Raw genomic sequence first — 57,671 nt, forward strand, 5'->3', positions numbered from 1 at the left:
GGAATCCAGTATGACTGCCGATCGTGAAGGGCACCTGCTGTTTCACCTAAATGAATCCACTGCCGTCTTGTTTCAGCCTGTTGTATGCTTCGGTCAGGTGTTTTCCGCTGTAGGTGTGGTACTGCATAATGAAATGCCGACGGAAGAAATGTCGCTGCTCATTGATTACACAGCCAAGGCGGCCGCTACATTGGTACTGAGAACACAGTTTCTTGAAGACCGATTGCTACGTAATCAAAATGAACTGATTCAGGATGTATTGAACGGCCAGCTTCCCAATGAAGAACAGGCCCAGACCCGGATGGGACTGCGATTGTTAACGAAGGGTCGGTATTTATTTTGGGCAGGAGTCATCGAGGTAGAGCATCAGGACAAGGACGCGAGTCAGGTGCGCAAGGAATCCATCAATCAGGATGTATTAGTACTGCTTCGTTCTCTATTGAAAAAAGAAGCGTTGCACAATCTGTTGATGATGAAAGGAAGTCAATGCTACATCCTTTGTGCCAAGGAGGAATTAACGCTGCGTTCCGAAGCGCAGATGAAAAAAGTGCTGGCCCATACGGTCCAATATATTCAGAACTATGCCGCAGGACAGCTTGATAAAGTGCGCATTCATGCAGGCTTTGGTAAGGTAAGGCACCGCATGACCGGGACGGACCGCAGTTTTGAAGAGGCATATCAGGTCATTGAAGTCGCGCGAAGCGTCCCGGTCATGAAGGATCAGCTATTTTACGACAGCATCGGAATCTATCAATTGTTGAAAGCAGTGCCTCGCATTCCTTTTCTACAAGAATTTGTACAGGACCATTTGGGCGAGCTGATTGTGCATGATCGTGAGCATCATATGCAGCTTCTGGATACGCTGGATGCCTACTTTCAATGTCATGGCTCCAAGCGTGATACCGCCGGAGTTTTGTATATTCATAGGCAGACTCTTTATAATCGACTGGATAAAATTAATGAAATCGTAGAGGGGAATTTGGCAGACCCTGACAAACGTCGTTGTCTGGAGATGGCACTCCTGGCTTACCGGATGCTTCAGGCTGAAAATTGATCCTAAATAACTAGTTCTATTTTCTATTCTACTCATTTACAATGCGTGTTAACACTGAGATAATAGAAGAGATAACGGAAATATCTTGAAAGGGGATTAATATGAATATAAAAAAATGGATTGCCGTCCCTCTTATTCTGTTAATGGTAGCTTTGACAGGTTGCCAGGCAGTAGGCGGATTTGATGTAAGTAAAAATTTATTGGGAACACTTGATGTGAAATCCCAGCAGACAACGGAGAAAATTTCTCTTAAATTAACTCCAAAAGAAGGAATCACGCAAGGAGATCAACAAATCGTAGATTTGATTAATTCGATTTCGGTGACTGTAGATGAAGCTAAGGTACAATCGGAGGAAGTTGCTTCCGCCAAGGGTACTTTACACATTGATAAGTATAATTTGCCATTTGAGCTTGCTTTGGATCGCCAAGGTATGGCTATTCACCTGGAAGGTGCCAAAAAACCTTATTACATATCTCTGAACTCGCAAGAGCGTTTGAGCGGTCTGCCTGCTGGGTTTGATCCTTATGCATATTCCAAAGACGTGAGAGATCTGACCAAAACAGCCGCTGCACTTATGCTTAAGCATGCTCCTAACCCTTCGACCATTTCTGCAACATCTGTAACCGAAGAAGTATACGGTGAAAAAGACAAGGTGAAACTGACCCGTCTCCATACAGAACTGCGCGGTGATGAACTGGTTGCATTGGTAAAACCGTTCCTGACAAATCTGGCCAAGGATGAAGCTGGCTTAAAAGAATTGATCGGCCAAGCTATTGATGTGACTAAAACCATCGCTTCCGGCGTAGCTATTGAGGGTAGTGATAAAGTAACAACAGAACTAAATGAAAACAAAGAAAAGCTGGTCAACGAGGCTTACACTGAGGTTAAAAAGTATTTGGACCTGGCTGTGGCACAGTATGATGTAGGAGTCAGCACTATGTATGCACAGGCACCTGAAATCAAAACAGTCCTGAGTGCCAACACGGTGCTGAAAAACGACATGTATTTTGATGAAAAAGGAAATGTTCGCAAAGCGCTGACAGACTTGACAGTCGCGTTGCCAGATGTGGACGATCTTCCGGTGAAGTCCTTTACCATTCTGACCGAGACTCAAGCCTGGAACGTCAATGGTAGTGTAACGGCCGATAAAGTAGATCTTTCTAACGGCGTTATTGACTTGAATACACAAGCTGAATTAACTCCAGGAGCGACGCTGCGCAATTTTGAAGCAAATTCTCCGATCTACAATATTTTAAAAAATGATTTGGAAATTACAAAAGTAGAAACCACTTTCGATCCTAAAGACGATTACTACGTTTTGGAGAATCGTGGAGGTACGGCCTTCATCCCACTGCGTGAACTGACAGGTGAATTGAGCTCAGAACTAAAATGGGATGCAGCTGCCAAACAAACAACTGTAATTGATGATATTACTGGTAAAACGATTAAGCTGAAAAGCGGCTCCAAGCAGGCTGTACTGGAAGGAAGCACATTGACGTTGCCACAAGCTCCATACACGGATGAATATGGCACATTGTATGTTCCTTTCAAATCTGTTGCAGAGGTACTTGGCGCTACTGTAACTCGTAACAATGCTGGAGAATATGTACTGAAACGCGATTAAAAAGAAATCAAAGTACACCTTCTTCTTCTTAACGGTTATTACATGGAATGAATCAGGTATAAATACAGGAACCAGTCCGGATTAGGGGCTGGTTCTTTTTTAGTTATATTGGTAAAATGCTCATAAAAGCGATTAAAATAAGCGCTTACAGATTAAAATTGTGCCATACTTTTACACAGGAAAAATTGAGATAATTAAAGCATCATTCTGAGTGGAAAACACATACAAGTAGGGGGATATACGATGAAAGATATGGAGCTATTGAATTCCAGCGAGGGACAGATGGTGCTTGCTCGAATGTACGGTCAACAACAAGTTTCCGAGCAAACCTCTAGATATCAATCACTTATACAGGCGTATCAGGAGCATTTTGGTGTAGGGGATATTGAATTATTTAGTGCTCCAGGGCGATGCGAAATTGGAGGGAATCATACAGACCACAACCACGGGAAGGTGCTGGCAGGCAGTATTACACTTGATACGATCGCTGTAGCAGCTAGAGTGGAAGAACCTGTTATTACCTTCTTTTCTGAAGGCTACCAAACGAAATACGTCATTGATTTAAACGACTTGGTACCAAAACCGGAGGATGATGGTACGATGCTGCTGATCCGTGGCATTGCAGCTGGTTTACTTGAATTCGGGTATCGCATCGGAGGATTTCAGGCTTATATATCGAGTAATGTATTCTCTGCTTCAGGATTAAGCTCTTCCGCTTCGTTTGAAATGTTGATATGCACAATATTAAATCATTTTTATAACGAGGGAGCATTAGATACTGTTGCTAAATCCAAAATTGGTCAGTATGCGGAGAATGTTTATTGGAACAAGCCTTCGGGGCTGCTCGATCAGATGGCTTGCGCATATGGCGGCTTGATTTCCATTGATTTTGAAAATCCCAAGGAACCGATCATTAATCCAGTCCATTGGAATTTTGAACAAAACGGCTATTCCCTGGTTATTGTAAATACAGGTGGAAATCACGCTGATTTAACCGATGATTACGCAGCGGTGCCGAACGAAATGCGTGCTGTGGCTCAGTCTTTGGGCGCTTCTGTTTGCCGTGACTTATCGCCCGAGAATCTGTATGCCAATCTCAAAATGGTTAGGGAAAAAGCGGGGGATCGGGCAGTACTTCGTGCTTTGCATTTTTTTGAAGAAAATAAGCGTGTGGATGAGCAGGTGAAATCGCTGGAGGAAGGGCGCTTTTCTGATTTCTTAAGGCTGGTCACCGAATCTGGAAACTCTTCCTGGAAATGGCTGCAGAACGTTTATAGGAGTGGGATTGATCGTGAACAAGATGTATCGGTTGCACTGGCTTTAACAGAAATGTATTTAAAATCAATTGGTGATAGCGCATGCAGGGTACATGGTGGTGGCTTTGCTGGTGTGATCTTGACGATTCTTCCCAATGATCATGTGGATGATTACAAGGAGTGGATCAGCGGAATGCTGGGAACTCCAGTACTCGTTGTCAACGTCCGTGAGGATGGTGCTGTTAATGTAAGCGAATTGATCAATGCTGAACGGACTCGTAGCAAGTGTACTAACTAGTCAGTCAAAGACTTTAACCTATAGGTTAAAGTCTTTGTTCTTTTTATGGCCGATACAGCTTAGGCATGCGTTATAATAGAGAGATGGAAGTTCTAATGAAGGAGGGCCTGTCATGGCAATATATCCGTCCTGGTCTTATTCACAATCAAGGGCCCAAACGTTCGACGAATGCTTACGCAAATACTATTATCATTATTACGGCTCGCATAATGGCTGGAATTCGGCACAGGGCACTGAAGAACAAGTTACGTTGTATCGGCTTAAGCAACTGAGCAACTTATATATTTTATTCGGGAATATTACGCACCAAATGTGTGAATCGGTCATACGTGGGTGGATGGAAAAAGGGGCTGTCCCGCGCACAGCATTTCTGGAGACCGCTATGAAGAGCATGTTGAATGACAGCTACAAGGAATCCTTACACCGTGAGCTATGGCTGCAAGATCCCAAAAATCGGGTCATGCTGGCCGAAATTTACTACGATGATGAAGTGCTTCCGGAACGGATTGCCCGGATTAAGGAGCGGCAGCACGCGGTGGTACACAATTTGTACCGTACCGCAGTTTGGCGTGAGCTGCAACAGGGCCAGGCCCGAATCGTTGAGGTGGAAAAATGGGATACGATGCTCCTACATGAGACAAAAGTATATGTCAAAATGGATTTGCTCTATCGTAGAGACAACGGAGACATGGTTATTGTAGATTGGAAAACAGGTAAGGAAGGCGACTTCTCCGACCAGTTATTTTTGTATGCTTCCTATGTGCAGGAGCATTATCAGCTTCCTTTGGAGAAAATTGAGGTACGGGTAGAGTATTTGATGACAGGAGAGCATGAAGTATATCGCCCCACACCAGAGGATATCGACAAGGTAGTTGGCAATGTAGGACGTTACATCGAGGAAATGAAGTCCTGCCTCGATGATGATTACTATAATCGACCCAAGCCCGAGTCTTTCTTTACACCGATGCCTTCACGCAGGGTCTGCGGCGGCTGTAATTTTCGCGAGGTGTGTAAGTACCGCGCGGTCTGAAATCGAGAAATTAACATAAAAACGGAGTAGGTGGAATGGTGCTGCACAAGCAATAGCGGTGGGAAGCACCATCCACCTGCATAATGGCTATAACTCTCTCAAATTCTGAAACCGCTTTCCAATTCGGAGAATACGAGGTATGATAAGGGTATTATTGGAAATTGTGAAGGGGGACAGTGGAAAAATGCCGAGTACAGGACACACACGTATTCTTTTTCAAGGAGATTCCATTACAGACGGAGGAAGGGGACGGAATGAGGACGCGAACCATTGGCTGGGTCAGAGCTATGTGTATCTGATCGCTGGGACACTCGGGAGTCGACTGACTGCTACACAACCGGAATTTGTAAACCGGGGTGTTTCGGGGGATCGGGTTTCGGATTTGTATGCTCGTTGGAATGAAGACACGTTTAGCCTACAGCCAAACCTGCTCAGTATTCTAATCGGAGTGAACGATGCCTGGCGGATCGTGGAGCAGGAGCCGTCCGGGGTGACGGACCGATTTGAACGAGCCTACTGCCACCTGCTGGAGGAGACGCGTGAAGTGATGCCTGATACCGGGCTGGTGCTGTGTGAGCCGTTTATTTTGAAAACAGGAGCTACCGAGGCGCGCTGGGACATTTGGCAAGAAAAAATAACGGGCTACCAGCGTATTGTGCGTCAACTTGCCGACAAATATGGGGCCGTATTTGTGCCGCTCCAGAGCATGTTGAACGAGGCCGCTACCAAGGCGGACGCTTCCTATTGGCTGCATGACGGGGTTCATCCGACAGCGGTCGGGCACCAGTTAATAGCTGATCAATGGATAGATATCGTGCAAAAGAGTCCGCTGGCGATTCGTTAACAAAGCTATACATAGTCTATTCCTTGTCATTTTTGGGTAATACACGATTATGGACATCATTACTTATGTTATGGTTCCAACCAAAAATGAATGTCAAAGGGGGTGCTTCTTGCTTCGTCATCAACGGAGCAAGAGAGGGCTATGGAAACGATAAATATCATTCTAGTTATTTTACTTATCACTTTAACAGCTTTTTTTGTGGCCTCAGAGTATTCCATTATCCGTGTTCGGGTATCTCGTATCAACCAATTGGCCTCAGAGGGCAACAAAAATGCGAAAGCTGTTAAAAATATTCTGTCTCGGCTCGACGAGTATTTATCCGCTTGTCAGCTTGGAACCACATTAACTTCAATGGCGCTAGGCTGGTTAGGGGAATCTACAGTTGAGAAGCTGCTACATCCCCTGTTTGTGTTGGCGCATATTCCAGCTGGACTAACGGGAGTGCTCTCCTTTTTGCTGGCTTTTCTGATTTTGACCTATTTCGAGGTGGTCGTTGGGGAACTGGTACCCAAAACCTTCGCCATACAAATTGCCGAACCGATGGCATTGTTTTTTGCCCGTCCGATTACGGTATTCTATAAAATAACGTATCCTCTGAATTGGGTGCTCAGTCGTTCTTCACGTGTCATTACAGGGCTTTTTGGGCTAAAAAAAGTATCCGAAGAAGATGCAGCACTCAGTGAAGCCGAGCTTCGACTGGCGTTATCTGAAGGGTTTCGTAGTGGTGAAATTACACCGACAGAATATCGATACCTGAACAATGTATTTGATTTTGACGACCGTGCGGCGCAGGAAATTATGGTACCGCGCATCCACATCCGTTCTATATCTCACCAGGCAACGGTAGCCGAGTTTATGGAGCTGATCGAGGACAAAGTTTATAATTTTCTACCTGTAGCTGAACATGGGGACCGGGATCGTATTATCGGGATGATTCGTGTGAAGGAAGCTCTGCATGATTTGGCCCGTGGGCATAGCACAGGAAATACAACGATGGCTTCTTACATTCATCCGGTGCTTCAGGTGATTGAAACGGTTCAGGCTCGGGATCTGCTGATTCAGATGCAAAAACGACGTATTCCAGTAGCGGTGCTGGTGGATGAATATGGTGGAACGTCTGGGCTTGTCACCCTAGAGGACATTATGGAGGAAATTGTTGGAGACATTCCTTCCTATACGGATACCGAAACCCCCGCAGCGCTAACACCACTCATTACAAAAACAGATGATCATCGTTACATACTCAAATCACAGGCGCTTATCCATGAGGTCAATCGGCGCTTGGAGACAGATATTGAGGCCGGGGACGTATATACGATTGGCGGTTGGATGCTTTCCGAACGTTTTGATATCCAACAAGGAGACAAGCTGACCAGCGGATTATGGGAGTTTACTGTACTGGAAAAAAACAGTCACCAAATAGACACAATTGAAGCGGTTAAAAAGGCGATTGTTGAACAGAAGGATGACAGTTATTCTCAATGATGGAAAATGGCATGGCGAAGCAATAGATCGCTTCAGATGTGGCGAATGGCCTGCAACGTAAGCGGCAGCGCGATTCGTCCACTTTTTTTGACGCAGTTTGCTGCCTGAATAGAAGGTTGTTTTTGTAGTTAGGTCAGGAGACTTAAGGCTCTGCATCTTTATGCTTATAAATATAGGTGTCTGTGAAAAATACTACTAGAAATGTAGCAATTTTATGGTAAAATGGAATCAAATTTGAGTTTTTTGGGGTGGGCTACAGTACATGAAGATGTCACTAGGTACGAAAATGGTTACTGCATTTGTCTTGATTTCAGCAATAACCTATGGAACAAGCGCTTTTTTTATTTTTGTACTCAAGGACTGGCTTGCTCATGGTACACAGGAATGGGTATACACCTCGATTATTTTGTTATTGGGTGTCCTGTGGAGTGGCATTTTGGGCTGGTTGATCTCAAAATTACTTACACGGCCGATTGTTAGATTGGCCAAGGCGGCAGAGGAAGCTTCGGCGGGCAACCTGTCTGTCGTCATTCCAGAGCGTCGTTCAGATGATGAAATCAAAGTGTTGTACGATGCATTTCGGCATCTGATGTTGAACATTAAAGATATGTTCAATGAGATCTCGTATAGCACCAGAACAACTTCGCAAAGTGCAGAAAATCTGAGCTTGGCTATTGTACAAGCTACGGCGCAAATCGAGTCCATGTCTACGGTAGTAGAAGATATTTTGGATGGCGTGGAGCAGCAAAAGCAAGCATCTGCCCAATCAATTAAAACAGCGGATCGAATGCTGGGCGATTTTAAAATGATGCGTAGCAAATCGGGGCATATGCTTGAACTGTCAGGCCATATGGAGCATTCGGTGGATTCAACGCAGACTGTATTTTCATCCCTGATGGATGGCATGGGTGAGCTGACAGCTTCACATAGTCGTTCACAGCAGGTGATTGCACGACTGGAAAAAGAAGCTTCACAAATTGAAGCGATTACAAGCACGGTGAAGGATATTGCCGAACAGACCCATCTGTTGGCGCTGAATGCTTCTATAGAAGCGGCACGTGCGGGAGAAGAAGGGAACGGCTTTGCTGTAGTGGCGCACCAAATTCGCGCACTGGCCGCCCAAAGTACGGAGTCTGTACAGCAAATTAATGCTATCGTTAGCCGTGTACAGTCACAAATCGTAGAGACTGTGGAGTTGATGCATCAGCAAACGTCTTTAGTCAGTGCTGAGGCGGAACGGACAAGCTCTGTCGACCAGACGCTGAACCGTTTGAACGCTATTGTACGTGAATTTGTCGAAAGCATTCGCACCATGGAAGAAGCCGTAACAGAGCAGACGAATCGGGTGGATCAAACCTTTGAGCAGATTCATCGTATCCAGCAAATGTCAGGGGCGTTCTCTGAAGGTGCTCACAAAATTTATACGGCTGCTCATGAGGAGACGGCTATTATGCAGGAAATTTCATCCTCTTCCGAGGACTTGAAAGTGCTTACGAATAAACTCATGATGAAAACACGTGGAATCAACTATAACTAAAAACGTCATGTGAGGCATGATGCATACCCATAAAAACGTAGCTGCTACACACCGGAAAACGAAGCAAAATGGTTCTCCGGTGTGTGGTGGCTATTTTTTAATTTCAAAAAATTCACATTGTTTTCTGGGATGGTAAGCCAGGTCACTGACGCTAGACTGCACAACGATGGTCTGATCGTCAAAACGGATTATCGTCCCGCCTGAGCCAATCAATTGGTCATCTTGAAATACCCGGACACGAAGATGACGTTCCAGTGCCTCGCTGAAATCCTGATCTGTAATTAATCGGCGATTAATCGGCATGAGTGTTCTCCTTTGAATATAATATCTTTTATCATAAAGGTTAAGGTATTGAACAAGCAAGAAAGACGGCTAGAACATATTCGACTATTTGGTATAAAATAGAAGATACAAAGAGAGAAAGAAATCGAAGGGGGCTTTCTATGGACTGGCTGTGGTCAGGGTCTTGGTTCGATGCGTATGCGCCGGAAGGGTTCGAAGCCTTTACTCCGTCACATGGGTTGGCTATACTGGGGCTCATTGTATGTGCTTTGCTGCTGTGGCTAACGCGGGGATGGGTTCGGTCAAATAAGCCTGTAAGTGAGGGAATTCGCTGGTTATTAATTACGGTCCTCATTCTTTCAGAGGTGACTTTGAATATATGGTATGTGGCACAGCATATTTGGGATGTCCAGACATCATTGCCCTTGGAATTGTGCAGTGTGACACTGCTGTTGTCCATCCTGATGCTTATGTTCCGCAGCCGTTGGTTATATCCGGTCGTCCTGTTTGCCGGAATTGGAGGAGCGCTCCAAGCAGTACTTACGCCTAATTTGGCTTATGCCTTTCCGCACTATCGTTTTATCCATTTTTTCGTAGCTCATAGTGCTATTATTTTGGCTGCCCTATATATGACCTGGATCGCAGCACTCCGACCGACATGGAAGAGTGTAGGGGGAGTTATGCTATTCCTCAATGGCTTGGCGTTGATGGTGTGGATTGTAGACCGTGCGTTTGGTGCCAACTACATGTTTCTGACCGGAAAGCCGTCGACACCATCGATATTGGATGTTTTGGGACCATACCCTGTTTATATTTTGGCAGAAGAGGTCATTGCACTGCTATTCTTTTCTCTTCTGATGCTGTTGTTTGAGGTGCTGCCAGGAGGCAGATTGTATGTCCGCCTTCGCAAAGGAGCTGTGCATGGTGCTGACAGGGCGCTATAAAATAGTTGTAAAGCCATGCAAAAGCAGCCTTTTCCACTAGTAATGACTTGGGGTAAGGCTGCTAAGAATGTCTGAGCAGTAGCTTATACGGGGACAACGATCCCCTTTATGCTTAACGCAGCAGCGATTCTGCTCCGTCTACATAGATCTCTGTACCCGATACATGAGATGATTCATCTGAGGCGAGAAACAGGACCAGATTGGCGACCTGCTCTGGCTCACCGGGAGCATCCTCCAGCGGATGCTCTCCGCCCTTCGGAAATTCGACTGGAATTTGTACCTTCTTCAAGTCTTCGGTAGGGTACGTGTTATCATCAATTTTCGTATCGATAGCTCCTGGGCATATCGCGTTGACCCGTATTTTGTAACGTGCCAGCTCCAGCGCTGCCATTTTCATAAAAGCAACCTGAGCCGCCTTGGTAGAGGCGTAAGCTGAAAACCCAATACCCGAAAAGGTTCGGTTACCGTTGATGGAACTGGTGATGATAATGCTGCCGCCGTGTTCTTTCAGGTATGGAACAGCATATTTAACGGTAGCGAAGGTGCCGCGTAGGTTAATGTTCATCGTGCGGTCCCATTCCTCCAGCTCCATGGTCTCGATAGGGGCCATGGTGCCATTAATGCCTGCGTTGGCGAACACGATATCCAGCTTTCCGTATGTTTCCACGACTTTAGCGAACCCCTGCTGAATCATGTCTGGCTTGGCAATATCACATTCCAGCACAAGTGCTTCACCGCCTGCCTGCTCAATGATTGCTTTGGTTTCCTCTGCATGCTCAGGTGTCCGATCCAGCATGACTACCTTGGCGCCTTGTTCTGCAAAACGAATGGCGGTTGCTTTACCGATTCCTGAACCGCCGCCGCTGACCACTGCTATCTTTCCTTGCAATCTCTGCTCTGCCATTGACTATTCCTCCCATTCCGTTCATAAGCTAAACCGGACTCGTTATTCCAATACCTCTGAATGTTGATGGTGAAACAGTAGCCGCTGTATTTCACCCCATTTGCGAAATATGGTAACATAGGCGAACCAGTAGAAACTTATAGCCCAAATATATAGATTCTGAGCAAGTATCGGAGAAGACGCGAGTGACGGAGGTGGATCGAATTGGACAATAAAAGAAATGACCGACCCGAATCGTCAGACGCTATAGCACAAATTGGAAAAATGAAACCATGGGTCATGAGCGGTTCCAGCATTCAAATTGATCCGTTGTTTCCCTATTATGCCAATCGGTCGCGGGATAGCATAGCGGATGAGATCTCCCTTGCAGGCTACCAGACCGTGCATTATTTTGTCGTGCGTGAAAATGAAGTGGATGGAGCGCTTGTTGCTGCTTTCCAGCGTAGAGGCATCGCGGTATGGGCGATGGTGCTGGGCAACGGTTCCTTTGGCGTGTCCCAGCTACCGCCAGCGTGGAAGGAATGGCGCATGGAGCTGCTGCGCGAACCCAACGATGGCTTTCAGCGGCTTTCACATTTTGCCCCAGAGTATGTGGAATGGAAAAAGAAAGCCGCTGCCCGGCTCGTCACCGATATTCCGTTTGACGGCTTTGAGGTGGCGGAGCCTTATTTCCCCGAATGGAACGGGCTGCGCAGTGGAGTGTACGGGGATATTGGGCCGCATGCGCAGCGTGCCTTCCGCGCGCGCTACGGTGAGGACATTCCGAATTTCCGCGATAAGCATGCGCGGAACTACTACCGGAAGGTCCCGAAGCTGTACGCGCAGTGGGTCGATCTGCGCGTGGACGCCGTGAATGGGCTCATTTGTGAGCTGGTGAACGGCGCAGGCGGTGTGCGTGATGTCCGGCCGGACATCTGCGTGGCGACATGGTCGCTCGCTGTGAGCGGGCGTGGCGATATTCCCAGTCAGCTGCGGGAATGGCAGGGTCTGGACGCGGTAGCCATGATCGGGAGCGTAGCCCCGGATATGCACGTAATCCAGACCCATTGGCCAGACTGGATGCGCCGCCGCCTGCCGCCACAGTATATTCGCGGCTATGCTCGCATCGCGCAGTCCATACGCGCCGCTTATCCGGGTTTGCCCCTCGGAGTGCAGGCGGATATCGGTTCGCTCGCGCGGATGGTTCGGGACCGCGAGTGGACGCGGCAATTCGGGGCTACCGCCCTGAAGGGCGATTACAACGCCTGGACTGCGTATGAATACCATCTGGGAGGCTACATGTACGATGAGCCTCCAGTACCTCTTAGGGCGGAACGTTCCGCCGAAGATGAGGTGGTTATTTCTTTCAGTAAGCGAATTGCAGCCCCGGTTGTGGGCGAACTTCGTATTTGGAGCCGGGAGGACAGCGCAGATTCAACTCGCGCTTTGAACCGCAAGCTAGCGAATGATTCACTAACACTGCTAGAGCTTGTGGAGGCAGCAGCAGACGGAAACCGTCTATTGCTCCGTGTACGTAATTTACCATCCAGAACATTTAGTATGCGTATAGACGGTGTGCAGGATACACCAGAGCTGTGGCTACTCAAGGGAAGAAAGGCGCATCGCAATCTTCTCGAACATGAAGTAAAGGTTCCTTAAAATTTGGGTAATAACAAAATAACAGCTGTATAACGGCTCATTTGCCGGAGCATCATGAATTATATATTAAGGCAACATCTTTTCATAACATAAACAATAGTGGAGTGAAAAAGGTATGTGGGATTGGGATTATCTGATTCGAGTCATGTTTGCCGGATTGTGCGGCGCATTAATCGGCTATGAACGCAAAAGTCGGATGAAGGAGGCAGGCATTCGCACGCATTTCATTGTCGGGATCGGGGCGTCGCTTATGATGGTGGTATCCAAATATGGTTTTCAAGACCAGACTGTATGGTCTAACCTATCGCTGGACCCTTCCAGAATAGCAGCACAGGTTATAAGTGGAGTTGGCTTTATCGGCGCAGGAATGATTTTTACACAAAAAAATAGAATCAAAGGGCTAACTACCGCTGCGGGCATCTGGACTACCGCCGGGATTGGTATTGCTGTCGGTGCAGGAATGTATGGGCTTGGCGCGGGTGTAACGCTGTTTATTTTGGCGGCTCAGTCCTTGCTCCATAGTCGTTTTTATCAGATGGCTACCCCGTCCACACGGCAAGTGGTAGTTCAGGTTGATAATGAGCCGGGTGTACTGAATCAAATTAAAGAACTGCTGGAGAACAAAAAACTGACCATTCACAGCTTTCACGCCGAGCGCATCAATAACGGTGAGCAGTTGATGGTTCATATGCTTCTAAAACTGTCTCGGTCAGAGGGAGTGGAGGAATTGTTGTCACTGCTGCAAGAGATGGAAGGCATCCGTTCAGTCGAGACCAAATCCAATTAGACGACTTTACTGCTTTTTGTCGAACGCTGTAGACTCATTTAACAGTAAAAAAATCTAAAAATAATGATTGAAAACGCTTCCTTTTGTGTATATACTCTTACTACATCACAGAATCAGCACCTTAGAAAGTATCAGGGGATAAGCAAAAACGACCTCATGCGTATGCACAAGGTCGTTGCGGTTATCCCGTTATGAAAGACGGATTATTTTACTTTGACGGGTTCAGGATATTTTTTACCCAGCGTATCTACAGTAACTTTTTTCATTGTAGCTGGTTTGGTAGGTTTGTCATTGCTATCCCGTTTGGAGTTGACGATAGCGTCGACCACGTCCATTCCGGACGTTACTTTACCGAAAGCGGCATACTGACCGTCGAGGTAGTCCGCATCGTCAACCATGATAAAAAATTGCGATCCGGCTGAATCCAGATCCGCTGAGCGGGCCATGGATAATACGCCACGTGTATGTTTGAGTGTATTGTTAACGCCGTTGCTCTTGAATTCCCCTTTGATACTGTAGCCGGGGCCGCCTGTACCGTTACCTTGCGGATCACCACCCTGAATCATAAAGCCGGGGATGACGCGGTGGAAAATGGTACCGTTATAAGCTCCCTTTTGCACCAAGGAGATGAAATTGTTAACCGTGTTCGGTGCTACTTCCGGATACAGCTCAAGCTTGATTTTCTTGCCATCGTTCATGACAATCGTGACAACTGGATGTGAAACAGCCTTGCTTTTGTCTTTAGTTGCAGCGGGAGTTGTGGTGCTTGTCCGGCTTGCAGCTTCCACATCGGTGGCTTTTGTGCCACATCCGGCAACCAGCACGAGCATGATGGCCAGCAGGCACAATGTGTACCATGGGCGTATCGATTTTCGGTTCATTAATATTCCTCCTGAAAGGTTGGATGGTGTAACATCCTAATTTATAGTTTGGGGACAGCGCAGAACACTTTTCCATTTACTATCATACCTTTTTTGTTGGGGATAAGGAAATACGGGTTTGAAAGCCGTATTCTTGACCCATACTGCTGCTATTCCCAAGGAAAGGGGCAGGATCATGATGGAGGTAGACAAAAAACTGGCTAAAGGTCTCATATGGGGTATGGCGTTCAGTCTGCCAGTTTGGGTAGGGGTGCTGTACTCAGTACAACATATTCGTGACTGGCTATAACATAAAGTGTAAAGATAGGCCAAAACCGCAATGGTTTTGGCTTATTTATATTTGTGCCAGTCCAAATTGCTGTTATTCAACAGATGTTCAAAGTTGTTGTCCAGCTTCTTTTGTTCAGCTTTTTTTGCTTCAAGGGCACGTTGCCGTTCGTCTTCTTTACGCTTGTCTTGCTCTGCTTGCGCTTCATTGGCTTGAGCCTTAAGCTTGTTCAGCACGTCCTGACTCAACAGATCCTTTAAGGTAGCAGGTTTGTCCTGAGCCGCAGGAGCAGCGAAAGACGAATTTCTCTTTTTAGCCATGTCATCATCTCCATTCCATTCGATTATATCAGCTTCTTCGTGGTTGTTCCACGATGAAAGGCTAAGGTTTACGGTAGACTTTTCTAATTTAGAGGGTAATAATGGAATGAACAGAAGGGACGTGTGGCAGCATGCATCTATATTGGAAGCGAAACCTGATTGTTTTGTGGATCGGAGTATTGTTTTGCAGCATGGCCTATTCCGTGTCGATTCCGTTTTTACCTATTTTTCTGAATACGGAATTGGGGGTTAACGATCAACTGGAATTATGGTCAGGAATTGCCTTTGGAGTTACTTTTTTAGCGAGCGCGCTGATTGCCCCGTTTTGGGGCTCGCTGGCAGATAAGTATGGACGTAAGCCGATGCTGATTCGTTCAGGGTTTAGCCTGGCTGTATTATATCTGGTAAGTGCTTTAGTGACAGACCCCTATGTATTTGTAGGAGTTCGCTTGTTTCAAGGACTTCTCTCCGGATTTATTCCTGCGGCGATTGCGCTGGTCGGAACGGGCTCGCCTGAAGAAAAAACGGGCTATGCCCTTGGCATTATGGCGACTGCTGGAGCGACTGGCAGCATTATAGGTCCGCTGATCGGTGGTGTGGTGAGCCATTATTATGGCAATCGAAATGCCTTTTTTTTCTCAGCGGCTCTTGTACTGGTATCTGCGTTCATCGCGACATTTGGCGCTAGAGAGGATAGCTTCAAGGGCACCACTACCCGCTCGCATGTTCGGGATGATATCAAAGAGGCTATTGCTAATCGGCCATTATACTTTTTGCTTATTCTAGCTGGATTAAGTACCTTTTCTGTTATGATCTTGGAACCGTTAATTACGGTGTATGTGCTTGAAATGGGTGTGGACCGTAGCCATGCGTCTTTAAGTTCCGGGATTGTATTCTCAGCTGTAGGCATCGCGGCAGTGCTGATGGCTCCCCGATGGGGCCGGATTGGAGGGAAAATCGGCTTTGCCCAAGTGTTGCTGATTGGGCTGATCGGTTCGGGGATTGGGAACATCTTGCAGTTTTTTGTAACCAACTTTGTTGGTTTTGGTGCGCTTCGGTTTGGATATGGATTGTTTTATGCGTCTGTCATGCCGGCGATTAATGCCATGACTGTGGAAGTCACCAAGCCGGAGTTTCGCGGACGAGCCTTTAGCCTGAATCAATCAGCTACCCAACTCGCGACGATGGCGGGGCCGCTGATTGGCGGCATGCTTGGGAGTTGGATGCCCATTCGCTGGATCTTCGTATTAAACGGTGGCATCTTGCTGGTTGCAGCGTTGTTGCTATGGGCGAAGGGGAAAAACGTTTTCCCGATTTCAGCCCAAAATAACGCAACGGATCAGAATATTCATTCTGCCGGATAGGCCAATTAGATAATTATCCCAAACCCTTATTTTTAGTATATTATTCATAACCCTTTACACTGATCATATGACAGGGAGGGATATATTATGATAAGAGACGACATTTTGCGTCAACAGCTTGAGAATGCCCGTCAAAAGCTGTATATTTTACAAGCAAAACATGGCTTTAATCATGCCAGTGTGCTCAAACAGTCTGTAATTATGGATAACCTCATCAATCAATATAACCACCTTTTTTATATAAAAGAAAAAAAGCCGACTGCATAGATATAACCAACTGGGCGAGATCTTTTAAAAAGGCCACTCGCCCTTGTATTGTAGGGCTGCAATATTTTTAGGTACGGTTAGTTTGATGCGCACTCATCAAGACCCCTATAATAACGACCAAGCCGCCAATGATTTGGCGCCATGTAATCGTTTCGTGCAATAGTAAGACAGAGAACAACACCCCAAATATCGGAACCAAATTCATTAAAGAAACGGAACTGCTCGGTGACAGCTTGATTAATCCGTAATTATAAAGCAAAAATGCGATAACGGAGCAGAACACACCCAGATACATGAGCAACATAAACGATCCCGTTGTCGGAGCCTGCCAGCTATCCTTTTCTAATAGGGCTAACGGTATGAAAAAGATACTACCTGCAACGGTTTGATAAAAAGATAACGTCACCGGCGGATATTTGTCCACAACCTTACGCGTCATGAAAGTGTAGAACGCCCACGCAAATCCGGTGCCAATCAATATTAAATTTCCGATGAGTTGATTCTTACCATCCGAGCTTTCGCCAACGGAGGTTAAGAAATATACCCCGATCATGGCCAGTGCTATGCCGCAGACTTTATATTTGGATAATTTGACTTTATACAAAATAAATTCAAGCAGCGATGTAATTGCAGGATACGATGCGACAATTAATGCTGCGTTGGAAGCGGTCGTCAGGCTAACCCCTATATTCTCCATTGAAAAATAAAGAGTGATTCCCAAAACCCCACTAAACGAAATCGTAGCCAAATCCTTTGGCTTTACTTTGACATGTTCTTTTTTGATCAGCAGAACGATACCTAGTACGATGGAAGCTATGATAAATCTGGATAGACCCAAGGTAAGAGGAGGGAACGTCGTATAGGCTGCTTTGGTGGCAATAAACGATGTGCTCCAGATCAATAGGGCTAGAATCGTAGAAGTATAGTAAATCCGGTTGCTTTCGCTGTGATGAGCTATGACTTTGTTCAAGTTATATCCTCCCTGAGTTCATCCCCTATGAAATATGATAGTGATAGTAGCTACTATAGTTACTACTATGAAAATGCTACTAAAAAGATAATTTGTATATCAGTTTTTGTCAAGGGGAAGTGATATAGTAAGGAAGAACATGAATTGAGGAGAAGACGTCATGAAATCAAAACCAAACATATTAGAAATTCTACGTGATTTGAATTTTAGTGAATATGAAGCCAAGGCTTATGTGACCTTATTGGAAAGCTCACCACTTTCGGGATATGCCGTTTCATTGAACTCTGGAGTACCGAGATCCAAGATTTACGAGGTTTTGTCGGGAATGGTCAACCGTGGGGACATCATGGTAAGTCAAGAAAATACACCTCTATATGTGCCACTTCCTCCACATGAATTGATTGCCCAGAGAAAGCGCAAAGCAGAGCAGATTTTCAACGTGGCGCAAGAGAGTTTGGAGCAGTACACAGCATCGTTTCAAAACAGAGAGAACATTTGGAATATTTCGGGGTATGAAGCCATTATCAATCGCATTAATGAAGGCGTGAAGGGAGCAAAACACCGAATTTTACTGGAAATTTGGAAAGAGGATGCCGAGGTGTTCCGGGATGCCTTAGAGCAAGCTGCTCAGCAAGGAATTGAGGTGATCCTTGTAGCATATGGTGATCTTAACTTTGATTTTGCTACTGTTTACCGCCATGATATGAGTGAGGAGATTACGTCCGAAATCGGTGGTCGATGGATTGTGCTTAGCGTGGATGACCGGGAGGTTGTAGCTGGCATACTTTCACTTGGTGATGACAGCCGTGCTGCATGGACGCTACACCCGGGTCTTGTAATGCCGATTACGGAAGTGATTATTCATGATATTTATATCATGGAAATCCTATATGAGTTCCGTGAAGAATTAGAGGCCAAATTCGGCCCTAATCTAATCCATCTTCGCAATAAATTCGCCATGGGTCCGAATGGAAAAGGATATTATGTTCCTTTGACTGAAAAAAGTATTAAACGTGTATAGAGATTGTCCGAGGTCCGATACGCAAAAATAAACAGGCCCATGGAGTATGATTCCATGAGCCTAATTTATTGAGTGCTGTCTTCTGTTATTTTACGGTTACAATCACACGCTGATAATGTTTCAAAGAATGTTTACCATTGTCCTGTACTTCTGCAATGATATGAATCGTATCCCCAGACTTCGCATCTGCCGGAACTGTGAAACTTGCAGTATTTGTGTCGCTACCTTGCAGGTCAATCGTGTTTACTTTCTCGCCTTCAGCTAATTCTCGGTGAAGCCCAAGCTGCATATCACCCAGCATTTCAGGTTTAACTTGCGCGGGTTTGACCTTAGAATCTTCATAGGTGTCAGCTTCGAAATATCTCCACCATTTATAGGTCAATGCATCACCGTCAGGATCTGTTCCTTCTGCATGTAGAGTTATGTTCTCCCCTGGACTAGCCGTTAGATCTAATCCTTCTTTAATGGTCAATGTTGGATTATGGTTGGCATCTTTATAGTCGGAAGCAATAGCCCAATCTGCACGGGCAGCAAAGTCATTTTGAATATCATCAAACCAACGCATCAGAGAGTATTCTGCTTCGAATTTTTTCGTATGCACATCATAATCTAACACCGTATTTCTAAATAATTTATCGTTAACGACACCAAAACGACCACCCCAGCCACCATAGGTTGGGTTTTCCATGCTCCGTAATCCGTTATCAATTAAATAGAAGAAGGATGGAGAATCTCCTTCGGAAATAAAGTCATACTTGTCGTATTGTGGATTTTTCTTCAAGTAGGCTTCACTGCCTCTTTGTTCTTCATCCAATTCACCTTTGATGATATTGCCGTCGCCCATCAAGGCATACATATTTAGCAGCTTGCCATGACCGTCTTTAATGTTTTTGAAGTTCCATTCCCCGTGTAACTTGCTGTTTACTTCTTCCGTGTGCATTTTCCAAGCATAAGCGAAATGCCAGAAGTTAGATTGGTCATTGATAATTCTGATGTCAGGCCAATTTTGGGCGATGTAATTATTGTAGCTATCGTCCTGGTCCAAAATGATGTACAGAACGAGTTTATCACTTACTTTTTTCCGAATCGTTTCCCATTGATCTGTATTTTTATATTCATCTTCAATGGATTTCAGAGCTCTGGCTGTGGTATTGGTTCCACCCCAAGTTTGTACATACAGATCTCTTTGGTCATCGTCTAGGAAAAGTGTTTTCAGGAAATTCGAGCCTTCCGTTTCCTTGTCCATTTCACCTTTGTTTGAAATATTTCCGATCTTGGTAACGCTTTTAATATATTCAGGTTTTGGATACCCTTCAGCATGTTTGATTAGGTTGGGGTAAATCTCTCCGTAGGCATCAATCATATCTGTTACCCATTGGGTTCCGGTCCATCTGAATGGCTTGATGCCGGCCTTTTCATCACCTGCATAATGATATACGGAGCTAGTCAGTACAATCCCGGACAAATCCATTTCGTTAGAGTAGAGAAGAAAGCGTATGACTGAGTTCATATCATCTACTTCTCCGTCAGTAGTGATAACCGTTCTAGCCTTGGTCGCTTTATTTTCCACTTTATTTCCCGCTGGTTGTTCTGTTGGAGCAGCGCTTTCATCCTTTACGACGGCTGTCGACTTACCACTGCAACCACTGATGATTAAAATACATATCATAGCTAACACAAAAATGCTTAACCCTTTTCTTTTTCTCATTTCTGTTCCCCTCTCTGAACGTTTCTATGATGATTTTTTAGGATTATAACCATGTAGGTATTGTTATTATTCAAGATTTAGGCATAAAAAAAACCTAAACATATATATGTCTCAACAAAAGTCGAGCATATATACATTTAGGTTTTGCCTGCATGATCAGTCACAATCCTGATTAGATTCTACATCATAATCTGACAAAATGAAAGCGGTTTATGATTCTTAGCACAAAATTAGTTTTACGCTTTGAATAAACCGGATTCTTTAACTTCAGACAGGAAGTTGTGGAATTCAGGGATGTTCAGCTGTTGCTGAGCATCGGACAAAGCGACTGCCGGGTTCGGGTGAACTTCTACCATGATGCCGTCGGCACCAGCAGCCAGGGCAGCCTTGGCACAAGGGGCCAGGATGTCTTTACGTCCTGTAGAGTGAGTTACGTCCACCAATACAGGCAGATGGCTTTCCTTTTTCAAAATCGGAACAGCGGAAATATCCAGCGTGTTACGTGTCCATTTTTCATACGTACGAATACCGCGTTCAATCAGCATGACTTGTGTATTACCACGGGATACGATGTACTCAGCAGCATGAAGGAACTCTTCCATGGTGGCAGCCAATCCGCGTTTGAGCAGAACCGGGGTTCTCGTTTCACCCGCAGCTTTCAGCAATTCAAAGTTGTGCATGTTGCGCGCGCCAATTTGAATGATATCGATGTAAGGGATCGCTTCCTCCAAATGTCTTGGGTCAACGATTTCACTGATTGTAGCCAGCCCGAACTCGTCGCCTACGCGTTTGAGAATTTGCAGGCCTTCAATGCCCAGTCCTTGGAAATCATACGGAGATGTACGTGGTTTGAACGCGCCACCACGCAGAATTGGTACACCCGCTTCCTTGAGAGCCGCACCTACCTCGCGCGTTTGTTGGTAGCTTTCCACCGAGCAAGGACCTGCAACCATGATGGAGGCTTTGCCACCTACCAGCGTATCTTTAACCTTGATAACCGTGCTATCCGGCTGATTTTTGCGACTGACGATCAAATGTTTTTTGTGTTCTTCTTTTTGATAGTTCAGAGAAGCCTTGAAAATATTTTTGAACAACTGGCGAATCGTAGCATCATCGAAAGGTCCACGATTAGCTGCGATCAGCTTGTCCAGCATTTGTTGCTCACGCACTGGATCAAAGTCAGGTACCCCTTGAGCTTCTTTCAATTTTCCAAGTTGTCCCGCCAGTTCAGCGCGTTGGGACAGCAGCTCCAGCAATTGCAAGTTTGTAGCATCGAGCTGTTCCCGCAACAGCTCCAAAGAATTTTCATTGGTTGACATACAGTACACCCTTCCCGAATTTAAATTGTTTTTTCTTTCAGCCCTTAGACTTTTTGCAGAAAATAACACAAAAAGGCACTCGTCGCAAGGGACGAATGCCGTGGTACCACCCTAATTACAGAAGTATACATGCAAGTCGTCAACGTCATTCAATCGACGGCAGTAACCTCTGAGCTTGATGCCCGTAACGGGGGCTTCCGGAAACCTCTACTGCGGCCAAAGGAATGAATCCTTCTGTCGTCGGTTCAAGGCTCGACTCGGGAGTGAATTTCAACGCGGGATAGCGGTACGCTCTCAGCAATACGTACCTTTCTGTGGGAATCCGATGACGCTTACTTGTCTCCGTCTATGTCTTTGTTCATGGTATTCAAAAGATTTGACCTTATTTTAAACAAAGTGGATGCAGAAGGCAAGCCCTGATTTCCGATTCTAATTTTTGCATTCCCTATCTGTTCTTTCATCTTGCTTGATCTCTGGGTTCGGGCTTCGCTGATGCGACTCCTCGTGGGTTATCTTCGGCTATGCCATCGTCCGTATGAGTTTTGTCCGCAGTCCTGCGGTCATCCTCTTCTACAGGATTCAAGGTTTTATAGCGTTTGTACTCCATATCAGCTTGAGACATCGGATCTTTATACATAGGAGATTAGTCAACTCCTTTCGGTATATACACTTCATTACCCGCATAGCAAGATGAGAAACCGCTTTCTTATCTCCTATAACATGCAGTAATTAATCCAGAATATCGTCACTGTCCAGTTGCTCTTCTTCATCCCCATCGGTACCATTCAGCAAATCTGTACCATGCAGGAATTCAGCAGGCGCAGAGGGATCAACAGGACTGTTCGGTGTCAGTTCATCGGCATCAGGTACGTCCTCCAGAGGAGTATCAGGCCCCTCGATCAGATTCTCCCAGTTTGTTTCTGCATTTTGCAGGGAAGGCTCAAAATCATGATCCTGTAGCTCAGTCTTTTGATTGTCGCGATTTGCCATCTAACTCATCTCCTTTGCTTTTTGTTGCTTATTTCGACCTTACCCAAACCGCAGAATGGCTAAACTTAGAGTTAGTGTGTCAGTAAAAAGTTAAAATCATGCGAATAGGGATATGCTCTTTCCCAATAAGCGTTTTTTTGGTAACTGCTGTGATATGATAAAGAGGAGTTGGAGGGATATGAATTGGAATGGTACATGTTTGGTCCGATGATTAGTCGAATCCGAGTAGGTCAAAAGGCATCAACCCCAGGCTATTCGCGTACCGTTATTCGGCGTCCGGATGGTTTATACTGGACAGACGGCGGACAGGCCGGAAAAATAGTAGAAATACGCGATTATTTATTCTCCGATATTTGGACGATCTATGAGGATGAAGAATGTGAACCTTGGATAGGGCTTAGAGAGCAGATGGAGCAACGCGAACAGGAAATGATCATTAACCAATATGAAGATTTTACAAATAATGATTAAAAAGAACATGATACCCTTATTTTGAAGAAGGTATGAACATCATCGTATAGAATAATATAATTTCAGGAAGATAAAAATGTTAAAACATATACAAATTTGTAAATCCTACTACGTAACTTTGAGGTGCTTAATATGAGGCATGTGCCCAAAGCTGTCGCCGCTCTGCTAGCGGTCATTGTGATACTATTGTCGCTGGACCACATTGGCTATGCGGCCAAAATGACCCCGGAAAGGGAGTATAAGATACCCTCCTGGGATATGAGATGGGGAGCAGAAGACGAGGATGGCTCTTTAGATGAGGTAACTGATCACAGTAAGGTCTGGATGCATATTGAAGATGATACACAGCTGCTCAAGCAGCCGGGCAATAGAGGCACCGCCTGGATTCGTATTAAGCTACCTTCGTTAAATGATGAAACACCAGCGGTGCTTTTTGAAAATATTTATGGCAGGCACATTACACTGTATAAGGATGGCACCAATTTTTATGAATCGTACCGTGGCTATAATTATGAGAATAATCGTATTCTGATTCCGCTGAAGCCAGAAGACAGTGGTAAAACATTATACATATGGACGGAAAGCAGTAAAAATAGACTGGGCATTATCGGAAATGTGATGACTGGTGATTATCGTGACTTGTTGGGAAACTTGGTCAGAATGGATGTCTTGGATATTGTACTGGGCAGTACATTTATCTTTATCGCCCTGGTGCTATTGATCTGCTCGTTTTTCCTGTTCCGTCCAAGTATGGCCATGTGGCTGTCCCTAAGCGCGATTGTATTGTCGATCGGTCTGATGATTGTAACGTATTCACCGTTTTTATATACGTTCTATCGCGGCTATGGCAAGCTGTATTTACAACTTTTTGATGTGGCGCTATTTATTCTGTTGCCTTCATTAGCCTTCTTTTTTGAGCAAAATATCAATTCAATTTTACTGATTCGGAAATTCAGAAAATTGTTAACCGCCTACTCTTTGTTCTGCTTCATCATCATGATTGTGAATTTAGGAGCACAGGAGCGACTCAACGATGTATATTATTTCTTCAGTGTCATCGTCCTCGGTATATTGCTTGTGGCTTTGATGGTACTTTTGGTATTTGCTTCGATTCGCATGGCGCTTAAGGGAGACCACGAAGCGATCATTTTATCGACAGGCTTTGCATTTTTTGCAGTCATCACGATCGCAGAACTCAGCTGGTTCTTTATCCGGGACGGACACTACAATATGTTTTTATGGAAATGGGGCGTGTTCGGTTTTGTCCTGGCATTGATTGCGATCTTGGGCAGAAGGCTGGCGGAAAAGCACAAGCAGGTGGTTCGGTATTCCAGAGAACTGGAGATGTTCAATAATGAGCTTCAACGTTCAGAGAAAATGGAGATTATTAGCGATTTGGCTGCATCTGTAGCTCATGAAGTGCGCAATCCGCTTCAGGTTACACGTGGATTTCTTCAGTTGATGAGCAAGCAGGAGGATGGTAAAAACAAAGACTATCTGCATATCGCTCTGGAGGAGCTGGATCGAGCGTCCGCGATTATTACCGATTTTCTGACTTTTGCCAAGCCGGAGTTTGACCATACCAAAACGTTGACCATATTGGATGAGTTCAAGCATATTGAAGGAATTATCAGTCCAATGGCAAATTTGCAAGGTGGGAAAATTTCGCTGGATATTCCCCAGGAAATTAAAGTGCGCGGGAATTCCTCCAAATTCAAGCAGGCATTTATCAATATTATCAAAAATAGTATTGAAGCGCTGCGAGAACAGGGACATATTCATATATGGGCTTATGTGAACAATGGAGAAGCAGTCATTCATATTCGGGATAATGGTGAAGGGATGGATGCTCAGACCTTATCCAGACTAGGTGAGCCTTATTTTTCGAATAAGACTAAAGGCACGGGTTTGGGGATGATGGTGACATTTCGGATTATTGAAACGATGAATGGTAAAATATCTTTTACAAGTGCAAAAGGGGTGGGAACAGAAGCGACCATCCGCTTCCCCGTAGCCGGATAACATCCGGCTTTTTTGCTTTCGGAGAAAACGGAGGGAAGCTTGCTGAGCCCACCCGCCTGAGATTAAGAAGTATAGATTAAATAAGCTACAAGTGCCAATCTACCACATCGAGCGAGGCTTCTGGGATGTAGCAAGCACACCTGAAGGGTTTGGAGGGATTACTAGATAGAACTGGTCAGACGTTTCCTCTACCGTTTTGATTTGGATATGATCGGGGATCACGACTCCTAACACATCACGAATTGCAGATTTGGGATCTGCCATCAGTTTTTCTCTGAAACTGGCATCCTCCCAAGCTTTTTGAATGACTTGTGTTTGAAGAACTTCAGTAGCCATCAAAAATCACCCTCTCATTCGATTGGTTATATTTACCTAGTCAGTATACCACGTAAGACTCAGAAAAATCTAGCATTACTTCATATTTTTGGAGAGCCAATAATCAAGCCCGCCTCTTCGCAAATGTGAGCGTCCGCCTTCAATTTCTGCTGCCTCTTCGCTGAGTTCTGCTGCAATGGAATGTGCGAACATATGCAGGCCGTGGATAGTAGGCTCCATCGTCTCTAGCTCCTGAACGGCTTGATTCGCAATATTCACATAGCTAGCGAGTGCGCCTCGCACATAAATCGCTTCCTGAATTTCTTGTGGTCCTAGTCCTTCACAGTACGGCTTCTTCCGTTCGGCGCTAATATGGGACAATAGGCAGTTATAGCTATGCTCCATTAAATCCTCTGTCCAATCTGCCCAATCATCCGACATTTGGAGCACGACCAGGGCCAAATCCGTCATCGCTGTAACGATCTCGATCAGGTCAGCATGGTCTGCGAGCAGTAGAGCACCCGTTCCGGCCATTTTTAATGGACTGGCTTTCAGTGCGACCTTATTTCTGTCACCTTGAAAATAGTCTGCTGCTCCTTCGGATACCACACTAACGGCCCATTCGTCCACATACGTCCGGGCATATGTCCAAAAAGGGGAGGTTGCCGGGAAAAGCTCCTGATAAATGTTTTGGCACTCGGTATAGAAAAGCTGGCTTAAGGCAAGTTGCGTTTTACGGTTGTCTGCTGCTGTGTCCATCACGTCGTCTTGGATTAAATAATGAGCCATGACGAACACGTTGCCGAGTGACAGCTTGCGACATGTTTCGGGAGGCAGTCCGGTGAGTTCCTGCAGCCAAAATGGAAGCAAATAGCATATGTAATTACGCGTACTGTCTTCACGCAACGGATTAAACCGTGCCAGGTAGTCTAACCCCTCTTGCTGAAAGGGAGCCTGAAATGTGGCCGTCCGTTCCTCCGCTTGACGAAATACCTTTTCCAATTCTTCTTTGTATGCAAAATACCACTCCATGGCCATCACCCGCATCTCTTATAAATGTTTTTGTAGCGACTTCTAGTTGTTACCCGCCATTGTACAACAGAATGCAATTTTCAAGAATTTGTTATTTTTAAATAAGGAATGTTGTGAAAAACATATAAAATGAATAAAAAAAGCTGAAAGAGAAAATATAGATGAAAAAGGATGAAAGGAGGGGCCACAACATGAAAAAACAATGGAAATTGACCGCTGCTATCCTATATGGAGGAGTGATGATGTATGGTACTGCGAGTGCAGGAGCATCCGGTATTGAATCGGGTAATCCGTTGCAAGCTCTCACTCCCAACGATTCTGTCCAAGGAGAAGCCCACCAGTGGAATGTTGATCCACAGGATGACCACGGGCACGGACATGTGCATAGACATAGACACGGCAAAAGGCCGGGCGGCTTGAATCACCATCTCAACGAGAAAGTAGCTAGGCTGCTGGGTATCACCCCTGTCCAGTTAGAGAAAGAACTGGGACAAGGGAAATCGTTGGCTGAGGTAGCTAAAAGCAAAGGGATTCAAGAGGATCAGCTCATCGATAAATTGAAGAATGAAATGACCGTGGATTTGAAGCGGCTTGTAAACCGTAAAGGTCCGATTACCTTCGATCGTAGGTCCGGGACTTCGAATGAGGCTCAATTGAAGCGTTAGATGGGGAATAAAATTGTTTTACAATAAAAAAGGATGGGGAGAACCCATCCTTATATTTCAACTTCCTTCATAAAGTGACTGTTGTGAGGAGAATCAGCTATCTTTAAAAAGCTTAAAAAAGTCAATGGTTTCATTAAAATCTTCATCATCCGTATAAATGTTCATGACCTTACCTATTTCAATTGCAAAATCTACATACTTATTGGGTTTAGCAGATATGATATTCTTGTGTATCTCCAGACCCGATGGATGACTCACATGATTTTTAGGGGAAACACCTGCTAGCTCCAATAGTTCAGTGGCAGAACAAATGGTTGCAATCACTTTATGATCATTATTCAGGGTATGAATGAGAGCTAGAAGTTGTTTGTTTGTCTTTAATTGAGTGTTATCTCCACCAGGTATAATGAGGAGTTGAATGTCCTCCGCAGCCACTTCATCAAGGGCTACCGCAGGCGTAACTTTAAAATCCTCATAGGAAATAACAGGTTCTTTGGTTACTCCAATCGTAACAATATCCCCTTTGGTTTTCATAAAATAGGTTGCCAGCATAATTTCAAAACTAACATAACCATCATAAATTAGAACATGTGACTTCATTTATACACCCACTAACATTTTTTTAGTTTAAGTCCGTTAAAAGCGTCTTTAGGAAGATTACATATAGTCAGAATATATCATCTTGAAGAGTTTAAATCCATATTTTACAGCAATATCAATAAGTTTTGGTAATCTAACTTGTTGAATTTTGGTCAGTATGGATTCAAATTAAAAAAATAACCAGTCACCTTGAAATTAACAGCGACTGGTTATTGAGTTTTGCTCGGATGCGAGTGAAGTGAAACCTACAGTAGCTTTTAAGCTGGGAAATACGGCTATGTGACACGCCAATCCATTCAGCATATTTGCCTTGCTTGGCTGTGGGATGCTCACGGATGAGGCTTCTTAGATGTTCAACCAAAGTTGTGATGACGATCAATTGACGCTGTTTCCTTTCAAATCGTGTATGCATTTTTTACATAAAAATGAATCTCTGAAATAGCTTAAATCCTGAACCGAATAGCATAAATGGCAGCAAACGCCGATATATTTCCGCATACTTAACAATCCTGTTTCAACATCCAAGTAAAATTCCAAAGACTCGCCAGCTTGAATTCCCATAGAGTTTCGCAATTCCTTAGGAATAACAATCCGGCCTAACGTGTCCAAGGGACGTGTCATACCTGTATTTTTCAAGTGACCTTCTCCTTATCATAATAATCTATCAACCAATAATCTCCTAATAAAAAAATAAAAATCTATAAAGTAAAAGTATTTATCGATGTTCCAAAAGATGGTATTATCATGAATGAAAAACAATAAGTATACTATTAGTTTCAAAACTATATGAATTATTGAAATGGGAATCTATGAAGATGCTGAAAGGGTGGTTTATCCATGGAAATCACACCTACGATACAGGCAGAAGTTCAAACCTATCTAAAACGCAAAAGCTTAACCATGACCGAGTTTGGTCACACGATCGATTTGAATGTAGGTACAGTTAGTGGTATTGTGACGGGCAATCGATCTATGTCGGTTCACCAACTGGATAGTATTACTGCGGGAATGAATTTACCACCGGATTATTTTTACGAACGTTACATTGAAGAATGCATTGAAGAATGTCCACTCAACTGGAAAAAAATCAGCCCGTTCCTGTACCGATGCATTGAGCTAGGGCGATTGGACTGCTTGCAGCGAGTTGTAATTCTATTATTGGATAACCCTAATTATCTGCCATCGCTCTTTGAAGTCGCCGAAAATGTATACCAAGACGGTTACAACGAAGCAGCCGCTTACTTATACAAAAAGGTAGCTGAAAGCGAAAAGCAGCAACATTCAGAGCGATTGGCAATCTGCCAGTATCGCTTGTTCCAAATCAAAGTCGGACAGGATCGGGCTGTAAACCTTCAGGCTGCTATTGAATTCGCCCCTTTTGTGGATCGCTTAGATGAGATAGAGCAATTGGATGCTTTAAAAGATTTGGCGAATGTCTATAGATCATTAAGCATGTGGGATAAGGTGTATGAATTCGCACATCAAATGGGTCAGTTAGGACAACTCCAATATCATCTGGTTCACAATTCCAAGCGAAAAGGAACAGAGCCACGAAAAAAGCTAAGCAGACCATTGTTTGTATACATAGCTTACGCAGAATTGATGTGTGCTAATGCTTGTGATGCAAAAGGAGATCATGAACAAGCATTAGCACATATTCGTGGTTATTCCGATCTAAGCTGGGTTAAGGAAAATGATCCAGATACACTCCATTGGCTAAGAAAATTTAGCACTGGGCAAAAATTAATACCTGTGTAAATAAGCTTATGTCTGGAGATATTAGGGCGCTGCCGGATTACGTTAGTTATATATCTGGAGAACAACATATATTTGCGGAACTTTTAAATGTCTTAGAAGTAGCTAATCGGTACAACATTGACATTGATCATATTCTTCAGCACTTCGAACCCCAAATTACAGCTTATCGAAATCAAGAATATACGAGTACATTAACAGAGCAGCAAGTCATACACGAAGAAACCGTGCGATTCTGGTATAAGTTGGCTAAATACAACTTATATAAAGGAAGGTACCTTTATGGGTTTAAATGCTTAATAGAAGCGTTGAAAAAAGCTGGTATAATTAACCATGCACTACTTATTTCTAATTGTGCAGGCTTATTTTTCCGTTTCAGTGAGCTTGCTACTCCTGAAATGCAGGCACAATTTCACTCTGCTTATGAGGAGGTGTGGAAAAGAAATGATCAAGAAGACGGCTTTAGTTTTGGCAACAATTAGTTTTTTACTGGTATTTGCATTACCAGTTCCAACTGGAATCCCAAGCGCTAACACAATCCAAGTTCAAGGACACATTGGCACAGCTTAAACAATATTTTAGTTTTTTATTGGCCAGCTTATTGCTGGTCTCTTTTTGTATTATTTTGTAATTTTTTGCTTCAAAATTGATCTTGGCCTATTTGTACATCCCTTCTTAAAATGAAATTCAGAGGAGGTATGTAGGATGAACAAGGATGAAAAGGTAACGTTAATTCAACAAATGGAACATGCCAGACAACACATGCATGATCTTTACGCAGAGTATGGCCTAGGACATGCCTGTGTACTGGAGCAGTCTATGCGTTTGGATGAACTGATTAATCAGTTCAACCGTATGTTTCAGACCAGGAAGCAGCCTCACCAAGTTTTGGACCAGATCCTTAACAACGACGATGGTATGCTGAGTTCATCCCCCCATTCCTATTATGCAAAACTGTGATTTCTCCCACGTAATGCTTATAATTATTCAATATAATGACTTATTTTAAAATAAAATACATATCCATGTCATAAAATGTTAATCAGTTTGGAACATGATTCATCACACTTAGACAGCAAAAAAGCAGAGCTCAATACGTGAGCCCTGCAAAAGCCTTTGACGGTATTTGAATCCCTATGCTGAAACGCTGGGGCAGAAGATTAGCCAAGCTCCTGCGTGCTTTTGGAAGCACGTTTGGAGGAAAGGAACTGAAAATGAAGCCGCCAGTTCAATCGCTGTCTGCCTTTTGAGCCAACAATCCAGTTGCCGCCAGGCAGATGGGCAAAGAGCCAGCTGATACCGAGAGAAGCACTTGCCACGACGACAAACGTAATGAGCGTAGCTGTAAAATGATGATCCCCTAGGGCAAGCGGACGGGTGTAAAAGGATATGAAGGACAGCACGAGCGCATGGGCCAGATATCCTCCGAAGGAATAGCGTCCGATCCAGTTTAGCATACGGCGAAACGGCTCGGAACGCTGGTCTTTTTGCAGATGAAGTAGCAGCCCATACAACAAAAGCAACTGCGAGACAATCAGTACGAAGGTGCTTGGCTTCAGATAGGTAGAAATATTGAGATTGATCGTATCGCCCGACTGGATCAGCATCGTATGACCCATGAGCATGAACAGAGCGATAAAGACAAATACATTCCATGGCAACGTCTGCTGGGCCAATCCCCGCCAGGTGTCCGTCATATAGGCGCACACTGCGCCCAGCATAAAATAGAAAAAATACATAACAAAGTTATAAGTGCGGTAATCTAACAAAGTCTGCCCAAAGGACGGCAACCAAGCGCTCCATGCAGACATGTCATAGTAGGACCATTGTAACAGCAACGCATAAGCCGCAGCAGCAATCAGCATCACAGCCAAAACAAGCTGCTTGCGCTTTTTGGTGCTATAACGACGTAGAAACGTTCGAATCTGCTCGGTTGCTTTTGCAAATAAAGGAAACCAAATATAAAACTGAAAGATCATGACCACAAACCATAGATGATATCCGCTGACAGGGATGATCATTTCCTCGAACATACCTTTGTAAAAGGATAAATTTCCCCACTGCGCGGTTGACCAGTTCTGAGTACACACCCAATAGACAACCGTCCAGCAGAGAAAAGGAACATAAATATCTCGAAACCGTCTGCCAATATAACGGGAATAGCCAATCGGTTTGTTACCATTATAAAATAACAGCGCCGCAGACAGGAAAACGAACGTCGGTGTGCCAAAACGTGTCAAATGGTACAGCATCGCGAGCATAACGGAATCCGGCTGTTGGATGTCGCTGCGATAAATATATTCGCCAATGCAATGCTGAAGCACGACAGCGAGGTAGGCAAGACCCCGTAGTTCTGTCCACTCTGCGATACGCGGCTTGCTCATCCATATCACTCCTTTTCCTCAAGATTCGCACATGTTTTTCCTAGCACAATTGTAGGTATTGTACCGTAGGAACATTAGTGCAGGATTAACGCCACCTGAAAGTAAGAAGAGTGAAGTAGTTCCAATTTAATATGATTGCGTTTACAATCTAAGTGAAACCAGAATAAATTAAAGTGAATTTATAACTTAAGGATACGCACAGGAAGAGGAGAGGAAGGATGAAGAAAACGCTGCTGGTGTACATGCTGCTGATTGCAGCCTTTGCTCTCTATGTGTTCAGATATGAACAAACCGGGCGGTTGAATGGAGCTTGGGAGGAAAAAGGGCTACGAGGCAGTATCGGAGAAACGTATATGATGATTACGTTCCAGTCCGGTTTGGAGTATTGGAAAAGCGGGCTCAAGGGCTTCGAGGATGCTGGGGATGCCTTGGGGGTAACGGTGGAGTATCGGGGGGCTACCCGGTATGATGCACAGGAGCAGACGACGGTCATTGAGCAGGCGATTGCCCGTAAACCCGCAGGCATTGCCATATCAGCGATTGATCCCCACTCCCTGATCCCGGTCATTAATAAGGCACTGGATGCGGACATTCCTGTCGTGCTGTTTGACGCTGGAGCGCCGGGGAGCCGGGCGTATACATTTTTGGGTACGGATAATTATAAGGCGGGCGTGACCGCTGCGGAAAAAATGGCTGAGCTGTTGGGACGTGAAGGCCAAGTCGCTGTTCTGACACTGCCGGGGCAGCAAAATCATGAGGAACGCTCGCGCGGCTTTCGCGATACCATTCAGCGGCAGTATCCTGCCATGAAGGTGGTGGAAGTGGTAGATGGTCGTGCTGACGTGATGGTGTCCAGGGATGAATCGCTAAGGTTGATGAAGGCTTATCCGAAACTGGCGGGTATTTTTGTGACCGAAGCCACCGGAGGAACAGGTGTGGGTGAGGCGGCACTGAGCCAAAAAGGCAGTCATCCGCTAAAAATTATTTCTTTTGATACGAATAAAGCGACACTGGATATGATTCGTGATGGGACCATCTCGGCAACGATTGCCCAAGGGACATGGAATATGGGCTATTGGTCACTTCAATATCTGTTCCATCTGCATCATCATTTGACGATTCCTGCACCTTCTTCGTCTGGAGATAACACCCCGCTGCCCGTGCGGGTGGATACTGGGATTTCCGTCGTCACCCGAGCGAATGTAGATGATTACTATGCAAAATAAATATTGGAAGCGCATCCACTTAGGGATGCATCAAATGATGCCGAGGTTACGCTTGCGCAATATGCCTTTACGCTATCAGCTCATGGTGCTGTTCTTGCTGTTTGGCATCGTGCCTTCACTGGGACTAGGCCTGCTGGTGAATTGGACGGTGGAACGGATTATTGAGCGGCAGGTGGAAAACCATACGATGCAGTTAATTGGCAAGGTGAACGAAGCACTGGATACCAAAATGGAAAATTTACAGAACATGACGTATCTGATTGCGTTTAATCCTGAAATTGGGGAGTTTTGGAAAGGGCGGACGCTGGCTGATGGTCACGCGGGTCATACGAGTAGTGTAATGCCGGGAAATCAGGGGGAGCGAGCCAAGAAACCTCTCCTTAACCAGGCTCCCGGCTCCAAGCAGGTTGTAAGTTCCGTACAGGAGCAGGATACCTTGTATGAAATGAAGCAATTTTTGCAGGGCTTTACCACTTTATATCCTGAAATTGCCGGGATTCTGATCGTGAACGAAAAAGGAGATTATATCAGCAATGAAATGTATGCTCGAAGCACACGCAGTCTGACGGAAGAAGACTGGTACACACAGGCGGCGCAGCATGCAGGGATATTCACTGTGCTGGGACAGCCAAGTCACCGTAATGTGACCACTCATGTCCGGTACAAGGACAGTGAAATTGTCTCTGTCGTCCGTTCGGTCACGGATTCGGAGACAGGACATGTACTGGGTGTAATTATGATTGATCTTAAGCTGCGGGCTGTGTCGCAAGCTGCCAGAGATGTAACCTTGGGCAAAAGCGGGTATGTCATGGTGACAGATGCCAAGGGACGCAGTGTATATATGCCAGATATGCCTTTGATTGAGCGCATTCCGCCGCAATGGTTCGGGCCAGAGGATAGCGGGATGTTTACCCGTGAAGCCGGAGGCAGGGAATTGCTGTTCATGTTCCAGGCTTCCGAGTTCACGGGCTGGAGAACCGTGGGAGTATTCCCGGCACGCGAATCTACACTGGAAGTGCGGCAAATTCAGTTCTACGTTGTCTGTTTTGTTTTCATTGTATGTCTGTTTGGCTTAACGGCATCCTTGCGATTGTCCAGCTCTATCGCGCAGCCAATTTTCCGGCTTATGTCTTATATGCGTACGGCAGAGACGGGGGATCTTACGGTTCGCCAATGGAGTGAGCGCGGGGATGAAATCGGAATGCTGGGCCGGAGCTTTAACCGGATGCTGGAGCAAATCCGCCGTCTCATGTCGCTTAGCGAACTGAGGGAACGACAAAAACGGGATGCCGAACTACGCAGTCTTCAAGAGCATATTAAGCCGCATTTTCTATACAATACGCTAGATACAATTCATTGGATGGCCCGAAAAAATGGAGCAGACGACGTATCCGATATGGTGGGGGCGTTATCGAGATTGTTCCGCCTTGGGCTGAGCAAAGGGGATGACTTTATTCCGCTGCGCTCTGAGATTGAGCATATCTCAAGCTATATGCAAATCCAGCAAACCCGTTATCGTGACCGACTTCGCTGGGAATTAAATGTACCCGACGGGCTGAAGGATCTGTTTGTGTTGAAGCTTATGCTTCAGCCTGTGGTGGAAAATGCGATTTACCACGGCATTAAGGCCAGACGTGGTCCAGGCACGATTTGTGTAGAAGCTAAAGCCGAGGACGGCAAGCTGCTGCTGACGGTACGTGACGACGGTGCAGGGATGACGGCGGAGCGTCTGCGTGAGCTGCGTGAATGGCTGGAAATACCGCTGGAGGCGATGGAAGGAAGACGGAAACAAAAGGAAGTTCGTACAAATGGCAGAAGCTACGGCATGCTGAATGTACAAGCGCGTATCCGATTGTCTTTTGGCGAGGAATATGGAATTACATTGGACAGTAAAGAAGGGACAGGTACCTGCGTTACAATCACTCATCCGTTGCTGCTGGATATGGCGCAACTGAAGAAGCCTTATGACGAAGGAGAGGGTCAGGATGACGAAATCCAAGGGAACAGACAACGCGACAACGGCGAGTCTGATTGACCAAGCCATACCAGAAGTGACGATAGGGACGGCTAAACGTTATCAAGTATTGATCGCAGATGATGAGCCGATCATCCGTGAGGGGATTCGGGACTGCCTAGACTGGACGGCTCTGGGCATGGAGGTTGTAGCAGAGGCAGAGGACGGTGAAGAAGCGCTGGAACTGATTGGTCAGCTTAGCATCGACATCGTGCTGGTCGATATGAATATGCCATTCATGGATGGAATTGAACTGATTCGGCGGCTGCGGGAAGGACGCTCGGAGTGCCGTTGTCTGATCATTTCCGGGCATGATGAATTTGCTTATGCACAGGAAGCTGTACGGCTTGGCGTAGAAGATTATATTCTGAAGCCGGTAAATGCGGATCAGCTTCACGCTGCATTGTCACGGCTTCGTCAGCGACTGGACGAGGAGCACAAACGCGCCGCCTATGTAGAACAAGCTGCCGGGCAGATTGAACGGAATATTCCGCTGCTGCGTCAGCGGTTTTGCCTGGAATGGCTGGAAGGACAGCACACGGGAAAAGACGTCATGGAGCAGTTGGCGTTTTTACGTCTTCCATCCCGGCCGCCTGTTCAAATCGGCGCGGTACGGTGGCCAGCGGCAGAGGCGAGGCAGACAATTATGCGTGAGAATGATCGCCAGTTGTTTCTTTTCGCCGCCGAAAATATTATTGGCGAACTGCTGGAGGATCGATCGCATGTGTTGTTTCGCGATGCGAACGGGCTGATCGGCATATGCCTGTGGCAGGAGGCACCCGAGACGATCGGCGCTTCTATAGAGCAGGCCATTGGACGCTACCTGAATATAGCGGTTCACACACATGTGGAGTCCAACGAGGGTGGGCTTGAAGGCGCAATCGATGCGTACCGGGTGAGCCGGGACCGGGTGTACGGTGAAGCGCAGCTATCGCCCATCGTACGCCGGGCCCGGCAGCTTATTCAGGAAGGTTATGCCGATCGCGAGCTGACGCTGGAAGCTCTTGCCTCGCGGCTACAGGTATCGGCTGTATATCTCAGCCGTGTGCTCAAAAAGGAGCTCAACGACAGCTTCGTGACCCTCGTCACGCGTGCCCGTATCCGCAAAGCAGTGCAGCTGCTGGACTCTACGACATTGTCTGTGCTTGATATAGCAGAACGTACGGGATACGATAGTCAGCACTATTTTAGCACTGCTTTTAAAAAAGCCATGGGCGTGTCTCCTGTGCAGTACCGTAAGGGCGGGGGAATTCAGGAAAATTCGTCGGAATAGGAATGTTGGATTGCGGAATTGCCTTGCGCCCTCTCATGATAATCTGGCTAAAAAGTGTGTGTGTAATCACACCCGCACGTTCAGGGGTTTGTTACGCTGTAGATAACGAACAAATATCTATCAATATTTGGAGGAAAACGATATGTTTTGTTATCAGTGTGAACAGACGCCGAGTGGCGGGTGTAAAGTCATCGGGGTGTGCGGAAAAAATGAGACAGTAGCGAGCTTGCAGGATACAATGATTTTTGCATTAAAAGGGATTGCTGCCTATGCAACACATGCTCGTCAGTTGGGATATACCGATCCTGAGGTGGATCGGATCACGCATGAAGCGTTATATATGACCTTAACCAATTCAAACTTTAATGTACAAGAGCATTTGGAGATGGCAATGAAGGTCGGAAATGCAGCTGTACGGATCATGGATGTGCTGGATCGTGCCCATACGGATCGTTTTGGCATCCCGCAGCCGATTACCGTCAGCCAAAATAAAATTGAAGGCCAATGCATCGTCGTGACCGGACATAATCTGTACGCGCTGGAGGAATTACTGCGGCAGACCGAAGGAAAGGGCATCAACATCTACACCCACTCGGAAATGCTGCCAGCGCACGGTTATCCGGCGTTGAAGAAATATGCACATTTGAAGGGCAATATCGGCAAGGCTTGGTACGATCAACGCAGATTGTTCGAGGAGTTCCCGGGCGCGATTCTTGCCACGACCAACTGTGTTATGCCGATTAAAGGCACATATGCAGACCGCTTCTTCTCTTATGAAGTAGCAGGGCTGGAAGGTGTAGCCAAAATTGTGAACGACGACTTCTCTCCACTAATTGAACGCGCGTTGGCCCTGCCAGCCGCTGATGTAGACTCGGAACAGGTGCTTACGACAGGATACCATCATGAGACGGTCATCGGGCTGGCACCTGAGATCATTCAGGCCGTCAAAGACGGACATATCCGCCGTTTCTTCGTCATCGCGGGCTGTGACGCACCAGGCAAAGGCGGCAACTATTACCGCGAGCTGGCGACATCCTTGCCGAATGACACGGTCATTTTGACCACGTCCTGTGGTAAATTCCGCTTTAATGATGTGGACTACGGCACTGTTGGAGATACTGGCATTCCACGTTATATTGATTTGGGGCAATGCAACAATTCCGGTTCTACTGTGAAAATCGCTCTGGCTTTAGCGGATGCTTTTGGTTGTACGGTGAATGAGCTGCCTGTCAGCATTGTGCTGTCCTGGTTTGAGCAAAAAGCAGTTGCCATCCTGCTAGGCTTGTTCAGCCTTGGCATCCAGGATATTCGCATTGGGCCAAAGCCGCCTGAGTTTATTTCTTCGGGTGTACTGGATGTACTGGTGGAGATGTTTGGCTTGAAGCTAATTACGACCGCAGAGGAAGATATGAAAGCGATGCTGGCGTTGTCGTAAGAGGTAGGTGGGGAACTGCAGAGTGCAGTTCCTTTTTTTGTTTCATCGTTCATCCATTCTAATAAATATATCCGTAAGAATCTTTAAGGCCAGCTCAGTATCTTTGGTTTCACGAGTTCTTAGGAGAGACAAAATGGCTTTTATACTCGAATCTTCTTCGGTAAGCTCATCATTTTCCTTCACATATGTAAGCAATTGATAGACGCCCACGTTCAATGCCTTCGCTATTTTCTCCAGATTTTTCAAAGATATATTTCTCTCCGCACGCTCAATGAAACCAATATAACTCGAATTGAAACCTGCTTTTTCGGCTAAAGCTTCTTGGGAAAGCCCTTTAGACTTTCGAATATCTCGAATACGTGTACCGACTAATTCTAATAGTTCTGACATGAATACACCTCTCTATAGTTAGAAGTGTAGAGAAAGAGTTACATCTAATTAATATGCGTTAGTAAGTAAATTGAATTAAAAACTACTATATAGTAATATTCATTATGAAGCTTGTCCGATAGCTAGAAAATTATACATTTTAGTGCTCTAATGATATGCTACGTTGCTCACATTTGTTTCAGGATTTTGCAAAACCCTTATTTATGAAATTTAAATTCAGGAGTTGATTCCTCATGAAACACTACTCCTTAAGTCCCCAACTACATAGTGAAGCTGATTTCAAATTGCCTAAGTATAGTGACAACCACATATTGAATTGCATGATGGATTTTCAAAAGCTTGCCCAATACCAAATGCAGCTTGCCCAGATGATGCGTGATCATAATCAATGGCTAAATTGCCTCATTCTTTGTGATCGCGCTATGTTTTCTATGGCGAAGGCCATTTATGTACATCGAAATCAAATCATGCCTTTATCCATTAGTCTATCCATGAACGATCTGCTTAGACTAATTCGCTCGGATGCGGAGCCGTGTTTAGATATGGTGCTGTTTATGGGTACCATGCATTATCTGGTCTCCGGAGAGGAAGAAGCATCCAGGGAGACGATGAAGCTGGAGGAAGTAGACATGTTGCTGTATAAAACAGACTCTATTCTAGAACGTCTATCGCGGCGTATCATAACGAATCCATCGAAGCGGTATCCGTCTATTTTTAAAGAAAACCCGTTCAATTAAATTGTTGAATTTTTAAACTTCATATCAGAAAGGGTGTTATTTGAAATGCCTACATACAACAAGCTGGTGCGGGATCGGATCCCGCATATCATTATGTCTCAAGGTAAGGAATGTCGGACACGCATTTTGGACCTAGAGGAGTATAAGCAGGAACTGCGAACGAAGCTTCGTGAAGAGACTGAGGAGTATTTTGCAGCGGACAAAGATCAGGATGCGCTGGAAGAACTAGCGGATATGCTCGAAGTCATCCGAGCGCTGGCAGAAGTACATGGAGCGAATGTACCCGAGCTGGACAAGCTGCGGGCGGACAAAGCCGAGGCCCGGGGAGGATTCCAGGAGCGGGTGTTCTTAATTGATGTCGACGAAGCTTAACGTCATTAAGTAATACCTCCCCCACCACAAAGGTTAAAATTTTATAAAAAAGGTTCAAAACCTGCAAAGACCTTCCCCGGCCTGGAATGATACCATGTGTTTGCACATAAAAAAAGAGAGGTGCTCATCGCCTCGCTTATGTAAGCGCTATCTCATTTCAATTTTAATCAGCAATGACCTGAGGATTTTGCAAAATCCTTACCTTCAAATGACCTGCATCACATGAGGAAAGGGGAACTTCATATGAAAAAGGGAGCTGTTGTTGTTTGGCTTCTGGTTTTGGCCCTGATGCTTTCGGCCTGCAATCTGGCGGAGAGTGGAACGGGCAGCAAGGAAAAAGGCTATGTGGGCATTTCCATGCCGACCAAATCGTCCGAGCGTTGGGTAGGGGACGGAGAAAATATGGTTCGGTTGTTTCAGGAGCAAGGCTATAAAACGGATTTACAGTATGCCGAGGACGTGGTGGAAAATCAAATTTCCCAAATCGAAAACATGATCACCAAGGGCGTTAATGTTATGGTCATTGCTTCGGTCGATGGAAACACGCTGACGGATGTAATTCAGAAGGCACACGACCGAGGGATTCAGGTCATTTCTTACGACCGTCTGATTCGCAACACACCGTATCTGACGTATTATGCGACCTTTGATAACTTCAAGGTGGGCGTATTACAGGCGGCATATATTGAGAAAAAGCTGGGTCTCAAGGATGGCAAGGGCCCTTTCAATATCGAGCTGTTCGGCGGATCGCCGGATGACAATAATGCATACTTCTTCTTTAATGGTGCGATGTCCGTACTTAAGCCATACATTGATTCCGGTAAGCTGGTCGTGCGCAGCAAGCAGATGACGATGGCGCAGATCGCTACACTGCGATGGGATGGAGCTTTGGCACAGTCGCGGATGGATAATCTGCTGAGTGCCTACTACTCAGGGGCCAATCTGGATGCGGTGCTCTCTCCGTATGACGGCATTAGCATCGGTATCATTTCATCCCTGAAAGGGGTCGGATATGGATCAGCGAACAAGCCACTGCCGATCATTACCGGACAGGATGCGGAGCTGGCTTCGATCAAATCCATTGTGGCTGGAGAGCAGACCCAAACCATATTTAAGGATACCCGTAAGCTGGCTGAGCAAACGGTCGTGATGGCCAACAGCATTTTACAAGGCAAGCAAGCGGAAGTAAATGACGTTAAATCCTATAACAACGGGAAAAAGGTAATTCCTGCGTACTTGCTTGATCCAATCTCGGTGGATCGGACGAATGTAGAGAAGGATATTGTCGGCAGTCACTATTACACCAAAGAACAAATCGGACTGAAATAAGAGTAAGAATCCAACCGAAAGGAGCGTATCCCATGACTGGAATCATCTTGGAAATGAAGGGAATTACCAAAACCTTTCCTGGCGTAAAGGCATTGGAAAATGTGAATCTCAAGGTCAAGGAAGGCGAGATTCATTCGCTGTGCGGCGAGAACGGTGCGGGCAAATCGACGCTAATGAAGGTACTGAGTGGTGTATATCCACATGGAACCTACGAAGGGGATATTATTTTCCAAGGCAAAACGTGTGAGTTCAAGGATATCAAGCAGAGCGAGGAATTGGGCATCGTCATTATCCATCAGGAACTGGCATTGATCCCGTATCTCTCGATTGCAGAAAATATTTATCTGGGCAACGAACGCGCCAGCGGTGGCGTGATTGATTGGAAAGAGACTTTTGTCGGGACACGCGAGCTACTGTCCAAGGTCGGGTTGAGTGAAAACCCCAATACCTTGGTTACGAACATCGGGGTCGGCAAGCAACAACTGGTCGAAATTGCGAAAGCGCTCTCTAAAAAGGTAAAGCTGCTTATTCTGGATGAACCAACAGCGGCATTGAATGAGGATGATAGTGAAAATCTGCTTAATTTGATGCTGGAATTTAAAAAACAGGGCATTTCCTGCATTCTGATCTCCCACAAGCTGAATGAGGTCGCAAAGGTATCGGATTCGATTACGATTTTGCGGGACGGGAAGACGATTGAGACGCTGGATATGAGAAAGGATGAGGTCACAGAGGATCGGATCATTAGCGGGATGGTTGGACGCGATTTGACCAGCCGTTATCCAGAGCGTCATGCCGAGATTGGCAAAGTCGTGTTGGAAGTGAAGGACTGGACGGTATATCACGAGCATCATGCGGACCGCAAGGTGCTGGATCAGGTGAATCTGAACATTCGCCGCGGTGAAATTGTCGGCATTGCCGGGCTGATGGGGGCGGGACGGACCGAGCTGGCGATGAGCATCTTTGGCAAGTCATACGGGCGCAACATCTCGGGTCAACTGATTAAGGACGGCAAGCCGATCCAGAACAACACGGTTACAGACGCGATTAACAACGGCTTTGCCTATGTGACGGAGGATCGCAAGGAGTACGGCCTCATTTTAATGGATGATATCAAGCGCAATATTTCGCTGACCGGTCTGAACAAGCTGGCGAAAGGCGCTGTAGTTAATGAGCAGGAGGAAGTCGTCGTTGCAGAGGAAATGAAAAAAAGCATGAACATCAAAGCGCCGAGTATTTTGCAGAAAACGGGCAATCTGAGTGGCGGCAATCAGCAGAAGGTAGTACTGAGCAAATGGATTTTTGCCGGACCGGATATTCTGATTCTGGATGAGCCGACGCGCGGCATAGATGTGGGTGCCAAATACGAAATTTATACGATTATTCATCGTCTTGCCGCTGAAGGCAAGGGGGTACTGGTTATTTCGTCCGAGCTGCCAGAGGTACTGGGCTTGTGTGACCGGATTTATGTTATGAATGCCGGGCGGATCACCGGAGAGGTTAGCCGTGAGGACGCTTCGCAGGAAACGTTGATGAGATATATGACCAAGTCAGGAGGCGTGAAGCATGGAAACCATAACTAAACTATTTAAAAATAACATCCGCCAATATGGCATGATGATTGCGCTGGTCGTTATTATGATTTTGTTCGAGGTGCTGACAGGCGGCTTGCTATTGAAGCCGATTAATATTACCAATCTGATTCTGCAAAACAGCTACATTCTCGTACTGGCGATCGGGATGGTGCTGGTTATCATCACTGGGCATATTGACTTGTCCGTCGGCTCCATAGCCGCTTTTGTCGGTGCGGTTGCCGCCATTATGATGGTCGATTGGCAGCTTCCAGCGTGGGTCGCTGTGATTGCAGCTTTGCTGGTCGGAGCGTTAATTGGGGCATGGCAAGGGTTCTGGGTCGCTTATGTACGGATTCCGGCATTTATCGTTACCTTGGCGGGGATGCTGCTCTTCCGCGGATTGACAATGATCGTGCTGGAAGGCCAATCGATCTCTCCTTTTCCGGGGGGATTCCAGAAAATCAGTTCAGGCTTCCTGCCGGATTTTTCATCTACCGGTTATAACCTGGTATCCATCATTGTCGGCATTGCACTTACGGTATGGTTTATCGTGAACGAAATTCGCGAACGCCGCTCTCAGCTTAAATATGGATTTGAGGTTCCGTCACAGGTGTTATTTGTACTCAAATTGATCGTGGTGGCTGCTGTGATTAATCTGTTTACCTTCATGCTTGCGAGCTATGCGGGAATACCGAACATTCTCGTCCTGCTGTTCATCCTGATCGTGGTATACTCCTTCGTCATGAACCGCACGGTTATGGGGCGCCATGTGTATGCGCTGGGTGGAAATGAAAAGGCAGCGGGCCTGTCTGGTGTCAAAACGAAAAAAGTAACATTCTGGGTATTTGTCAACATGGGCGTACTGGCTGCCATTTCTGGTCTCATCTTTGCGGCACGTCTGAACGCGGCTACGCCGAGAGCAGGTACGAACTTTGAGCTGGATGCCATCGCAGCTTGCTTTATCGGTGGAGCTTCGGCGTCGGGCGGAATCGGCACGGTTTTTGGAGCCATTATCGGTGGCTTGGTTATGGGCGTACTGAATAACGGTATGTCTCTGATCGGTCTCGGTATTGACTGGCAGCAAGGGATCAAGGGCTTGGTACTGCTGCTGGCGGTTGCCTTCGATATTTACAACAAAAACAAAAGATCAGTCTAAGCTTATATTCAATATTGTAAAATAAGCAAACCTCCAGTCCCACTTGAAATTGTGGATGCTGGAGGTTTTTGCTTTGTTAGGTTTTATGGCTATTAGCTAACCCAACTAAGTCGTCACCATTTGTCCGCCGTTTACATGCAGCGTCTGGCCCGTAATGTAAGAGCCGTCATCTGAAGCCAACAGCACATAGGCAGGGGCCAATTCATAAGGCTGCCCGGCACGCTTCATCGGCGTATTGCTGCCAAAGGTGCGAATGACTTCAGTCGACTGTGTGGCCGGATTCAGCGGAGTCCAGATCGGACCGGGAGCAATGGCATTCACGCGAATACCCTGATCGACCAGATTATTAGCCAAAGCGCGCGTGAAGCTGACAATGGCTCCTTTGGTAGCTGAATAGTCAATCATATTTTTTTGCCCAACATAGGCCGTAACCGATGCCGTATTGACGATGCTGGCCCCAGCCCGCATATACGGCAAGGCTTCTGTAGTCATATGGAAGAAGGAAATAATATTCGTATCAAACGTATCACGTAGCTGCTGTTCACTGATATCCAAATAGGATTCGCGCACAAACTGAATCCCCATATTATTAATGAGGATATCAATACGACCGAAGGTTTCCATCGTTTTTTGAACAACCAGACAGCAGTTGCTTCTAAGCCTTAGATCACCTGGAATTAGCAAGCAACGTCGGCCAAGCCGGTGAATGACATCACGGGTCTCCATAGCATCTCGATGCTCATCGAGATAGGCAATGACCACATCGGCCCCTTCCTTGGCAAAAGCCACTGCTACCGCGCGACCAATGCCACTGTCCCCGCCGCTAATAATCGCCACCCGATCCTGAAGCTTTCCCGTACCGATATACTTTGGATTATCAAAGATAGGGCGTGGAACCACCAGGTATTCCAACCCCGGCTGTCTATATTGATGCTGGGGAGGAAAAGCAATCGGAACTTCTTTACATTGGGTTTCTGTACCATAATAAGGATGCTGATATTGCCAATTCATTTAATAATCCCTTCTTTTAGGCGTTTTGAAATCCAATATATTCGAAATAGGCGCAAACGGTGAATCGGGAATTATCGCCTTATGCCGAAATCGTCGCTCCATCTGCCGGAATATGGACACGCTTCTCCAGACCTTCACGATGGATATGTTCCGTAAACTCGGAGCGAGTCAGTACACAATGGTTGATGGCTTCCATATGGACAGCAACGACTTGGGTGTAAGGAGCATGCTGTGCAACAGCTGTTACATCTTGGGCAGTCATAATAATGGGATCGCCCACTGTAAACCGCGCTCCTCCAGCGTTTACGATCGTCCAGTCTGGGCGGTATTTATCCAGTGCTTCCGCGACTTCACTGCACCAAATGGTATCCCCGGCCACGTAGACGACAGGCTCACCTGGAGCCTGAAATACAAAGCCGGATACGGGTCCCATCTGCTCCCCGATTTCTCCAGTACCGTGATGTCCAGCAGTACGGTTGATCTCAATTTCTCCGACAGAAACAGCCACCGAAATCGGAGTAACCTGTGTAAAACCGTCAGCCATGATTTGTTCTTCATTTCCGGGCTGGCAGAAGACGGGAAGCTGTTTGTCCAGCCAGCGTACTGCTGCCGGGTCCCAATGGTCTGGATGCAAATGCGTGACGATGACAACGTCAGGCTGTCCAAGCGTTTGCCATTGTGGTGGCAAGGGAACCAGCGGATTGCGGAGAGTGTTTTCCGTATTGGGAACTGGTGGATTTAGGCCAGCATCACTCAGCATCGGATCAATCAGAAATTTTACTCCTGCGTATTCGATCCATAAGGTTGCGTTGCGGATTAGTGTGATATTCATATATGGAAGCTCCTTTGATCGTAAATGTTTTTTTGACCGAATGTATTTTCGGCCGTTCTTGGTTTCTGCTACAATCATATCTGACGCAAGCAGATGCAGGCTACGGCCTGCTGAAAGGAAAACCAGCATTCTCGTTTCATCATGAAAGGAAAAATAATTATGGAACTATTCGTACCTGATGAGACCGACCTGCGTATTCTTCATCATTTAATTGAAGACAGCTCTTTAACGCATAAGGAGATCGGTCAGCTAGTTCATTTGACAGGCCAAGCAGTAGGGGCGCGTGTTCGAAAAATGCAGGATGCAGGTATTATTGAGGGCTATACACTACGCTGGAACCCGGAGAAAATTGGGCAGACGATTCATGCCTTTATTACGGTTTTTCTGAATTCAGGAACGACTCACAGTGCTTTTCAGACTTTTGCACGGGAGCATTCCTCTATTGTCGAAATCCATCGGGTAAGTGGGGAGGGCTGTTATTGGATGCGGGTGCGCATGTCATCACAGTCAGAGTTAAATACCATGCTGGATGAACTTACGAAGTTTGGCAACTACAAATTGAGCTTTTCCATTGGCGAAATTTAATGATAAAAGCTTTCGGCATTTTGTGCCGAAAGCTTTTGTTTACGAGGGCTATTGAAGTCAGCGTTATAGGCTCAAATGAAAAATCCAACCGGCCTTCCAGTAGCCGTAATCACAACAGGATGGCGGTGTGGATCTTCCTTGGCCAGTGCCAGCATTTCAGCTGGCATTCCAGTAAATTGCTTCTGCTCCTCGGGCAAATAAAAGGTATGTAAAATCGCATCATGCTCAAAATGGTAAGGGACAAGCCCTACATTATTCATCATTACACTCCGATCTGTACGAATTTTAACTTACTATACATCTCGTTTGCTAAAAAAAGAAACCTGAACTCGCCTTACTTACGTATTATCCATACATAAACTAGCATAGTCAAAAGGAGACGTCTACGCTTATGAAGCCGCTTATAGAATATCGGGAAAGTCAGGATGTATTGCACCAAGAGCTGAAGCAGATTGAAAAGTGGGAGAAGGAGCAGAAGGATATTTTTTTCTGGGAAAAAATCGGCAGATGGCCCTTTATGCTGCTGGATCGGCTGACGCCCAAAATCATTAAGGACAAGCTGGAGCAGCTGCTTAACGAGATGGGTAGCTTCATTCAAAATGGTGGCAAATATTTGGTGAAAGAAGAAACAGTCCTGAGTAAGCTGAACAAGATGGCCCGTGAATATATGATTCAGCAAAATGGTGCAGCTTCCGCCTCGGATACGGAGAATCAGCCCCATTCCGGGGAAAACGCAGATGCGGAGCATAGTGAGGAATCCACGTGGGATTTGAAGCAGGCGGCTGAGCTCCCACTAACGATCATGGATCAGACTGCGGACGAGATGACGTCGGGTCGCATTACCTTTGCCACCGCTCAGGGAGCAACCACGGGAATTGGCGGTGTGTTTACGATTGCGGCGGATATCCCTATTTTACTTGGCTTGTCACTCAAGGTGCTTCAGGAAATCGCTTTGTGCTATGGGTTTAACCCCCATGATAAGCAGGAGCGCATTTTTATTATTAAATGTATGCAATTCGCTTCATCTGATATTGTGGGGAAGAAAGCTGTATTAGAGGAACTGGCCTTGTTCGATGATCCTTCACGTCAGGCACAGGTTTTTTCCCAGATGCAGGGTTGGAAAGAGGTCATTAACACCTATCGTGATCAGTTTGGATGGAAAAAGCTGCTGCAAATGGTCCCGATTGCGGGCATTTTGTTTGGCTCCATTGCCAATCGAAGCGCTATTAGTGACGTAGCTGAAGCAGGGAAAATGCTGTATCGGAAGCGCCGTATTTTGATGCGTTTGGCAGAAGAAGAGAATGAATTAGAGTAGAAGTGGGGAATTACGTTACTTTGCTACAAAACCTTTGCTATAAAGGTGTGCAGCGGCCTAGTTGGCCGCCGCATGTCAGCTTATTACACTTCGGCTCCATTTTCTTCCGCCCAGCGATTCAGGGTTTTGTCTGTAGGAAGTAAGAAGGTTAAAATGCCGAGCAGTGGCAAAAAGCCGCATAGGAACATAATGTTGGTGATGCCTACTTTGTCGATCCAGTTGCCGAGCACGAGTGCACCCACACCGCCAAGGCCAAAGGCCAGGCCCGTAATGAGACCGGACACCGTCCCGATTTTGCCAGGCACGAGCATCTGTGCATATACGACTGTGACCGAAAAGCTGGACAACATAATAAATCCAATAATCGCCAGCAGGATCGCCGTCCAGAATTGGTTGGCATAAGGCAGCAGCAGCGCCAATGGTGCAGCTAATACCATGGACAGAAAAATCATATTGCGCTTGCCAAAACGGTCTGCCAGCGGACCACCAAAGAAGGTACCTAGCGCTCCAGCCCCGAGGAACAGGAAAATGTACAGCTGTGCATCCGCCAATGGCATTTTAAATACTTCCATCAAGTAAAACGAATAGTAGCTTCCCACCGAGGTCGAATACCACGAACGGACAAATACCAGCAGAATGAGGACAATCATGGCAAACATAATGCGGCTGCGCACTTCGGGCTTCATGCGGCGTGTCGCCACTTTTTTGCGTGCAATGCCTTCTGTACGCAGGACGTTACCGTACCAGCGGGCAATGAATGATTGCACTACAATCCCGGCTGCCGCAATACCTGTGAACCAGATGGCGCCAAATTGCCCCAACGGGATAAAAATCCAGCTTGTGAGCATCGGTGCCAGCGATTGGCCTGCATTGCCGCCAACCTGGAAAATGGATTGTGCCAATCCCCGGCGTGATCCTGCCGCCATATGGGACACGCGCGAGCCTTCCGGGTGAAAGGCAGCTGAGCCCAGACCTACGAAGATGACTGCGATTAGCACCGCTTTATAATCGGCAGCATAGGCGAGCAGCAGCATGCCGGTCAGCGTAAAGCCCATACCGATGGGAAGGATAGCGGGCGTAGGTCGTTTGTCCGAAAACAAGCCAATGACAGGCTGCATGATCGAAGCTGTAAAGTTGATGGCGAATGAAATCCAGCCGATCTGCGTGTAGCTCAGGCTCATAGATTCCTTCAGGATCGGAAAGATCGCTGGAATGACCGATTGAATCGAGTCATTGAACAGATGGACGAAACTGATGGCAATCAGAATCGCAAAAACGGTACCTTTCGCTTGCGGCCCCTGGAGGGGGAGCGACTGGCCCGTTTCATTTTTTGTAGCAGATTTAGTAGTCATGGCAACCTCCGGGTATGTATGTATATTTTAAGATATAGGAAGCAATCCATTTGCAGCAAATGGCTGAAAGTGGGATAAAGTCCCTATTTACTCATCGCTGCTTGCCCATCCTGCTGGATACTCTTTATTGCTCGGTCCTTTAATTTACAACAGATTATCTCGCTCTGAGTGTATTGTATCTGTATAAGATATCCTTTACTTATCATTTTACTCTCTAACATGCATGAATTGGTTCAACTCGTCTTCAGGGATTATTAGATTTCCACAGTAGACTAAATTGGAATGAAATTCCCATTCGCCATATGCCACCAAATGGTTATCATCCTTAACTCTTTTAATTAATGCCCAAATCCCAAGATTACTTTGTGCGTTTGCATCAAGAAGAATCCAATCCTTATATTGCAATAGTTGAGCCTCTCCAAACATATGAAATGAATCCAGATATCCTGTTCCATCACGGGGTGGCATTTCATTACATACATTTTTCAATAACAGGACTTCCTCCACTCTGACAGTGATCCAAGCTCTTTTTTCATTTTTCGATATGATGTCTTCAAATCTACATTTAATAAACGCAGAGAAGTTGATCTCATCAGGCTGCTCTTCCCAACCATTAAAATGTGAATAAGCAGGTCTGAATAAAGTCCAAAAAGTTTCTCCAACGGACATATGAAAAGGAAAATATACTTGTACTTTTTTTGAATCACCTTTTACCGGAGGTATCAATGCTCTTTCCCATATTTCACTATTTAGATCTGGAGTATGATGTTTGAAATCCGCCCAGTCCATAGCATCTTCGATGGCTACAATCTCAAAATCTTTGTTTTCTAAGGGGTTTATCTGGTATCTGTTTACACGCTCCACATTTGAAAGCAATAGTTTCCTCGCTCATAAGACAACCTACCTTAATTAGATTTTATGGGCCAATACACCAACTATATTGATCATAAGCACATATCAACATGGTGAAAGTATTACAAACAATAAAAACTATTCTATGTTGAATGTTGTTGATATTCCTCTTACATATAAATAAGCAAGAAGAATTTAACAAAACTAGGCTCTTTATTTAACAAACTTAAGATATGATTCTTTATGTCATACAACTTGTTGTATAGATAATAGCTCCGTAGAAACAGGATGAAGAGCACAAGAGAAGAGAGGATCTGATTTGAGAATGAAATTGCTAAGAAAACCACTATCAGTTGCATTATTATCTGTACCATTACTTCTAGGTTCTCTGGGTGGAAATTTCGCGAGTGCAGCAACCTTGCCAACAACAGTAACTCCAACAGAACCGTCATGGGGATATTTCGTAGATCATTACAAAAATAATAGTGCTGCTAATAAGACGGAAAGCTCCAATCCGACCCTTGGGTTGCTCTCTGAATTTAATAAGCTTTGGACTCCTGGGGCTACCTGGGACACAGGGACTAAGCTAAATAGCAGTGTACTGGACGCTAATATTCAAAAAGTGATTGATATTGCTGCCCGTCGAACTTCCAGTGAGGCCGATGCGGCTTATTTGGACGACCGCCGAAATCAGAGCTACAGTGTAATCGACGGTCTGGGTTCGCTTACTGATATATATCGAAAGAAGGCAGGTGCCACGACGACAATCAACGACGTTCCGGCCGATGCCACAACTAAAAAATATGAAGATGAGGGAACGAATGCAGGGGATACCAGCTCCAGTCTCGGCAACGTCGTGAATCTGGTCAATACCTTGCGTGGGGACTACTCTACGACGAACCCGGCCAAGTCTTACTTTAGTTATCCTCGTCCGTTCCGTTGGAGCGATAATTCGGTGATTGTCCCAAGTCTGATCCCCGCTCTCAAATCTGATGCTACTAATGATGGCGGCTTTCCTAGCGGTCATACCAATGCTGCATATCTCAGTTCCATAGCTATGGCCTATGCCATGCCGGAGCGTTATCAGGAATTGCTGACACGAGCTTCGGAGCTGGGCAATAACCGTGTTGTTGCTGGCATGCATTCCCCGCTTGATGTTATGGGAGGACGCGTCATGGCAACGGCGATGGCTGCTGCCATCCTGTCTGATCCAGCCAATAGGAACTTGAAGAAAGCAGCTTACCAGGATGCTCATAAACAATTGCTGTCCCAAAAAGGTACAGCCCCAGATCGGTTCAGCAATTATGCTGCGAACAAAAAAAATTATAATGAACGATTAACGTATGGATTTAATCAAATTAACCCAACCACGACGCCAATGACAGTACCTAAGGGAGCTGAAGTGCTGTTGGAGACACGTCAACCTTACCTTGACAGCACACAACGCCGTTGGGTATTGGCCACTACAGGCCTTCCATCCGGTTATCCTGTGCTTGACGATGCCGAAGGATGGGGACGCTTGAACCTGTTTTCCGCCGCGGATGGCTACGGTGCTTTTGCCAATAATGTTACGGTGAATATGGACGCTTCCAAAGGCGGTTTCAATGCATTGGATCGCTGGCGCAACCATATTTCTGGTGTTGGAAAGCTGATTAAAAAGGGAACAGGTACGTTGAAGCTTATGGGTAGCAATACGTATTCCGGTGGTACACAGATCGATCAAGGCGTACTTGAAGGTAATTCGGAGACAGCTTTCGGAAGTGGTACAGTTACAAATAACGGGGGAACTCTTCTTAAAAACAATGCTGGAAAGCTGATTGTTGGCAGCAATTACAAACAAACAGCCAAGGGTAAGCTTGAACTCAATCTGCAAAGTAAAAATGATGTACTCAAAATTAAGGGAACCGCCCAACTTAACGGAAAATTACGCCTGAATTTTTCTAACAAATATGTACCAGCTAGCGGTGCCACCATTTTAACCTACGGCAAACGCACTGGGGCATTCTCTTCTATTGAAGCAGCAGGTTTGCCAAGCAATTATAAAGTGAAGATTGTCTATACAGCCAATAGTGTTCAGTTGAAAGTCACGAAGTAACCAAATAGGACAATAAAAAGTGCACCTTTGGAATACACCGGATAAACCATGAAGTATTATCCAGTGCCCATTCTGAAGGTGCATTTTTTGTTCCAGTACAAAGCCTATTTTTCGGAGTTATTTATAGCCAAGGGTATAAAAAGGTCAAAATTTGACCTTAATGTAGTAAAATAATCGCACTGTTTGAAAGCGCAGTCATGTTATTCTTAAGAAGCATATTAGTCCAAGTTTTAAAGGTTCAGACTAACTAAGAGGAACAGAGGAAAGGAAGAAGACTGATGAGTCTTGAGAAAGAATACGTTAAAATAGCCCAGGATGTCATTAAAGGGCTTGGTGGAGAAGACAATATTATTTCCATGGCACATTGTGCTACACGGTTGAGATTGATTGTAAAAGACAGGGATATTATTGATGATGAATTTATTGAAAATATTGATAAGGCAAAAGGGGTCTTTTTTACCTCCGGACAATATCAGATTATTTTTGGAACCGGTACCGTGAACAAAGTTTACGAAGCGATGGTCGGCCAGAACGTATCTGCGACATCAAAGGCAGAGCTGAAAGAGAAGGCCTCCACGCAAGATGACAACTTTTTCAAAAGAATGATCCGGGTTTTCGGAGATGTATTCGTTCCCATTATCCCTGCATTGGTAGCTACCGGCTTGTTTATGGGAGTTAGGGGCTTGGTAACTCAGCCTGCACTGCTACAGTTATTTGGACTTACACCGGATGATATTTCTGCGAATTTCATATTATTTACGCAAATACTGACCGATACTGCTTTTGCCTTTTTACCCGTGTTGGTCTGCTGGTCTGCATTCAGAGTGTTTGGCGGGTCGCCGATCTTGGGAATTTTGCTCGGACTCATGCTGGTAAGTCCTTCTTTACCTACTTCCTGGGATGTCGCTCAACATGTGAAGGAGCCTCTTTTGTTTTTGGGCTTCATTAAAATCGCAGGCTATCAGGGTTCCGTTCTGCCGGCGTTCATTATAGGGATCGTGGGAGCGATGATGGAGAAAAGAATTAGAAAATCCGTTCCCGAGGCATTGGACTTGATTCTAACACCGTTTCTGACATTGTTGCTCACACTGGTACTGGGCTTGTTCGTGATTGGTCCCATCTTCCATGAGGTAGAGGTTTTAATATTATCGGCCGTTACAGCTATTTTAAAATTGCCATTTGGCATTGGCGGATTTATTTATGGCGGCATTAATCAGATTATTGTCGTTACCGGACTGCACCATGCGCTCAACCTGATCGAAATACAGATGCTGGTGGATGGCGGCTGGAATATGGTTAACCCGATCAGCTCGGCCTCTATTTGTGCACAAGCAGGTGCGGCGTTAGCTGTCGGCCTGAAATCGAAAAGATTAAAAACCAAATCTATTGCCTATCCTTCTGCCGTGTCTGCACTGCTGGGCATTACAGAACCGGCAATTTTTGGGGTGAACATTCGGTATGGTAAACCATTCGTGATGGGCTTGATTGGAGGAGCGGTTGGAGGATTCTTCGCACGTATCTTTAATGTTCAAGCCACAGGCATGTCGATTACAGCTATACCTGGCTTGTTATTGTATCTGAATAATCAAATTTTTCTGTATGCTTTAGTTTGTTTAATCGGTTTTGGTGTAGCATTTGCGTTGACGTGGATCTTTGGATTTAAAGAAAAAATAGAGAACAAATAGAGAAAAAATAAAATTTGGTGGAGAAAATCATGGACAACAAAACATTGCTTGAGAAATTGAACAGTCTTTCAATAGAAGAGAAGATCGGCCAGCTCATCCAACTGACTGGTGATTTTTTTGAAGGAGACATGGATACGGTTGTGACGGGCCCTTTGAAAAAATTGGGGCTAAACACGGACTATAATATTTATAACACGGGCTCCATATTAAACATTACCAACCCGGAAAAAATAATCCGGTTGCAAACCGATTATTTGGAAAAATCGGTTCATAAAATTCCACTGTTATTCATGGCGGATATTATCTATGGCTATCGAACCATTTTCCCAATTCCGATTGCTCAAGCATGTAGCTGGAACTATGAGGGGATAGAGAATGCGGCTTCGATTGCTGCTCAGGAGTGCTATGAGGAAGGCATTCATGTAACCTTTTCCCCCATGGTAGATATGGTTAGAGATCCTCGCTGGGGGCGGGTGATGGAATCACCTGGAGAAGATACCTTGCTGGCGCAGAAATATGCGCAAAGCGTAGTTCTGGGAATTCAGGGCAGCAACTTGGAAGATGGAGCCGTACCAGCTAATAAAATTGCCGCTTGTGTCAAGCATTTTGCCGCTTATGGAGCACCTGTAGCGGGACGTGAATACAATGCCGTGGATCTATCGGAGCATGCATTGCGAGAATATTATTTACCTGGATATCAAGCAGCAATAGAAGCGGGTGCCAAGCTTGTCATGACGGCTTTTAATACGTTGAATGGTATCCCTGCGACTGGAAACGAGTGGCTTAACCGTAGTGTATTAAGACAGGAAATGAATTTTGACGGTGTATTGATCTCGGATTACGCCGCTATTGAAGAGTTAATCATGCATGGTTATGCCGAAGACGAGGCTTCCGCCGCTAGGCTGGCACTGTTGGCAGGTGTGGATGTGGATATGAAGACGGCAGTGTACGCTAATCAATTGAAAGATGTAATTTCTGATAATGACTATATGTTGGAGCTTCTGAATGAAGCTGTATATCGTGTCTTAAAGCTGAAAAATGATTTAGGGCTGTTCGAGGACCCATACCGCGGATTACAGGAAATCGTTAAACGTTCAACAAGCAGTATTCTGTCAGACGAACATAAACAAGCGGCACTGTCCTTGGCAGAAGAATCCGTTGTGCTGCTGAAAAATGAAAATAATGTATTGCCGTTGTCAAAGGAAACGAAGGTAGCTTTAATGGGTCCCTATGCAGAAGAAAATTCTACCTTGGGCATGTGGGCGATTAAGGGAGAGCAGACAGACACTATAAATTTGAAAACAGGGTTGTTACAGCTTGTTGGCTCCGACAATCTCTCGGTATGCAGAGGAAGTTATCTGCTACCTCTTGATGCAAGGGAAACGTTCGATAAATATGCGGACAAGCTGGCGGTTGAAACAGGCTCCGAGGAAGTTCTACTGCAAGAAGCCATTAGGAATGCAAATGAAGCAGAAGTCATAGTCCTTGCCTTGGGAGAAAGTATTTATCAGAGCGGAGAAGGTGGATCACGAACGAATCCGACGCTTCCAGAGCCGCAATTGAGACTACTTCATGAATTAAGCTTATTGGGCAAAAGGATTGTTCTGATCGTATATAGTGGAAGACCTTTGATCCTTACCGATGTTGCTGGAAAAGTGGACGCCATTGTTCAGGCCTGGTATCCGGGAACGATGGGCGGAGAAGCGTTGGCCAATATACTGTATGGGGAAGTAAATCCGTCTGGGAAATTAGCGATGACCTTTCCACGTAGCGTCGGTCAGATTCCGGTCTACTACAATGAGCTGAATACAGGAAGACCGAATTTAAAGGAAAATGGCTCTTATCGCTTTGCGTCCCGATATATAGATGAAGTGAACGAACCCTTGTATCCGTTTGGCTATGGCCTATCCTATACCTCATTTGAATACACTCTGTTAACCGTCAGCCAAAAGGAAATGAAAACAAATGAGTCAGTGGATATCCGTATTTCTGTATCCAATACTGGAACGTATGCTGGGAAAGAAACGATTCAATTATATATTCGCGATAAATTTGCAAGTATTGCAAGACCCGTTAAAGAATTAAAAGACTTTAAAAAAGTATTTTTACAAAGCGGCGAGACTACAATTGTGGAATTTTCAGTGGATGAGGACATGCTTAAATTTTATGGACGTGAAATGGAGTATAAGAGTGAGCCAGGCGAATTTGAGGTTTATATCGGTTCAAGCTCACAGCAAATATTGCTAAGCTTTAGTTTTACTTTGTTACCGGAGGATAAACATGAATAAAAGCGACGCTTATCATCTTAAATATCATATTACTCCTCCTTACGGGCTATTAAACGATCCTAATGGACTTGCCTTTTTCAATCAACAATATCATGTGTTCTATCAGTGGAACCCCAAAGGAACCGAACATCGAAATAAATGCTGGGGCCATGTAGTTTCGAGCGATCTGGTGCATTGGCAAAGAAAGGGTGTAGCGCTGGAGCCTTCGGAATGGTATGACAAGGACGGCATTTATTCCGGAGGCGCCATAGTCCATGATGAAAAGCTGTATCTGTTTTACACAGGAAATGTAATCAGGGAAGATGGAGTCCGAGAAAGCTATCAATGCATAGCCATTTCGGAAGATGGGGAGCATTTCGAGAAAATGGGTCCTTTGTTTGAACATCCACAAGGCTATACCAGACATGTCCGAGACCCGAAAGTATGGAGAGATCGGAACGGGAACTGGTGGCTAATCGTTGGCGCTCAAAGAGAGGATTTGACTGGAGATGCGCTTATCTACAAATCTATAGATTTGTCTGATTGGGAATGCCAAGGATCATTTTTGGACCATGATCATGAATTCGGATATATGTGGGAATGCCCTGATCTACTTCAATTTGTGGAAAATGATATTTTTGTGTTCTCACCTCAGGGCTTACCAGAAGCAGGCGAATATTATAGAAACCCTAACCAATCGGGATATGTTGTTGGGAAATTAACGAGTACAGGAAAATTCAACGGGAATCTTGTCCATTTTAAAGAGCTTGATCGGGGGTTTGATTTCTACGCGCCACAATCATTCAAGGTGAATGATAGAACCATTATGTTCGGATGGATGAGCGCCATGAATGAAGAAGCAGAGAGGGCTGTTCCCACCATTCAGGAAGGCTGGATTCATGCGCTGACTCTTCCTAGAGAAATCGTATTGTCTAACGGTGTGCTATACCAGAAACCATTGCCGGAATTACAATTGCTAAGAATGGATGGTGTACATTCCAAGGAGAACATTCACAAAAATAGGGTTTGGCTGCTGCCTTCCCTACAGGTGGAGTGCAATGTTCATTTTTCGAAGCTTACAGAGAACTTCAAAATGATAGTCAGAAATGCGGTGGAAATTGACTATGATTTGGAAGAAAACAGTTTAACCATATGGAGAACCAACTGGTTGAAGAACCAGAGAGAGTACAGAAAAGCAACGTTAGCCAGTCAACTTGCAGGCATGCAAATATTTATAGAAAGCTCAAGTCTGGAGATCTTTGTGAACGAAGGCGAGGAAGTATTTTCTCTGCGTTATTTCCTGGAAGATGTGGAACAATGCAGTATGGTGCTTGAAGCAGGAGACAATGAAGGAGAAATTGAGATTTATCAGTTGCAGGAATGTGATGCCATAATCAATCATTAAAACTTTATTCTTATCTTTTACCTGAGAGCTACAAGTAGGCAAGGAAAGGCTGTTCATTTCTCCGTTTGCGAGAAGAACTGCCTTTTTTTGTCTTAGTCGACTGAAGAGATTTCAGCTTGTGTAGGCATTTTACTATCGGTATAGTATGAGTATTAGAGTATATGACTGAATATAATTACTGTTGATTACTCATAGCTGGTTGATGAGGTGTCGTATGAAGAAAATATATGAACATATTGAAATAGACAGAAGAAAAATGATTAACCTCTTTATGTTTCAATCGACAGATACAGAAAGAGTCATCCCTATGCATTTTCACAGTAATATGGAATTAATCTACTGTACAAGTGGAAGTCTTAAGGTGTGGCATGAAGGAAAAATAACCATTTTGATGGAAAAGGATGCACTGTTCATTAATAGCAATGTACCGCACTCCACCCAAAGTATTACGGAAAACCAGGTCGTTGTATTGCAATTTCCAGCAACCTTTTTTGCCAATGAACAAGTATTCATCCAATTAAACACGCAAGAGCAACAAGTTGAACATACTATACTTTCTAAATTAAGAGAGTTATTTATGGATATATATAACCTGCATATTTCCAAAGGGAAATATGACTATATTTTAGAGCAAAGCCGAATTATTGAACTTAAGTATTTGCTTGTTAATCATTTTAGTCAGGCAGCAGATCTACAGCCGGAAGTATTTAGCGATAAGCAGCAAAAGATA

Annotated in this window: 51 protein-coding genes, 3 pseudogenes and 1 other annotated feature (2 of these 55 running past the window's edge); of the genes and pseudogenes, 34 read left to right on the top strand and 20 right to left on the bottom strand. The window is 45.3% G+C overall.

Annotation, left to right across the window (positions count from 1 at the left end; all coding sequences use genetic code 11):
* The 7 genes from G9G57_RS06395 to G9G57_RS06425 form a co-directional block, all read left to right on the top strand.
* On the top strand, nt 1–1,054 hold the 3' portion of the coding sequence (locus G9G57_RS06395) for a PucR family transcriptional regulator (protein ID WP_044786416.1). It extends 611 nt beyond the left edge of the window; 1,054 of the gene's 1,665 nt are visible here — the last part of the coding sequence; the start codon falls outside the window, past its left edge; its stop codon occupies nt 1,052–1,054.
* A gap of 101 nt (nt 1,055–1,155) precedes the next feature.
* Nucleotides 1,156–2,679: a copper amine oxidase N-terminal domain-containing protein gene (locus G9G57_RS06400; RefSeq protein ID WP_019686318.1), complete on the top strand. Its 1,524-nt coding sequence runs from the start codon at nt 1,156–1,158 to the stop codon at nt 2,677–2,679.
* Between the two features lie 243 nt (nt 2,680–2,922).
* Nucleotides 2,923–4,233 (top strand): galactokinase, encoded by a 1,311-nt coding sequence (locus G9G57_RS06405; protein ID WP_044786417.1) that lies wholly within the window; start codon nt 2,923–2,925, stop codon nt 4,231–4,233.
* Between the two features lie 112 nt (nt 4,234–4,345).
* A complete protein-coding gene (locus G9G57_RS06410) occupies nt 4,346–5,263 on the top strand; it encodes a PD-(D/E)XK nuclease family protein (protein WP_039276873.1) in 918 nt (305 codons plus the stop codon).
* Between the two features lie 139 nt (nt 5,264–5,402).
* Nucleotides 5,403–6,107 carry an SGNH/GDSL hydrolase family protein gene (locus tag G9G57_RS06415; protein WP_017426366.1) on the top strand — a complete coding sequence of 235 codons (705 nt, stop codon included), beginning with the start codon at nt 5,403–5,405 and terminating at the stop codon, nt 6,105–6,107.
* 141 nt (nt 6,108–6,248) lie between these two features.
* Nucleotides 6,249–7,592 carry a hemolysin family protein gene (locus G9G57_RS06420; RefSeq protein WP_016821382.1) on the top strand — a complete coding sequence of 448 codons (1,344 nt, stop codon included), beginning with the start codon at nt 6,249–6,251 and terminating at the stop codon, nt 7,590–7,592.
* Nucleotides 7,593–7,854: 262 nt separating this feature from the next.
* Nucleotides 7,855–9,129, top strand: coding sequence for a methyl-accepting chemotaxis protein (locus G9G57_RS06425; protein WP_016821381.1), 1,275 nt, complete (start codon nt 7,855–7,857; stop codon nt 9,127–9,129).
* A gap of 90 nt (nt 9,130–9,219) precedes the next feature.
* Here the strand turns inward: G9G57_RS06425 and G9G57_RS06430 are convergent, their stop codons facing one another.
* Nucleotides 9,220–9,432 carry a hypothetical protein gene (locus G9G57_RS06430; protein WP_016821380.1) on the bottom strand — a complete coding sequence of 71 codons (213 nt, stop codon included), beginning with the start codon at nt 9,430–9,432 and terminating at the stop codon, nt 9,220–9,222.
* 140 nt (nt 9,433–9,572) lie between these two features.
* On the opposite strand from G9G57_RS06430, the gene G9G57_RS06435 reads away from it, so the two are divergent.
* Nucleotides 9,573–10,355 carry a YwaF family protein gene (locus tag G9G57_RS06435; RefSeq protein WP_019686321.1) on the top strand — a complete coding sequence of 261 codons (783 nt, stop codon included), beginning with the start codon at nt 9,573–9,575 and terminating at the stop codon, nt 10,353–10,355.
* Nucleotides 10,356–10,467: 112 nt separating this feature from the next.
* On the opposite strand, the gene G9G57_RS06440 is transcribed toward G9G57_RS06435, so the two are convergent.
* Entirely contained in the window at nt 10,468–11,259 is a 792-nt protein-coding gene (locus tag G9G57_RS06440) for an SDR family oxidoreductase (protein WP_025364190.1), read from the bottom strand.
* 204 nt (nt 11,260–11,463) lie between these two features.
* Here G9G57_RS06440 and G9G57_RS06445 point away from each other — a divergent pair, with 204 nt between their 5' ends.
* Both G9G57_RS06445 and G9G57_RS06450 read left to right on the top strand, forming a co-directional pair.
* Nucleotides 11,464–12,897 carry an N-acyl-D-glucosamine 2-epimerase gene (locus tag G9G57_RS06445; RefSeq protein WP_164964674.1) on the top strand — a complete coding sequence of 478 codons (1,434 nt, stop codon included), beginning with the start codon at nt 11,464–11,466 and terminating at the stop codon, nt 12,895–12,897.
* Nucleotides 12,898–13,012: 115 nt separating this feature from the next.
* The gene (locus G9G57_RS06450) at nt 13,013–13,684 is read left to right on the top strand and encodes an MgtC/SapB family protein (RefSeq protein ID WP_016821376.1); all 672 of its coding nucleotides are present in this window, start codon (nt 13,013–13,015) and stop codon (nt 13,682–13,684) included.
* A 203-nt stretch (nt 13,685–13,887) separates the two neighbouring features.
* Here G9G57_RS06450 and G9G57_RS06455 read toward each other — a convergent pair whose 3' ends face one another.
* Both G9G57_RS06455 and G9G57_RS06460 read right to left on the bottom strand, forming a co-directional pair.
* A complete protein-coding gene (locus G9G57_RS06455; protein ID WP_017426371.1) occupies nt 13,888–14,565 on the bottom strand; it encodes a peptidylprolyl isomerase in 678 nt (225 codons plus the stop codon).
* A 330-nt stretch (nt 14,566–14,895) separates the two neighbouring features.
* Entirely contained in the window at nt 14,896–15,153 is a 258-nt protein-coding gene (locus tag G9G57_RS06460; protein ID WP_016821374.1) for a YqkE family protein, read from the bottom strand.
* A 131-nt stretch (nt 15,154–15,284) separates the two neighbouring features.
* Between G9G57_RS06460 and G9G57_RS06465 the strand changes: the two genes are divergently transcribed.
* Both G9G57_RS06465 and G9G57_RS06470 read left to right on the top strand, forming a co-directional pair.
* Entirely contained in the window at nt 15,285–16,517 is a 1,233-nt protein-coding gene (locus G9G57_RS06465) for an MFS transporter (protein ID WP_164964675.1), read from the top strand.
* Between the two features lie 87 nt (nt 16,518–16,604).
* Nucleotides 16,605–16,784: an aspartyl-phosphate phosphatase Spo0E family protein gene (locus G9G57_RS06470; protein ID WP_013369715.1), complete on the top strand. Its 180-nt coding sequence runs from the start codon at nt 16,605–16,607 to the stop codon at nt 16,782–16,784.
* 67 nt (nt 16,785–16,851) lie between these two features.
* On the opposite strand, the gene G9G57_RS06475 is transcribed toward G9G57_RS06470, so the two are convergent.
* Nucleotides 16,852–17,754, bottom strand: coding sequence for a DMT family transporter (locus tag G9G57_RS06475; RefSeq protein ID WP_016821372.1), 903 nt, complete (start codon nt 17,752–17,754; stop codon nt 16,852–16,854).
* Between the two features lie 160 nt (nt 17,755–17,914).
* On the opposite strand from G9G57_RS06475, the gene G9G57_RS06480 reads away from it, so the two are divergent.
* Entirely contained in the window at nt 17,915–18,775 is an 861-nt protein-coding gene (locus G9G57_RS06480; protein WP_013369717.1) for a TrmB family transcriptional regulator, read from the top strand.
* Nucleotides 18,776–18,860: 85 nt separating this feature from the next.
* On the opposite strand, the gene G9G57_RS06485 is transcribed toward G9G57_RS06480, so the two are convergent.
* From G9G57_RS06485 to G9G57_RS06500, 4 genes are all read right to left on the bottom strand, one after another.
* Nucleotides 18,861–20,483 carry a DUF1593 domain-containing protein gene (locus G9G57_RS06485; protein WP_164964676.1) on the bottom strand — a complete coding sequence of 541 codons (1,623 nt, stop codon included), beginning with the start codon at nt 20,481–20,483 and terminating at the stop codon, nt 18,861–18,863.
* 236 nt (nt 20,484–20,719) lie between these two features.
* Nucleotides 20,720–21,802, bottom strand: coding sequence for a bifunctional 3-deoxy-7-phosphoheptulonate synthase/chorismate mutase (locus tag G9G57_RS06490; protein WP_013369718.1), 1,083 nt, complete (start codon nt 21,800–21,802; stop codon nt 20,720–20,722).
* Between the two features lie 84 nt (nt 21,803–21,886).
* Nucleotides 21,887–22,160 (bottom strand) — a binding site (T-box leader).
* Between the two features lie 99 nt (nt 22,161–22,259).
* The gene (locus tag G9G57_RS06495; protein ID WP_013369719.1) at nt 22,260–22,439 is read right to left on the bottom strand and encodes a hypothetical protein; all 180 of its coding nucleotides are present in this window, start codon (nt 22,437–22,439) and stop codon (nt 22,260–22,262) included.
* A gap of 92 nt (nt 22,440–22,531) precedes the next feature.
* Nucleotides 22,532–22,792 (bottom strand): hypothetical protein, encoded by a 261-nt coding sequence (locus G9G57_RS06500; protein WP_013369720.1) that lies wholly within the window; start codon nt 22,790–22,792, stop codon nt 22,532–22,534.
* Nucleotides 22,793–22,975: 183 nt separating this feature from the next.
* On the opposite strand from G9G57_RS06500, the gene G9G57_RS06505 reads away from it, so the two are divergent.
* Entirely contained in the window at nt 22,976–23,263 is a 288-nt protein-coding gene (locus G9G57_RS06505; protein ID WP_013369721.1) for a hypothetical protein, read from the top strand.
* A gap of 132 nt (nt 23,264–23,395) precedes the next feature.
* Nucleotides 23,396–25,285, top strand: coding sequence for an ATP-binding protein (locus G9G57_RS06510; protein ID WP_164964677.1), 1,890 nt, complete (start codon nt 23,396–23,398; stop codon nt 25,283–25,285).
* A gap of 99 nt (nt 25,286–25,384) precedes the next feature.
* Here G9G57_RS06510 and G9G57_RS06515 read toward each other — a convergent pair whose 3' ends face one another.
* Both G9G57_RS06515 and G9G57_RS06520 read right to left on the bottom strand, forming a co-directional pair.
* Nucleotides 25,385–25,621, bottom strand: a complete 237-nt coding sequence (locus G9G57_RS06515; RefSeq protein ID WP_016821365.1) for an NHLP leader peptide family RiPP precursor — start codon at nt 25,619–25,621, stop codon at nt 25,385–25,387.
* Nucleotides 25,622–25,696: 75 nt separating this feature from the next.
* Nucleotides 25,697–26,632 (bottom strand): hypothetical protein, encoded by a 936-nt coding sequence (locus tag G9G57_RS06520; protein WP_164964826.1) that lies wholly within the window; start codon nt 26,630–26,632, stop codon nt 25,697–25,699.
* Nucleotides 26,633–26,823: 191 nt separating this feature from the next.
* Between G9G57_RS06520 and G9G57_RS06525 the strand changes: the two genes are divergently transcribed.
* A complete protein-coding gene (locus tag G9G57_RS06525) occupies nt 26,824–27,297 on the top strand; it encodes a hypothetical protein (RefSeq protein ID WP_044786425.1) in 474 nt (157 codons plus the stop codon).
* Between the two features lie 93 nt (nt 27,298–27,390).
* On the opposite strand, the gene G9G57_RS06530 is transcribed toward G9G57_RS06525, so the two are convergent.
* Together G9G57_RS06530 and G9G57_RS26370 are read right to left on the bottom strand one after the other, a co-directional pair.
* Nucleotides 27,391–27,897: a DJ-1/PfpI family protein gene (locus G9G57_RS06530; RefSeq protein ID WP_044786426.1), complete on the bottom strand. Its 507-nt coding sequence runs from the start codon at nt 27,895–27,897 to the stop codon at nt 27,391–27,393.
* A 184-nt stretch (nt 27,898–28,081) separates the two neighbouring features.
* A pseudogene (locus G9G57_RS26370) lies at nt 28,082–28,533 on the bottom strand (AbrB/MazE/SpoVT family DNA-binding domain-containing protein).
* Between the two features lie 201 nt (nt 28,534–28,734).
* Here G9G57_RS26370 and G9G57_RS06540 point away from each other — a divergent pair.
* Nucleotides 28,735–30,134: pseudogene (locus G9G57_RS06540) on the top strand (transcriptional regulator).
* A gap of 223 nt (nt 30,135–30,357) precedes the next feature.
* On the top strand, nt 30,358–30,612 hold the full coding sequence (locus tag G9G57_RS06545; RefSeq protein ID WP_164964678.1) for an aspartyl-phosphate phosphatase Spo0E family protein: 255 nt from the start codon (nt 30,358–30,360) through the stop codon (nt 30,610–30,612).
* Between the two features lie 200 nt (nt 30,613–30,812).
* On the opposite strand, the gene G9G57_RS06550 is transcribed toward G9G57_RS06545, so the two are convergent.
* Nucleotides 30,813–32,036, bottom strand: a complete 1,224-nt coding sequence (locus tag G9G57_RS06550) for an acyltransferase (protein WP_025364200.1) — start codon at nt 32,034–32,036, stop codon at nt 30,813–30,815.
* 218 nt (nt 32,037–32,254) lie between these two features.
* Between G9G57_RS06550 and G9G57_RS06555 the strand changes: the two genes are divergently transcribed.
* From G9G57_RS06555 to hcp, 4 genes are all read left to right on the top strand, one after another.
* A complete protein-coding gene (locus G9G57_RS06555; protein ID WP_164964679.1) occupies nt 32,255–33,262 on the top strand; it encodes a substrate-binding domain-containing protein in 1,008 nt (335 codons plus the stop codon).
* Between the two features lie 34 nt (nt 33,263–33,296).
* Nucleotides 33,297–35,297 carry a cache domain-containing sensor histidine kinase gene (locus tag G9G57_RS06560; RefSeq protein WP_102998635.1) on the top strand — a complete coding sequence of 667 codons (2,001 nt, stop codon included), beginning with the start codon at nt 33,297–33,299 and terminating at the stop codon, nt 35,295–35,297.
* The gene (locus G9G57_RS06565) at nt 35,248–36,549 is read left to right on the top strand and encodes a response regulator (protein WP_113050931.1); all 1,302 of its coding nucleotides are present in this window, start codon (nt 35,248–35,250) and stop codon (nt 36,547–36,549) included. The genes G9G57_RS06560 and G9G57_RS06565 overlap by 50 nt, the downstream gene beginning before the upstream one ends.
* A 142-nt stretch (nt 36,550–36,691) precedes the next feature.
* The gene (gene hcp, locus G9G57_RS06570) at nt 36,692–37,984 is read left to right on the top strand and encodes a hydroxylamine reductase (RefSeq protein WP_017426382.1); all 1,293 of its coding nucleotides are present in this window, start codon (nt 36,692–36,694) and stop codon (nt 37,982–37,984) included.
* A gap of 42 nt (nt 37,985–38,026) precedes the next feature.
* Here hcp and G9G57_RS06575 read toward each other — a convergent pair whose 3' ends face one another.
* A complete protein-coding gene (locus tag G9G57_RS06575; RefSeq protein WP_016821354.1) occupies nt 38,027–38,374 on the bottom strand; it encodes a helix-turn-helix domain-containing protein in 348 nt (115 codons plus the stop codon).
* Nucleotides 38,375–38,607: 233 nt separating this feature from the next.
* Here G9G57_RS06575 and G9G57_RS06580 point away from each other — a divergent pair, with 233 nt between their 5' ends.
* The 5 genes from G9G57_RS06580 to mmsB all read left to right on the top strand — a co-directional run bounded on the left by G9G57_RS06580 (nt 38,608) and on the right by mmsB (nt 43,542).
* Nucleotides 38,608–39,111: a hypothetical protein gene (locus tag G9G57_RS06580; RefSeq protein WP_153794293.1), complete on the top strand. Its 504-nt coding sequence runs from the start codon at nt 38,608–38,610 to the stop codon at nt 39,109–39,111.
* A gap of 45 nt (nt 39,112–39,156) precedes the next feature.
* A complete protein-coding gene (locus tag G9G57_RS06585) occupies nt 39,157–39,483 on the top strand; it encodes a nucleoside triphosphate pyrophosphohydrolase (protein WP_064795514.1) in 327 nt (108 codons plus the stop codon).
* A gap of 243 nt (nt 39,484–39,726) precedes the next feature.
* A complete protein-coding gene (chvE, locus tag G9G57_RS06590) occupies nt 39,727–40,812 on the top strand; it encodes a multiple monosaccharide ABC transporter substrate-binding protein (RefSeq protein WP_017426385.1) in 1,086 nt (361 codons plus the stop codon).
* 32 nt (nt 40,813–40,844) lie between these two features.
* Entirely contained in the window at nt 40,845–42,395 is a 1,551-nt protein-coding gene (gene mmsA / locus G9G57_RS06595) for a multiple monosaccharide ABC transporter ATP-binding protein (RefSeq protein WP_017426386.1), read from the top strand.
* On the top strand, nt 42,379–43,542 hold the full coding sequence (mmsB, locus tag G9G57_RS06600; protein ID WP_016821349.1) for a multiple monosaccharide ABC transporter permease: 1,164 nt from the start codon (nt 42,379–42,381) through the stop codon (nt 43,540–43,542). The genes mmsA and mmsB overlap by 17 nt, the downstream gene beginning before the upstream one ends.
* A 105-nt stretch (nt 43,543–43,647) precedes the next feature.
* Here the strand turns inward: mmsB and G9G57_RS06605 are convergent, their stop codons facing one another.
* A complete protein-coding gene (locus G9G57_RS06605) occupies nt 43,648–44,553 on the bottom strand; it encodes a glucose 1-dehydrogenase (RefSeq protein WP_016821348.1) in 906 nt (301 codons plus the stop codon).
* Between the two features lie 79 nt (nt 44,554–44,632).
* A complete protein-coding gene (locus tag G9G57_RS06610; protein ID WP_164964680.1) occupies nt 44,633–45,385 on the bottom strand; it encodes an MBL fold metallo-hydrolase in 753 nt (250 codons plus the stop codon).
* Nucleotides 45,386–45,544: 159 nt separating this feature from the next.
* Here G9G57_RS06610 and G9G57_RS06615 point away from each other — a divergent pair, with 159 nt between their 5' ends.
* Nucleotides 45,545–45,970, top strand: coding sequence for an Lrp/AsnC family transcriptional regulator (locus G9G57_RS06615; RefSeq protein WP_017426389.1), 426 nt, complete (start codon nt 45,545–45,547; stop codon nt 45,968–45,970).
* A 74-nt stretch (nt 45,971–46,044) separates the two neighbouring features.
* Here G9G57_RS06615 and G9G57_RS06620 read toward each other — a convergent pair.
* Nucleotides 46,045–46,230: pseudogene (locus G9G57_RS06620) on the bottom strand (GNAT family N-acetyltransferase); the annotation flags it as partial.
* Nucleotides 46,231–46,361: 131 nt separating this feature from the next.
* On the opposite strand from G9G57_RS06620, the gene G9G57_RS06625 reads away from it, so the two are divergent.
* A complete protein-coding gene (locus G9G57_RS06625; RefSeq protein WP_164964681.1) occupies nt 46,362–47,285 on the top strand; it encodes an EcsC family protein in 924 nt (307 codons plus the stop codon).
* Between the two features lie 83 nt (nt 47,286–47,368).
* Here the strand turns inward: G9G57_RS06625 and G9G57_RS06630 are convergent, their stop codons facing one another.
* Both G9G57_RS06630 and G9G57_RS06635 read right to left on the bottom strand, forming a co-directional pair.
* Nucleotides 47,369–48,637, bottom strand: a complete 1,269-nt coding sequence (locus G9G57_RS06630; protein WP_017426391.1) for an MFS transporter — start codon at nt 48,635–48,637, stop codon at nt 47,369–47,371.
* Between the two features lie 207 nt (nt 48,638–48,844).
* Nucleotides 48,845–49,513: a hypothetical protein gene (locus tag G9G57_RS06635; protein WP_017426392.1), complete on the bottom strand. Its 669-nt coding sequence runs from the start codon at nt 49,511–49,513 to the stop codon at nt 48,845–48,847.
* Nucleotides 49,514–49,814: 301 nt separating this feature from the next.
* Between G9G57_RS06635 and G9G57_RS06640 the strand changes: the two genes are divergently transcribed.
* From G9G57_RS06640 to G9G57_RS06660, 5 genes are all read left to right on the top strand, one after another.
* Entirely contained in the window at nt 49,815–51,584 is a 1,770-nt protein-coding gene (locus tag G9G57_RS06640; RefSeq protein WP_164964827.1) for an acid phosphatase, read from the top strand.
* A gap of 278 nt (nt 51,585–51,862) precedes the next feature.
* Nucleotides 51,863–53,269 (top strand): sucrose-specific PTS transporter subunit IIBC, encoded by a 1,407-nt coding sequence (locus G9G57_RS06645; RefSeq protein WP_017426394.1) that lies wholly within the window; start codon nt 51,863–51,865, stop codon nt 53,267–53,269.
* Nucleotides 53,270–53,298: 29 nt separating this feature from the next.
* Nucleotides 53,299–55,557: a beta-glucosidase BglX gene (bglX, locus tag G9G57_RS06650; RefSeq protein ID WP_164964682.1), complete on the top strand. Its 2,259-nt coding sequence runs from the start codon at nt 53,299–53,301 to the stop codon at nt 55,555–55,557.
* Complete coding sequence (locus tag G9G57_RS06655; protein WP_164964683.1) at nt 55,550–56,941, top strand: glycoside hydrolase family 32 protein; 1,392 nt, start codon at nt 55,550–55,552, stop codon at nt 56,939–56,941. Before bglX ends, G9G57_RS06655 begins: the two co-directional genes overlap by 8 nt.
* 214 nt (nt 56,942–57,155) lie before the next feature.
* A protein-coding gene (locus tag G9G57_RS06660; RefSeq protein WP_164964684.1) for an AraC family transcriptional regulator crosses the window boundary here: on the top strand, nt 57,156–57,671 show its 5' portion. The gene runs 318 nt beyond the window's last position; the window shows 516 of its 834 coding nt (coding positions 1–516); the start codon lies at nt 57,156–57,158; the stop codon falls past the right edge of the window.

Origin of the sequence: Paenibacillus sp. EKM211P (assembly GCF_011066175.1) — a bacterium.
GTDB classification, from domain to species: Bacteria; Bacillota; Bacilli; order Paenibacillales; family Paenibacillaceae; genus Paenibacillus; species Paenibacillus polymyxa.

Coding starts and splice junctions, on each gene's coding strand:
- G9G57_RS06585 (WP_064795514.1), top strand. CDS start 39,157: ATGCCTACATACAACAAGCTGGTGCGGGATCGGATCCCGCATATCATT.
- G9G57_RS06485 (WP_164964676.1), bottom strand. CDS start 20,483: ATGAGAAAAAGAAAAGGGTTAAGCATTTTTGTGTTAGCTATGATATGT.
- G9G57_RS06510 (WP_164964677.1), top strand. CDS start 23,396: ATGAGGCATGTGCCCAAAGCTGTCGCCGCTCTGCTAGCGGTCATTGTG.
- G9G57_RS06630 (WP_017426391.1), bottom strand. CDS start 48,637: ATGACTACTAAATCTGCTACAAAAAATGAAACGGGCCAGTCGCTCCCC.
- G9G57_RS06450 (WP_016821376.1), top strand. CDS start 13,013: ATGTGGGATTGGGATTATCTGATTCGAGTCATGTTTGCCGGATTGTGC.
- mmsA (WP_017426386.1), top strand. CDS start 40,845: ATGACTGGAATCATCTTGGAAATGAAGGGAATTACCAAAACCTTTCCT.
- G9G57_RS06520 (WP_164964826.1), bottom strand. CDS start 26,632: ATGGAGTGGTATTTTGCATACAAAGAAGAATTGGAAAAGGTATTTCGT.
- G9G57_RS06560 (WP_102998635.1), top strand. CDS start 33,297: ATGATGCCGAGGTTACGCTTGCGCAATATGCCTTTACGCTATCAGCTC.
- G9G57_RS06615 (WP_017426389.1), top strand. CDS start 45,545: ATGGAACTATTCGTACCTGATGAGACCGACCTGCGTATTCTTCATCAT.
- G9G57_RS06550 (WP_025364200.1), bottom strand. CDS start 32,036: ATGAGCAAGCCGCGTATCGCAGAGTGGACAGAACTACGGGGTCTTGCC.
- G9G57_RS06655 (WP_164964683.1), top strand. CDS start 55,550: ATGAATAAAAGCGACGCTTATCATCTTAAATATCATATTACTCCTCCT.
- G9G57_RS06575 (WP_016821354.1), bottom strand. CDS start 38,374: ATGTCAGAACTATTAGAATTAGTCGGTACACGTATTCGAGATATTCGA.
- G9G57_RS06565 (WP_113050931.1), top strand. CDS start 35,248: ATGACGAAATCCAAGGGAACAGACAACGCGACAACGGCGAGTCTGATT.
- G9G57_RS06410 (WP_039276873.1), top strand. CDS start 4,346: ATGGCAATATATCCGTCCTGGTCTTATTCACAATCAAGGGCCCAAACG.
- G9G57_RS06555 (WP_164964679.1), top strand. CDS start 32,255: ATGAAGAAAACGCTGCTGGTGTACATGCTGCTGATTGCAGCCTTTGCT.
- G9G57_RS06405 (WP_044786417.1), top strand. CDS start 2,923: ATGAAAGATATGGAGCTATTGAATTCCAGCGAGGGACAGATGGTGCTT.
- G9G57_RS06470 (WP_013369715.1), top strand. CDS start 16,605: ATGATAAGAGACGACATTTTGCGTCAACAGCTTGAGAATGCCCGTCAA.
- G9G57_RS06580 (WP_153794293.1), top strand. CDS start 38,608: ATGAAACACTACTCCTTAAGTCCCCAACTACATAGTGAAGCTGATTTC.
- G9G57_RS06420 (WP_016821382.1), top strand. CDS start 6,249: ATGGAAACGATAAATATCATTCTAGTTATTTTACTTATCACTTTAACA.
- G9G57_RS06610 (WP_164964680.1), bottom strand. CDS start 45,385: ATGAATATCACACTAATCCGCAACGCAACCTTATGGATCGAATACGCA.
- G9G57_RS06495 (WP_013369719.1), bottom strand. CDS start 22,439: ATGTATAAAGATCCGATGTCTCAAGCTGATATGGAGTACAAACGCTAT.
- hcp (WP_017426382.1), top strand. CDS start 36,692: ATGTTTTGTTATCAGTGTGAACAGACGCCGAGTGGCGGGTGTAAAGTC.
- G9G57_RS06465 (WP_164964675.1), top strand. CDS start 15,285: ATGCATCTATATTGGAAGCGAAACCTGATTGTTTTGTGGATCGGAGTA.
- G9G57_RS06430 (WP_016821380.1), bottom strand. CDS start 9,432: ATGCCGATTAATCGCCGATTAATTACAGATCAGGATTTCAGCGAGGCA.
- G9G57_RS06640 (WP_164964827.1), top strand. CDS start 49,815: ATGAAATTGCTAAGAAAACCACTATCAGTTGCATTATTATCTGTACCA.
- G9G57_RS06400 (WP_019686318.1), top strand. CDS start 1,156: ATGAATATAAAAAAATGGATTGCCGTCCCTCTTATTCTGTTAATGGTA.
- G9G57_RS06515 (WP_016821365.1), bottom strand. CDS start 25,621: ATGGCTACTGAAGTTCTTCAAACACAAGTCATTCAAAAAGCTTGGGAG.
- G9G57_RS06525 (WP_044786425.1), top strand. CDS start 26,824: ATGAAAAAACAATGGAAATTGACCGCTGCTATCCTATATGGAGGAGTG.
- G9G57_RS06460 (WP_016821374.1), bottom strand. CDS start 15,153: ATGGCTAAAAAGAGAAATTCGTCTTTCGCTGCTCCTGCGGCTCAGGAC.
- G9G57_RS06645 (WP_017426394.1), top strand. CDS start 51,863: ATGAGTCTTGAGAAAGAATACGTTAAAATAGCCCAGGATGTCATTAAA.
- bglX (WP_164964682.1), top strand. CDS start 53,299: ATGGACAACAAAACATTGCTTGAGAAATTGAACAGTCTTTCAATAGAA.
- G9G57_RS06480 (WP_013369717.1), top strand. CDS start 17,915: ATGAAATCAAAACCAAACATATTAGAAATTCTACGTGATTTGAATTTT.
- G9G57_RS06425 (WP_016821381.1), top strand. CDS start 7,855: ATGAAGATGTCACTAGGTACGAAAATGGTTACTGCATTTGTCTTGATT.
- G9G57_RS06490 (WP_013369718.1), bottom strand. CDS start 21,802: ATGTCAACCAATGAAAATTCTTTGGAGCTGTTGCGGGAACAGCTCGAT.
- G9G57_RS06500 (WP_013369720.1), bottom strand. CDS start 22,792: ATGGCAAATCGCGACAATCAAAAGACTGAGCTACAGGATCATGATTTT.
- G9G57_RS06455 (WP_017426371.1), bottom strand. CDS start 14,565: ATGAACCGAAAATCGATACGCCCATGGTACACATTGTGCCTGCTGGCC.
- G9G57_RS06435 (WP_019686321.1), top strand. CDS start 9,573: ATGGACTGGCTGTGGTCAGGGTCTTGGTTCGATGCGTATGCGCCGGAA.
- mmsB (WP_016821349.1), top strand. CDS start 42,379: ATGGAAACCATAACTAAACTATTTAAAAATAACATCCGCCAATATGGC.
- chvE (WP_017426385.1), top strand. CDS start 39,727: ATGAAAAAGGGAGCTGTTGTTGTTTGGCTTCTGGTTTTGGCCCTGATG.
- G9G57_RS06440 (WP_025364190.1), bottom strand. CDS start 11,259: ATGGCAGAGCAGAGATTGCAAGGAAAGATAGCAGTGGTCAGCGGCGGC.
- G9G57_RS06625 (WP_164964681.1), top strand. CDS start 46,362: ATGAAGCCGCTTATAGAATATCGGGAAAGTCAGGATGTATTGCACCAA.
- G9G57_RS06530 (WP_044786426.1), bottom strand. CDS start 27,897: ATGAAGTCACATGTTCTAATTTATGATGGTTATGTTAGTTTTGAAATT.
- G9G57_RS06415 (WP_017426366.1), top strand. CDS start 5,403: ATGATAAGGGTATTATTGGAAATTGTGAAGGGGGACAGTGGAAAAATG.
- G9G57_RS06605 (WP_016821348.1), bottom strand. CDS start 44,553: ATGAATTGGCAATATCAGCATCCTTATTATGGTACAGAAACCCAATGT.
- G9G57_RS06545 (WP_164964678.1), top strand. CDS start 30,358: ATGAACAAGGATGAAAAGGTAACGTTAATTCAACAAATGGAACATGCC.